We start from the raw sequence: 45,057 nt of genomic DNA, 5'->3' as shown, positions 1-45,057 counted from the left end.
CGCGGCGCCCCCACCCACCCCTCCGGTGTCGTCTCGCCTGAGAGCGGGGTGCTGTCGTCTCGTCTTGAGCACCGGGCCGTCGGGAGCTGGCCGACAACGGCCCCGTGCGTCGCCCTAGGCCAGGCGCTCGGCGAGGAAGCGGTAGTGCACCGCCGCCATGTGGGCGGCCTGGGCGTTGTTCGCGGCGCCGCCGTGGCCGCCCTCGATGTTCTCGTAGTACGTGACGTCCTTGCCCGTGGAGAGCATGAGCGCCGCGAGCTTGCGGGCGTGGCCCGGGTGGACGCGGTCGTCCTTCGTCGACGTCGTGAAGAGCACCGGCGGGTACTCGCGGTCGCCGTCGAACAGGTGGTACGGCGAGAACGTGCGGAGGAACTCCCACTGGTCCGGGTCGTCCGGGTCGCCGTACTCCGCGGCCCACGACGCGCCGGCGAGGAGCTTCGTGTAGCGCTTCATGTCGAGCAGCGGCACGCCCACGATCACCGCGGCGAACAGGTCCGGGTACTGCGTGAGCATGTTGCCCGCGAGCAGACCGCCGTTGGAGCGGCCCTCCATGCCGAGGTGCTCGTGCGTCGTGATCCCGCGCGCGACGAGGTCGCGCGCGACCGCGGCGAAGTCCTCGTAGGCGCGGTGCCGGTCCGCCTTGAGCGCGGCCTGGTGCCATGCCGGTCCGTACTCGCCGCCGCCGCGGATGTTCGCGACGACGTACACGCCGCCCTGCGACAGCCACGCCCGGCCGAGCGCGCCCGAGTAGCCGGGCGTGAGGGAGACCTCGAAGCCGCCGTACCCGTAGAGGAGCGTGGGCGCCGTGCCGACGGCGCCCGCGACGAGGTCCGCGCGGCCGACGACGAAGTACGGGACGCGCGTGCCGTCGTCGGACACCGTGAAGTGCTGGGCGACGGTCATGCCGGTCGCGTCGAAGAACGCGGGGTTCGACTTGAGCTGCTCGGGGGCGCCGGCCTCGCCGGGGCGCTCGCCGAGGCGCAGCAGCGAGAGCGTCGTGGGCGTGAGGTAGTCGGTCGTGACGAGCCACAGGTCGTCCGTCTCGACCGGGTCGACCGCGCCGACGCCGATCGTGCCGAGCGCGGGCAGACCCGGGATCTCGGAGCGCGCCCACGGCGCGTCCGTGCCAGACGCCGCACGCTCGCCCACTGCGCGGTCGTCGCCCTCGGGCGTCGCGGGCGGGGTGAGGACGTGGAGGCGGTTCTTCACGTCGTCGAGCACGTTCACGACGAGGTGGTGGCGCGTCCACGTGGCGCCCGCGAGCGACGTCGTCGCGGTCGGCTCGAAGAGCACGGTGAAGCCGCGGTCGCCGGCGAGGAAGTCGTCGAGGCGTGTGACGAGGAGCGACCCCGCGACGTACGTCGCGCCGCCGACGGTCCAGTCGTCGCGCAGCTCGACGAGCATCCACTCGCGGCGCACGCCGACCTCGGCGGAGTCGGGCACGTCGATCTTCGTGAGGACCTGCTCGGGAGTGCCAGGGTTCTCGGCGAGGTAGAGCTCGTCGGAGTAGAACGCCTTGGAGCGGTGCACGAAGTCGCGCTCGAACCCGGGCGTGTGCGAGCGCCACGCCGAGATGTACATGTCCTCGTCGGTGCCCTCGAAGACGGTCACGGCGTCGGCGAGCGGCGTGCCGCGCGTCCAGCGCTTGACGACGCGCGGGTAGCCCGACGGCGTGAGCGTCCCCGGGCCGAAGTCGGTGAAGACGTAGACGGTGTCGGCGTCGACCCAGCCGAGCGACCCCTTCGCCTCGGCGCGGTGGAAGCCGCCGTCGGCGGGCTCGACGAAGCGCTTCTCGACGAGGTCGAACTCGCGCGTCACGTCGGCGTCGGAGCCGCCGGGGGAGAGCTCCACCAGAGCGTTCCGCCACGGCTCCCCGGCGGCGAGCTGCGCGGGCGTCGGGCGCAGCACGCTCGCGCCGTGCCACACCCAGCTCTCGCCCTCCTGCGCGGCGAGCGCGTCGAGGTCAAGGACGGTCTCCCACGCGGGGGCGTCGGTGCGGTAGGAGTCGACGGTGGTGCGGCGCCACAGGCCGCGCTCGTGGTGGGCGTCGCGCCAGAAGTTGTACAGCCGGTCACCGATGAGGGAGACCTCGGGGATCTTCGCGTCGGAGTCGAGGACCTCGCGGATCGCCGCCTCTGTCGCGGCGAACGACGCGGGGACCTCGAGCGTCGTCGCGACCTCGGCGTTGCGCGCGCGGACCCAGGAGAGGGCCTCGTCGCCCTCGACCTCCTCGAGCCACAGGTACGGGTCGGTGTCGGTGGTCGCAGGGGTGATCGCATCCGTCACGTGCTCGGCTGTCATGGGACCCCACCCTACGGCGACCTCCGGACGGACCGCACCGCACCTCGGCCGCGCGGGCCGCCCTGCCCGAGACGTCGAGCGGGGTCCTGTGGACAACCAGATCCGGGCACCTTCGGAGCGCTGACGTCTCGTGCGGTGGTGGCATCCGGCCGCACCACGGGCCCGCACGGCGTGGCACGTGCGCGACGTCGCGGGCCTCGTCCTTCCGCCGGCGAGCGACGAGGAGGCGGCCGACTGACGACCTCCGCGGTCCGCCGAGCGACTCGTCGCGCTCAGACCGGCCCGCCCGGGCGGACGAGGCCCTCCTCGTACGCGAGCACGACGAGCTGGACGCGGTTCGTCAGCCCGACCTTGGTGAGCAGCGAGCGTACGTGGCTCTTCACGGTGGCCTCGGTGAGGTGCAGCTCGGCCCCGATCTCGCGGTTCGACAGCCCGCGCGCGACCGCGAGCAGCACCTCGCGCTCGCGCGGTGTCGCGGTGCCGAGCCCGGCGGTCGCGCCCGCCCGGTCCTCTGCCCCGCCGGCGAGCGGCGAGTGCCGCGCGAGCTCGACGTACGTCGAGATGATCCGTCCCGTCACCGCCGGGTCGAGGAGCGAGTCGCCCGCGCGGACGCGGTGCACCGCATCGACGAGGGTCTGCGGGTCCGCGTCCTTGAGCAGGAACCCGGCGGCCCCGGCGCGCAGCGCGCCGTAGACGTACTCGTCGTCGTCGAAGGTCGTGAGGACGAGCGTGCGCACGCCTGCGAGGTCCGGGTCGGCGGCGATGCGCGCCGTCGCCCCGATCCCGTCGAGGCGCGGCATGCGCACGTCCATGAGCACGACGTCGGGCCGCAGCGCGCGCGCCATCGCCACCGCGGTCTCGCCGTCACCCGCCTCGCCGACCACCGTGACGTCCGGCTCGTTGTCCAGGATCATGCGCAGGCCGAGGCGGATCGTCGCCTGGTCGTCGACGACGACGACGCGCACGGGTTCCACGGTCGGCGCGCCCGCGTCCGTGCTCACCGCACCCCCCGGGGAAGGGTGGCCTCGACGAGCCAGCCGCCACGACCGTCCGGCCCGGCGGCGAGGCGTCCCCCGGCGGCGGCGGCGCGCTCGCGCATCGAGGACAGGCCGAAGCCGGTGCGCCCCGACGGGTCGTCGGGCAGCGGGGGACCGGCGTCGTGGACCCGCACCACGACGTCGGTGCCGGTCGCGGTCACCGTCGCGGTGACGTCGCGGGCGAGGGAGTGCAGCAGCACGTTGGTCAGGGCCTCCTGGGTGATGCGGACGACGGCGAGACCGGTCTCGGCGCTCGTCGTCGGCCACGGCTGGGGCAGGGTGAGGGAGACGGCGTGGCCCGCGTCCGTGAGGCGGCGAGCGGCCGCGCGCAGCTGGTCGGCGGTGTCGTCGTCGTTCCCGGGCGTGGGGGCGAGGGTCGCGACGCCGTCGTCGAGGCCGTCGTCGCGACGGAGCACGTGCACGACGGAACGCATCGACGTCAGCGCGCGCTTGCCCTCGTCGGTGATCCAGCGCACCGCCTCGTGCGGCGCCTCTGGCTGGTTCGCGGCGACCCGGTCCGCGGCCTGCGCGCGCACGACGATCGCCGACACGTGGTGCGCGACGACGTCGTGCAGCTCGCGCGCGATGCGCGTGCGCTCCGCGAGGACCGCCTGCTCGGCGAGCTCGGCCTGCAGGGTCTGGAGCTCGGCGTTGCGCACGCGCAGGGTCTCGGACGTCACGGCGAGCCGGTGGAAGAACACCCCCGCGGCGACCGCGCCGAGCACGAGCGCGAGCGCGACGAGGACGTCTGACGGCGACCGCCCGATCTCGAGGTCCTCGAGGTAGAAGGCCGAGGGCGGGAAGGTGAGGACGGGACGGCTGTAGAGGAGCAGGGAGAACGCGGAGAGGCCTCCCGCGACCGCGGCGAGCGCCCAGGGCACGGCACCCGAGCGCGTAGCCGCGAAGCCGGCGATCATCAGCGGGAGCAGCTCGAACGGAGTCTGCATGATCCAGGGCAGGGCGAGCGGGTAGAGCATCACCGTGGTCCAGAAGAGCAGGCCGGGCGTCACGCGCCGCAGCGCGAGCGTCAGGACGATCCAGAGACCGGCCACACGGTACGAGCCCGGGTTGTGCGGGTACCAGTAGTCCCCGTTCTCCATGACCGTGATGACGGTGAACCACGCGATACCCGCCCCGACGGCGACTGCGAGGTCCTGGGCCCACACGGGTAGGCGGGAGACGGAGGGCACGGGCTCACGGTAGCGGGCGGTCCGGGGCCACGGGACAGACCTCGGGCGGGGTGCGCGCACGAGCGCCTCAGCCCCAGGGCGGAGATCCGCGACCCGGGCCAGCCCTCGGTCGAGGCCCACGACCGCCCTTCGGGGCGATGCCCGGAGGCTCCCGGTCGCGAGAGGCTCTCGTCCATGCCGAGTATCCCCGAACCGGTCCTCGCCCGGACCGTCACCTACGGTGTCGTGGGCCTGCTCCTCGCGACGGCGGCGGTCGGGCTCGAGGCCTGGCCCCTCACGTCGTACCGCTTGTTCAGCGGGGTGCGCACCGACGCCCGCACGGCGCTCGAGCTCGTGGCCGACGGCGTGGACGGTCCGACCGTCGTGCGACCCGACCCCACCAACCCCGTGCTCGCCACGACGACGTACCGCTTCCGCGAGCTCGCCCCCGCGGCACCCGCCGAGCGGAAGGAGATGGTGCGCGCCTGGCTCGGCACCGCGGGCATCGATCCCGCCGACGTCACGTCGGTGCACCTCGACCGCGTGCGCAACACGCTCGACCCCGCGAGCCTCGAGTGGACCGAGATCTCGCGCGACGTGGTGCTCGAGGTGCAGCCGTGAGCGCGCGCGGCACGCGCGAGATCGACCCGCACGTCGCGACGTCGAACCACCGAGGGTCGATCTCGCGCGCACGGGTCGATCTCGGTCGTGGACCTGGTCGAGGACTCGGGCGGGCGCTCGAGAGCGTGCGCGGCGTCGACCGACGGCTCCTCGCCCCGGTGCCCTGGTACCGGCTGGTCGAGGTGCACACGCTCGTCGCGGTGGTCGTCGGGATCCGCCTCGTCACGCGCGACTGGACGCTCGTCGCCGAGCGACCCGCGGCGCTCACCGGCAGTCCGACCGTCCTCGCGTGGCTGCCCGTGGAGGCCCCGGTCGCGGCGTTGCTCGCCATCCAGGTCGTCGGGATCCTCGGGGTCGCGCTCGTGCTCGCGGGCGTCCGGACGCGCACCGGTTTCGCCGTCGCCTGGGTCGCCTACCTCGTCCTGACCGCCCTGTGGGGCAGCTCCGGGAAGGTGCTGCACAACGACGTCCTCACGGTGACGGTCGGCTTCGTCCTGCTCTTCGCGGCACCGCCCGCGCGCGGGACCGCGCACGGCGAGGAACCGGCGCGGACAGGGTGGACCGTGCGCGCGGCGCTCGCGGTCGTCGCGTGCGTGTACTTCCTCACCGGGGCGCAGAAGCTCGTGCACAGCGGGCCGTCGTGGGCGTTGGGGGACTCCATGGCGTGGATCCTGCGGCAGGGCGCCTCACCGTTCGGCGAGGGGTTGACGCGTCTCGTCGCCGACCAGCCGCTGCTCACGCGGGCGCTCGCGACGGGGGCGCTGCTGCTCGAGCTCACGGCACCGGTGTGGCTGGCCGTGCGCCTCACCCGCATCCCGTTCGTCGTCGCGGTGGCGGCGATGCACGCGAGCATCTGGGTGTTCCTCGGTCTCGACTACTCCGCCTGGATCCTCACGGTCGCCGCGGTCGCCGTGCCGCTCGGGCTCGCGCCCGGCCGGCGCCTCCTCCCCCGCTCGAGACCGACTGAGGGGGTCCGGAGATGACGCTGCGGGACGCACCGGTGGCCCCCCGCCCTGCCCGGACCACGCCGGGGACCACGCGGTCCGCACGACGGCGGCGCCTGGGCCGGCGGGTCTACGCCGGGTCCGTCGTCGCGGGCCTGGCCGCGTCGGTGGTCGCCGTCGTCCAGCTGGTCTCCGCACCGACGGGCCAGGTCGCGGGTGCGGCCACGCAGGAGGCGGACGCGGGACCCGTCGCGGCGACAGGGCTCGACGCCGGGCTGCAGCAGCGGTTCGACGACGCCCAGAGCGCCGCGGCCGCCGAGGGTGTCGAGCTGTGGATCACCTCGGGCTGGCGCACCGCGGACGAGCAGCAGCAGCTCGTCGACGAGGCGGTCGAGCGGTACGGGTCCGTCGAGGAGGCGCGGCGGTGGGTCCTGCCGCCCGAGTCGTCGGAGCACGTCGCCGGCACCGCGATCGACGTGGGGCCGACGGAGGGCGCGTACTGGCTCCAGCAGCACGGCGCAGCCTTCGGCCTGTGCCAGACCTACGCCAACGAGGTGTGGCACTACGAGGCGGCGACCGAGACCGGCGGCGCGTGCCCGGAGATGCACGACGACGCGTCGCACGGCTGGTGAGGCCGGTCCGGTGCGGCGTGCGACGGCCTGGGCGTCGTCGGCATGGCAGGCGGACGCCGGCCGGCCGAGTGTCCGGGCCGTGCCCTGTGCCTGTCGGCGGTTCGCGCGATGATGTGCGGGTGACCGAGAGCACCGACGCGACCTACCTGCCGACCGGCGACGCGACCGACCTGCCGACCGACCTGCCGACCGGTGACCCGACCGGCGACCCGACGAGCCCTGCCCGCGCCGTCGTGCACGAGGCCGGTGCCGCGGCCGAGCTCGACGAGGCGGCGGCGCAGCGCCGCTGGTCCGAGCTCGTCGCGCAGATCGAGGCGGACCAGCGCGCGTACTACGAGGAGGACCAGCCGGTGTCCTCCGACGCCGAGTACGACGCGCGGATGCACGAGCTCCAGGCGCTCGAGGCCGCGCACCCCGCCCTCGTGACCCCCGAGTCGCCGACGCAGCGCGTCGGCGGTCGCGCGGCCGCCGGGTTCGCCACGGTCGAGCACCTCGAACGCATGCTCTCGCTCGACAACGCGTTCAGCGAGGAGGACCTCGCGGCCTGGGCCGCGCGCGTGCACCGCGACCTCGGCGTGCCCGCCGACGCGGGCGTCGAGTACCTGTGCGAGGTGAAGATCGACGGGCTCGCCATCGCGCTGCTCTACGAGAAGGGCCGGCTCGTGCGGGCCGCCACGCGCGGCGACGGCCGCTCCGGCGAGGACGTGACCGCGAACGTCCGGACGATCGGGTCGATCCCGCAGCAGCTCGCCGGAGACCCCGCGACGCACCCCGACGTCATCGAGGTGCGCGGCGAGGTGTTCATGGGGGTCGAGGACTTTGCCGCCCTCAACGAGCGGCTCGTCGCCGCCGGGCAGGCGCCGTACGCCAACCCGCGCAACACCGCGGCCGGGTCGCTGCGCCAGAAGGACCCTGCCGTCACCGCGAGCCGCAACCTGCAGATGTACGCGCACGGCGTGGGTGCGCTGCAGTGGGAGGAGGGCGAGCACGCCGACCTCGAGCGGCAGTCCGCCGCGTACGCGCTGTTCGAGCAGTGGGGCGTGCCGGTCTCCCCGCACACCCGCGTGGTCGCCGGGCTCGACGAGGTCATGGAGCGGATCGAGTACTTCGGCGAGCACCGGCACGACATCGAGCACGAGCTCGACGGCATCGTCGTCAAGGTCGACGAGCTCGCGCTCCAGCGCCGGCTCGGCGCCACGAGCCGCGCGCCGCGGTGGGCCATCGCCTACAAGTACCCGCCCGAGGAGGTCAACACGCGCCTCCTCGCGATCCAGGTCGGGGTCGGGCGCACCGGGCGCGCCACGCCGTACGCCGTCATGGAGCCGGTCAAGGTCGCGGGCTCGACCGTCCGCCAGGCCACGCTGCACAACCAGGACGTCGTGCGGGCCAAGGGCGTGCGCATCGGTGACATGGTGGTGCTGCGCAAGGCGGGCGACGTCATCCCCGAGATCCTCGGCCCCGTCGCGGCGCTCGCCGACGACGGGTACCCGCGCGAGGACTTCGTCATGCCGGCGGACTGCCCCGAGTGCGGCACGCCGCTCCGCCCCATGAAGGAGGGCGACGTCGACCTGCGCTGCCCCAACGCCGAGTCGTGCCCCGCGCAGGTCCGCGGCCGCGTCGAGCACGTCGGCTCCCGCGGGGGGCTCGACGTCGAGGTGCTCGGCGAGGTCACGGCAGCGGCGCTCACTCGTCCCCTCGAACCCGCCGAGCCGCCGCTCGCGACCGAGGCGGGCCTGTTCGAGCTCAGCGTCGAGCAGCTCGTGCCGATCCGTGTCGTGGTGCGCGATGCCGAGACAGGGCTGCCCCGCGAGTTCGACGGCACGGGCGAGCCCGCCGAGATCACGATGCCCGACGGCTCCACGGCGACCGTCAAGACCGTCTGGCCCTTCCGCAAGCGCCGCAAGCTCTCGAAGGCCGCGGAGCGCGAGGCCGTGGAGTCGGGGGAGTCGCTGTTCGAGGCGTCGACCAACGCGACGAAGCTCGTCGAGGAGCTCGAGCTCGCGAAGACCAAGGACCTGTGGCGCATCCTCGTGAGCCTCAACATCCGGCACGTCGGCCCCGTCGCGGCGCGCGCGCTCGCCGACTGGTTCGGCTCCCTCGACGCGATCCGCGCCGCGTCGCGCGACGAGCTCGCGGCCGTCGAGGGTGTCGGGCCCGTCATCGCCGACCAGGTCGTCGAGTGGTTCACCGTCCCGTGGCACATCGAGATCGTCGAGCGCTGGGCGGCTGCGGGCGTCCGGTTCGAGATCCCGGGTCATCCGGGGCCGGGGAAGGCTGAGGCGCCGTCCGGCCCGCTCGACGGGCTGACGGTCGTGGTGACCGGTGGGCTCGAGGGCTTCAGCCGCGACGGCGCGAAGGAGGCGATCGTCGCCGCGGGCGGGAAGTCCTCCGGCTCGGTCTCGAAGCGGACGGACTACGTCGTGGTCGGCGAGAGCGCGGGCTCGAAGGAGACCAAGGCTCGCGACCTCGGCCTGCCGATCCTCGACGAAGCCGGCTTCGTCGCGCTCCTCGCAGGAGGGCCCGACGCCGTCGCGCACCTGGTGGCCACGGAGATCCCGAGCGACGCGGAGACCGCGATCGACGCGGTGACCGAGGACGGCGCGGTGACCGAGGACGGCGCGGTGACCGGGGGCAGCGCTCTGACAGGGAACGCGGGCGACGTCGACTGACGACCGGCCACCGTTTCGCGCGGAGCAGCGGCGCGGTCCCCGGCGCCCACGTGCTCCGAGCCGCTCACGAGCCGCTCACGAGGTGCTCGGGAGGACCGGGCGCCGTACGACGAGCGCGCGCAGCGCGGCCACCTGCTCGGCGGGCGCGGGCAACGACGGACCGCGCGGAGGCGCCGTCGGCACTCCGAGGGCCCCCGCGAGCGCGTGCAGGCTGCTCACCGGCCGCATCCGCTGGAGCTCCCGGACGACGTCGAGCAACCACCGCCGGGAACGCTCCGTGTCCGCGGCGATGCGATCCGTCACCCGCGCACGGCGCACGGCGACGTACTCCTCGGGCAGGAGTGCGGCGACGCCGGTGTGCCACGCGTCGGCGACGCCGGCACGCTCGACCAGCGCCAGGTCTCCGCTGAGCCCGAGGCTCACGTCGTGCTCGCCGAGGGCGGCGCGCAGCTCGTCGACGCGTGCACCCGACCGGGTCGGCAGCACCGCAGGGTCCTTGAGGGCCGCGACGCGCGCCGTCGTCGCGAGCTGCGACAGGACGTCGGGCGAGACGTCGTACCCGGTCTGGAGCGGCTTGTTGTAGAAGCACACCGGGAGGTAGACCGCGTCTGCCACGGCGCGGAACAGGCCGAGCACCTCGTCGTCGACGAGCGGCACGTAGGCGAAGGGCGCGAGGACGACGCCGGCCGCACCGCCGGCCTGCGCGGCGCGCGCGTGCCGGACGACCTCGCGCGTCGACGCGCCGCTCACGGCGACGTGGACGGGGAGAGCGCGGTCGCCCGAGGCCGCGGACTCGACGGCCGCCCGCACGACGGCGTCCCGCTCGGCGGGGTCGAACGTCACTCCCGCGCCGGACGACGCGAGGACCGTCACGGCGTCGACCCCGCCCGCTGCCGCCCCGCGCACGAGGCGCGCGAGCGCGTCGAGGTCGGGTGCGTCGTCGGGCGTGAGCGGCGTGATCGGGTAGGCGAGCAGGCCACGGAAGGGGTTCGGACCGGTCATCCGCCCACTCTCTCAGGCGTGGAGCGGCGGACGAGGGCGGCGTCCACGGCGGCCGGGCGTTCCCCGCCCGCCCGAGGTGGCGCGCTCTCGCCGAGACCGAGGCGCCGGTGCCACCGGGCGAGCGGCGCGGGCGCCCACCAGGTGGCGCGGCCCGCGAGGCGCATCGTCGCGGGCACGAGGACGCCGCGGACGATCGTCGCGTCGACGAGGACGGCCAGCGCCATCCCGATGCCGAGCTGCTGGAGGAACGTGACCTCGCTCGTCGCGTAGACCGCGAAGGACGTGGCGAGCACGAGCGCGGCGGCGGAGACGAGCGGGGCGGACCGCGCGATGCCTCGTGGCACCGACCCGACGACGTCACCGGTGCGGTCGTGGTCCTCCTTGATGCGCGCCAGGAGGAACACCTCGTAGTCCATCGACAACCCGTACGCGATGCAGAACATGAGCAGCGGGATGCTCGGCTCGATCGTCCCGGTGGGTTCGAAGCCGAGCAGCCCGGCGAGCGCGCCGTCCTGGAAGCCCCACACGAGGACGCCGAACATCACCGTGAGGCTCAGCAGGTTGAGCACGATCGCCGTGACCGGGGCGACGACCGAGCCCGTCATGAGGAACAGCACGACGAAGGTGACGACGGCGATGAGCCCCGCGACGAGGGGCAGGCGGTCGACGACCCCGTCGCGGTAGTCGGTCAGCTCGGCGGGCGACCCCCCGACGAGCGGGGCGCCGAGCTCGTCGGGGACGCCCACGCCGCGGACGTCCGCGACGAGCCCGGTGGGGTCCGCGCCGAGACGCTCCCCGGTCGGGAGCACCGAGAGCCAGGTGCCGCCGGCGGTGAGCGGTGCGAAACGTTCCGAGCTCGTCAGGGGGATGATGCCGCTCGTCGTCGAGACCTCGGGCGACGAGCAGGACGCGCTCGGCGCGGAGATGCGTCGCGCCGTCGTCTCCTACCTGTCCGCCCACCCGGCGCTCGACCGCTGACGCCAGGTCGTCAGCGAGCGGCCCAGAGGATGCCGCGCTCGACGATCGTGCGGACGGCCGGGACCTCGAGGTCGGCGAGCTGGTGGCCGGCGGTCGAGACGAAGACCCTGCCCTCACCCCACTGCCGCGTCCACACGGCGGGGCAGACGACGGGCTCGCGCCAGGGGTCGCCGTCGCGCGGGTGGATCGTCGTGGTCGCGAGCACGTCGTTGTAGGAGTCGGCGAGCACCCAGTACTGCTCGGAGTGCAGCGAGATCGTGCCGCCGAGACCGGCGACGATCTCGTGCTCGGCGCGCTCGGGCACCACGTCGATCGTGTGGTCGACGAGGTCGTGCGCGTGCGCGGCGAACTGGCCCCCGACCATCTGCAGGTAGTCGGTCGCGAGGCGGAACGAGTCGATGATGCCGCCGTGCCAGCCGGCGAAGCCCGTGCCGTTCGCGACGGCGGTGCGCAGGCCGCGCATCTCGTCCGGCAGGATCTCGCCCATCGTCCAGCACTGGACGACGAGGTCGAGGTCGGTCATGAACCGGGTGTCGGCGTAGGCCTCGAGCGAGCCCTCGAGCGTGACGTCGAACCCCGACTCCTCGAGGAACGGGACGAACAGCTCCGCCGCCTCCTCGGGCGCGTGCCCGGGCCAACCGCCTCGGACCACGAGCGCCCGACGATCCCGCTCGGTCATGATTCCTCCTCGTGCATCGTCACACTCGCCGCTCTCGGCGGTCGCCCACGTCGGCGCCGGCCGACGACCGACGCCTCAGCCGACGAGTGCGTCGATCGCTGCGGGAGAGAGTACGTGATCGACCGCCATGGCGCTGGCGCCGAGCACGCCCGCCTGGCCACGGGCCTGCGACGTGACGATGCGCAGGTGCTGCGTCGCCAGGGGGAGCGACCGCTGGTAGACGATCTCCCGGATGCCGGCGATCAGGTGCTCGCCGGCCTCGGCCACGATGCCGCCGATGACGATGAGGGAGGGGTTGAGCAGGCTCACGCAGGCTGCGAGCACCGAGCCGATGTCCCGCCCGGCCTGGCGCACCGCCTGGCTCGCGGTGAGGTCGCCCGCGCGGACGAGCGCCACGACGTCGGCGCTGGTCCGCGCGTCGAGGCCGGCGGCCGTGAGGATGCTCGCGACGGACTGCCCGCTGGCGACGGCCTCGAGGCACCCCACGTTGCCGCACCGGCACGGGACGTCGGCGGCGCTGGGGACCGCGACGTGACCGATGTCGCCGGCGGCTCCCTGGGCGCCTCGTCGCAGCTCGCCGTCGGCGATGATGCCCGAGCCGATGCCGGTGGCGACCTTGACGAACAGCATGTCGGTGACGTCGGGCCAGGCCGTCCGGTGCTCGCCGAGCGCCATGATGTTCACGTCGTTGTCGACGAGCACCGACGCGTCGAAGCGCTTCGCGAGGATTCCCGGCACGTCCACGTCGTCCCACGCGGGCATGATCGGTGGGTTGATGGGTCGGCCCGTGGAGTGCTCGACCGGGCCGGGGAGCCCCACGCCGACGCTCACGAGGTCGTCGACGCTGCGACCGGTCGTCGCGACGAGCTTCTCGCCCGTCTCGGCGACCCAGGACAGCACGACGTCCGGTCCGTCCGCGATCGCGAGGGCCGCGTCGGTCTCCGCCAGCACGTTGGACGCGAGGTCCGTGACGGCGAGGCGTGCGTGGGTGGCGCCGAGGTCGACGGCCAGCACGATGCGCGCGCCCGGGTTGAACGCGAACGTCACGGGGGGGCGCCCGCCCGTCGAGCTCGCCTCACCGGCGGGGGCGATGAGGCCCGAGGACATGAGGAGGTCGATCCGCGCCGCGATCGTCGACCGTGCCTGACCGGTGATCGACGCGAGGTCCGCGCGGGTACGCGGCTGGCCGTCCCGGAGCAGTTGGAACATGTCTCCGGCGCCAGTCGGACGCGGGGCGAACTTCAGGAGCTCCTCCATGAGCACAGTGAACCACGAAGCCTCTCGACAGCCGTCCCGTATCGACGGCGACTACGACGTCTTTTGCTTGACGATCGACAAAAGATACCCTACCGTCCCTCAGTACGGCGACAGCGAGGTTGCCGCGCCCCGCGGGTCGGCTCGTCGCCCGCCGAGGCCACACCGACCGCACGGCACTCTCGCGTGCAGGCGAGAGCGGCCTCCTGCCACAGCCTTCCACCACGAGCGGTGGCTCGTACCGGCCGCCCGCCCAGCGGACAGGCTTCGACGACGTCGTCGACCGCCGCGGAGGCCGGCGCTCCGCTCAGGTGCCGGCCAGCACACTTTTGTCGGTAACGGTCTGGTAACGCGGGTGAAAGTCCGAGACTTATGATTGACGCTCGTCAAAAGATGCCCTAGGTTCAAGCACATGGTCAGAGCAGACCCCCACCAGCCTTTCCTGCAGATGCAGGGCATCGTCAAGGTCTTCCCCGGAGCGCGAGCGCTCGACGGGGTGGACCTCGAGATCCTCCCCGGTGAGGTCCACTGCCTCCTCGGTCAGAACGGTGCCGGCAAGTCCACCCTCATCAAGGTGCTCGCCGGCGCCCATCAACCGACCGAGGGGCGGATCCTCCTCGACGGGGAGCCCATCAGCATCTCCGACCCCGTGGCCGCGCTGCAGCACGGCGTCGCGACGATGTACCAGGAGCTCGACGTCGTCGACGGTCTGACCGTCGCCGAGAACGTCTACCTGGGCCACGAGCTCTCGACGCTCGGGTTCTCCCAGCGCCGCGAGGCGGCGCGCCGCACGCGGGACATCCTCGAGCGTCTCGGGCACTCGGAGATCTCGCCCGGACAGGAGGTCGGGAACCTCTCGGCCGCCGGGAAGCAGATCGTCTCGATGGCGCGGGCCCTGTCGCACGACGCGCGCGTCATCGTCATGGACGAGCCGTCGGCGGTGCTCGACTCCGAGGAGGTCGGCAACCTCTTCCGGGTCGTCAAGGAGCTCACGACCGCGGGTGTCGCCGTCGTGTACATCTCGCACCGGCTCGAGGAGATCCGCGAGATCGGTGACCGCATCACCGTCCTCAAGGACGGTCGCACCGTCGCCCAGAACCTCCCGGTCTCCGAGACGCCGACGGCCAAGCTCATCAACCTCATGACGGGCCGCAACGTCGAGTACGTCTTCCCGGACGCCTCGGAGCTGCCCGACGACGCCCCGGTCGTCCTCGACGTGCAGGACCTGTCCCTGCGCGGCACGTTCGCGGACGTGAGCGTCCAGGTGCGGGCGGGGGAGATCGTCGGGCTCGCGGGCCTCGTCGGGTCCGGACGGTCGGAGATCCTCGAGACGGTCTACGGGGCGCGCCGCGCGACCGCGGGCCGGGTCGAGGTCGACGGCCGCCGGCTGCGGGCCGGATCGGTCGCCGCGGCGGTCGACGCGGGCATCGGGCTCGCGCCGGAGGAGCGCAAGAGCCAGGGACTCCTCCTCGACGAACCGGTCTACCGCAACGTCACGCTCTCGACCTTCGCCCGGTTCGCCAGGGCCGGCTTCCTCGACGAGCGCGCCGAGCGCCGCGCGGCGAAGGAGCAGGCCGAGTCCCTCGAGCTGCGCCCGACCGGCGTGGACCGGGCGATGCGGACCCTTTCCGGCGGCAACCAGCAGAAGGCGATGCTCGCCCGCTGGCTCGTGCACGGGTGCCGTGTCCTGCTCCTCGACGAGCCCACGCGCGGCGTGGACGTCGGGGCGCGCGCCGAGATCTACGCCCTGATCCGCCGGCTCGCCGACGAGGGTGCCGCCGTCGTCGTCGTCTCGAGCGAGATCCCCGAAGTCCTGGGTCTGGCCGACCGCGTCCTCGTCATCTCCGAGGGTCGCGTGGTGCACGAAGGACCCGCCGCAGCGATCGACGAGCACCAGGTGCTCGACATGGTCATGGAAGGAAGTGTCGCGTGAGCGAGCAGAAGGTGTCGGCATCGACGCCGACCGCGGACGAGTCAGCCCGCGTCGAGAAGCAGGACGCGGCGAGCAGCTCAGGCCGCAGCAGCTTCCTGTCAGGAGCAGCAGGACGCAACCTCGGTCTGGTCATCGCCCTCGCGGCGCTCGTCATCATCGGGTACGCGACAGCCGGCGAGAGGTTCGCGAGCCTCGACAACCTCATGGTGATCCTCTCGCTCGCCTCCGTCATCGGCGTCGTGAGCATCGGCATGACGTTCGTCATCACCGCCGGCGGGATCGACCTGTCCGTCGGGTCGGTCCTCGGCCTCGCGTCGGTCTGGGCGACGACGCTCGCGACGCAGAACATGGCCGACCAGTACGGCTGGATCGTCATGGTCGCGTGCGCGCTCGCCGTGGGTCTCTGTGCCGGCCTCGTCAACGGCGTGCTCATCGCCTACGGGCGGGTCGTGGCCTTCATCGCGACGCTCGCGATGCTCGTCGCGGCGCGCGGTCTCGCGGAGCTCATCGCGAACCGCCAGACGCAGATCGTCGAGGTCGACTCGTTCACCAACACGTTCCGGGGCGACCTCCTCGGCGTCCCGAAGATCGTCTGGATCTTCGTCCTCGTGGCGGTGGCCGGCTGGTTCCTGCTCAACCGCACGACGTTCGGCCGCCGCACGGTCGCCGTGGGCGGCAACCCCGAGGCCGCCCGGCTCGCGGGCATCAAGGTCAAGCGCCACATGGTGTACCTCTACGCCCTGTCGGGTCTCACCGCCGGCATCGCCGGGTTCATGATGCTCGCGCGCACCACGGCGGGATCGTCGACCAACGGTTCGCTCTACGAGCTCGACGCCATCGCGGCCGTCGTCGTCGGTGGCACGCTGCTCGCCGGCGGGCGCGGCACGATCGTCGGCACCGTCCTGGGCGTCCTCATCTTCGCGACGCTCCGGAACCTCTTCATCCAGAACAACCTCGACAGCTCCGTCCAGGCCATCGCGCAGGGCGTGATCATCATCATCGCCGTGCTGCTCCAGCAGCGGCTCACGCGGTCCTCCTCGAGCGGCTGACGCCGGACCAGGCACTACCCCACCCCAACCCCCCGCAGGACATCGTCGAAGGAGATCTCATGTCCGTCCGCACCACCATGCGCCGCCGTCTCGCGGTCGCGGCCGTCACGGCCACCTCGCTCGCCCTCATCGCGACGGCGTGCACGTCGAACACCGCTCCGGAGGAGGAGAGCGACGGCGACGGCGGCGGCGGCAACACCGCCGTGTCCGACAACGACGCCCCGGGCGACGAGGTCGTCATCGGCTTCTCCGCACCCGCCGCCGACCACGGCTGGATGGGTGCCATCACCTCGGCGGCCGAGGCCGAGGCGGAGAACTACGAGGACGTCACGCTCCGCGTGGCGGAGGGCACGAACGACGTCAACGTGCAGATCAGCCAGATCCAGGGCTTCATCAACGACGAGGTCGACGCGATCGTGCTGCTGCCGTTCGACGGCGCCGCGCTCACCGAGGTCGCGACCGAGGCGATGGAGGCGGGCATCCCCGTCATCAACGTCGACCGCGAGTTCTCGAGCCCGTTCGCTGCCCGGTCGACCGTCCTCGGCGACAACTACGGCATGGGCGTGAGCGCCGGTACCTACATCTGCGAGCAGCTCGGTGACCAGCCGGACGCCGTCGTGGCCGAGATCCAGGGCATCGCGTCCCTGCCCCTGACGCAGGACCGCAGCCAGGGCTTCGCGGACGCGCTCTCCGACTGCGGCCTCGAGGTCTCGACCCAGGTCGCGGCCGACTTCACCGTCCAGGGCGGCGAGACGGCGACCTCGAGCCTCCTGCAGGCCGAGCCGGAGATCGACGCGATCTGGAACCACGACGACGACCAGGGCGTCGGCGTCCTCGCGGCGATCGAGAACGCGGGCCGCGACGAGTTCTTCATGGTCGGCGGCGCTGGTTCGCAGCAGGTCATGGAGCACATCCAGGCCGGCGACTCCGTCCTGCAGGCGACGGTCGTCTACCCGTCGACGCAGGCCGCGGACGGCATCAAGCTGGCCCGCCTCGTCGCGCACGAGAAGGACATGAGCGACCTCGCGTCCTCCGGCGTCCCGCGCACCGTCCAGCTCTTCGCCCCGGTCGTCACCGCGGACAACGTCGAGCAGTACCTGCCGAACGCGTTCGAGTCCTGAGGCTCGAGCCAGACCAGCAGCACGCGGACCACGCCCCCGGTCCGCCCGGGCGAGAGCCCGGCCGGACCGGGGGCGCGCGCACGGAAAGGAACGTCATGGCAGGAAGCAACGGCGCGCAGCTCGGCGTCGGCATGGTCGGGTACTCGTTCATGGGGGCAGCGCACTCGCAGGCATGGCGTACCGCCCCCCGGTTCTTCGACCTCCCCCTCGAGCCGCGTATGCGCGTCCTCGGCGGGCGCAACCCGGGGGCCGTCAAGGCCGCCGCGGAGCGCCTCGGGTGGGAGTCCACCGAGACGAGCTGGCAGTCCCTCGTCGCCCGGGACGACGTCGACCTCGTCGACGTGTGCACCCCGGGCGACACCCACGCCGAGATCGCCATCGCGGCGCTCGAGGCGGGCAAGCACGTGCTGTGCGAGAAGCCGCTCGCCAACACGGTCGCCGAGGCGGAGCAGATGGTCGCCGCGGCGGAGGCGGCCGCGTCCCGCGGCCAGGTCGCGATGGTCGGCTTCACCTACCGCCGCGTCCCGGCGATCCAGCTCGCGCGCCGGCTCGTGACCGACGGCCGCATCGGCGCGATCCGGCACGTGCGTGCGCAGTACCTGCAGGACTGGATCGCCGACGAGAACGCCCCGCTCTCGTGGCGGCTCGACAAGACGAAGGCCGGCAGCGGCGCGCTGGGGGACATCGGGGCCCACGTCATCGACCTCGCGCAGTTCATCACGGGCGAGCGCCTGACGAGCGTGTCCGGTCTGCTCGAGACCTTCGTGACCGAGCGCCCCGTCGCGACGGAGTTCGCCGGTCTCACCGGCCAGGGCGGCGCGGAGCGCGGCCCGGTCACGGTCGACGACGCCGCGATCTTCCTCGCCCGTCTCTCCGGCGGCGGGATCGGTTCCTTCGAGGCGACGCGCTTCGCGTACGGGCGCAAGAACGCGATCCGCGTCGAGATCAACGGATCGAAGGGGTCCCTCGCGTTCGACTTCGAGGACATGAACGTCCTGCACTTCTACGACGCGGCCGAGGACCCCGTGACCGCGGGCTTCCGACGCATCGTCGTGACCGAGCCCGAGCACACGTACGTCGGGAACTGGTGGCCGGCCGGGCACGGTCTCGGGTACGAGCACGCGTTCACCCACCAGGTGGTCGACCTCGTCGAGGCGATCGCCGCGGGCTCGCAGCCGTCGCCGACGTTCGCGGACGGTCTCGCGGTCCAGCGCGTGCTCGACGCGGTCGAGCGCAGCGCGGCGTCCGGAGGCTGGGTCGAACCCTGACCGGGGGACGACCGAGCGGGCCCGACGCCGACCGGCGTCGGGCCGGCCGTCGGAACACTGGAGCACCGGCACCGCCGGACCCGCGACGCTGCGGGCCGGAGGGGCCGGTCGGACGAGAGGAGATCGCGGGCCGCGACGGAGCGGCCGACGACCGGCGGGCCGACGCGGCCCGCCGACGGTCCCGGGACTCGGCGGGCAGGCCGACGACGCCGCCCCGGGCGGAGCGCAGCACTGTTCCCCATCTCGACGAGGAGACCTTGTGAGAAACGTGCTTGGAGGATCGCGCGCCCGACGGCGCACGGTCGCGGCGGTGGCCGCGGCAGCGGTCGCTCTGCCCTTGACCCTGGCGACGGCGACGTCCGCCACGGCAGCCCTTTCATCCTCGAGCCCGCTCGCGGCAGCACCCGTGGCCGCGGCCGCGGAGGCCGTCCCGTTCGACGTGCTCGTCTTCAGCAAGACCGCCGGGTTCCGCCACGGGTCGATCCCCGCGGGGATCGCGGCGATCCAGCAGCTCGGTACCGACAACGGTTTCGAGGTGACGGCCACGGAGGACGCGGGGGCGTTCACCGACGACAACCTCGCGCAGTACGAGGCCGTGGTGTGGCTCTCCACGACGGGCGACGTGCTGAACGACGACCAGCAGGCCGCGTTCGAGCGGTACGTCCAGAACGGCGGCGGGTACGCGGGCATCCACGCGGCGTCCGACACCGAGTACGACTGGCCGTGGTACGGCGAGCTCGTCGGCGCCTACTTCAACTCCCACCCGCAGAACCAGGACGCGACCGTCAAGGTCGAGGACCACGCCCACGAGTCCACCGCGCACCTCCCGGCGCGCTGGGACCGCTTCGACGAGTGGTACAACTACCGCGAGAACCCGCGCGACACGGTGCACGTGCTCGCGAGCCTCGACGAGACGACGTACTCCGCGGGCTCCGGCGCCATGGGCGCCGACCACCCGATCGCCTGGTGCCAGGTCTACGACGGCGGTCGCTCCTGGTACTCGGGCGGCGGGCACACCGACGAGTCGTACGCGGAGCCGGAGTTCCTCCAGCACCTGCTGGGCGGCATCCAGACGGCCGCGGGCGTCGTGCCGTCCGACTGCAACGCCACGCAGTCGGACAGCTACGAGATGGTGCCGCTCGACGAGGGCACCGCGAACCCGATGATGCTCGACGTCGCCCCGGACGGGACGGTCTTCTACGTCGAGCGCGACGGGCGCGTGCGCGTCATCGACCCGGCGACGAGCCAGACGACCACCGCCGCGACGCTGTCGGTGACCCAGGCCAACGAGGACGGGCTCACGGGCGTCGTGCTCGACCCGGACTTCGCGGAGAACGGCTGGGTCTACCTCTTCTGGTCGCCGCAGGACGTCGGGACCGACGGTCCGCACAACCGGGTGTCGCGCTTCGACTACGACGCCGCGGCGAAGACGATCTCGCTCGCGTCGGAGGAGAAGGTGCTCGTCATCCCGACGCAGCGCGCCACGTGCTGCCACGCGGGCGGCGACATGGTGTTCGACGCCGAGGGGAACCTCGTGGTCGTCACCGGCGACAACACCAACCCGTTCGAGTCGAACGGTTACGCGCCGATCGACGAGCGCCCCGGCATGGAGAACTACGACGCGCAGCGCACGTCGGCGAACACGAACGACCTGCGGGGCAAGGTCCTGAGGATCCACCCCGAGGACGACGGCACGTACACGATCCCCGAGGGCAACATGTTCGCCCCGGGGACCGCGCAGACGAAGCCCGAGATCTTCGCGATGGGCTTCCGCAACCCGTTCCGCATCGGCGTCGACCCCACGACGGGCAACGTGCTCGTCGGGGACTACGGTCCTGACGCCGGCAGCGCCAGCGCGACGCGTGGCCCGGCAGGCACGGTCGAGTGGAACGTCGTGAGCGAGCCGGGGTTCTACGGCTGGCCGTACTGCACCGGTGCCAACAACGACTACGTCGACTTCAACTTCGCCACGGGCCAGTCCGGGTCGTCCTTCGACTGCGCCGCCGGCGTGGTCAACAGCTCGCCCAACAACACCGGCCTGGAGCAGCTGCCCCCGGCGATCGAGGCCGAGGTCTGGTACGGCTACGGGGCCGGCAACCCCGAGTTCCCGGAGATCGGTGGGGGCGGGGCGCCCATGGGTGGCCCGGTCTACGACTTCGACGCCGAGCTCGACTCCGACGTGAAGTGGCCCGAGTACTGGGACGGCAAGGCCCTGTTCGGTGAGTGGAACCAGGGCAAGGTCTACTCGTTCCAGCTCGACGGCGAGCAGCGTGACGACCTCGTCGACATCAACCGCGTCCTGCCGAAGATCTTCGACCCGTCGGCCGGCTTCGACCGCCCCATGGACTTCGACTTCGGCCCCGACGGCGCGCTGTACGTCATCGACTGGGGCTCGGGCTTCGGCGGCAACAACGACTCGAGCGGCGTCTACAAGGTCAACTACGTCCAGGGCGACCCCGCCCCGATCGCCCGCGCGAGCGCGGACGTGACGAGCGGCGCCGCACCGCTGACGGTGCAGTTCTCCTCGGAGGGCACGCGCCACCCGTCGGGTGACCCGATCACGCTGCAGTGGACCTTCGGCGACGGCTCCGCGCCGTCGACCGAGGCGAACCCGGTGCACACGTACACCGAGAACGGGAGCTACACGGCCCAGCTCGTCGCGACGGACGAGAACGGCGCGACCGGCGTCGCGAACGTGTCGATCGTCGTCGGCAACCAGGCACCGACGGTCTCCATCACGTTCCCGGAGAACGGCGGCTTCTTCGAGTGGGGCGACCAGGTGAAGTACGAGATCGCCGTGGACGACCCCGACGGGGTGGTCACGTGCGAGAACGTCACGCTGTTCACGTCGCTCGGCCACGACTCGCACGCGCACCCCATGGAGGAGCTCACGGGCTGCGAGGGCACGCTCCAGACGGCGCGCGACGAGGGCCACGGCATCGAGTCGAACATCTTCTGGGTGGTCGAGGCGATGTACACCGACGACGGCGGCGCCGCGGGCGTCCCGCTGACGGCGAACGATCTGCAGATCCTGCAGCCGAAGCTGCTCCAGTCGGAGTTCTTCACGTCCACCGGACGTCTCGAGGGCTCCACGAGCACGGGCGACCCGGGCGTGCAGACCGAGACGACCGGCGACACGGCGGGCGGCGGCCTCAACATCGGGTTCATCGAGCCCGGTGACTGGTGGGCGCACGAGCCGATCTCGCTGACGAACGTCGACTCGATCACGCTGCGTGCGGCGTCGGCGAGCGCCGGCGCGACCATCTCGCTGCGCTGGGACGACCCGGAGGGGCCGGAGATCGGCACCGCCACCGTGCCGGTGACCGGCGACTGGCAGGTCTACACGGACGTCACGGCCGAGCTGCACGACGTGCCGTCGGGCAGCGGCACGCTGTACTTCGTCGAGACCGAGGGCGGGTCGAACGTCAACTGGATGGTCGTCAACGGTCGCGGCGTCACGGACAACGTCCGTCCGTCGATCGACTCGTTCGAGGTCACACCGACGTCGGGCACCGCTCCGCTCACCGTCACGGCGACGGCGACGGCCACCGACCCGGAGGCCGAGGCGGTCACGTTCGCCTGGGACGCCGGTCTCGGTGACGGCTTCGTCGACGGGACGGGCTCGTTCGAGGTCACGTACGACGAGCCGGGCGAGTACCGGCTCCAGGTCCGTGCGACGGACGAGCGCGGCGCGTACTCGGTCGAGTACACGACCGTGACGGTGGAGGCCGAGCAGGTGGACCCGGGGATGTGCTTCTCGGGTCGTTCCGACGACTTCCTCGGCACCGAGCTCGACGAGGACCGCTGGACGGTGCTGAACCGCGACCAGAACCTCGTGGTCGCGGACGGTCAGCTCGTGCTGCCGACCACGGCGACCGACTTCTACGGCACCGGCAACACGGCGGTGCCCAACACGGTGCTCCAGGACCTGCCGGACGGGCCGTTCACGGCCACGGCCAAGCTGACGCTGCCGGCTCGCCAGCAGTACCAGCAGGCAGGTCTGCTGATCTGGGAGGACCAGGACAACTACGCGAAGATGGTGATCCAGGGCCGGTCCGCCGCGGCCGACCCGGCGACCCGCATCTTCCAGTTCATCCGCGAGGAGAACGCGCTCCCGAACGAGGTCGGCGAGTCCAACACGGCCTCGCTCGGCGCCGACTACCCCGACACGGTCTACGTGCGGTTCGTCAGCGACGGGCAGAACCTCCAGGCGGCGTACTCGGCCGACGGCACCGACTTCACGACGATGCCGCAGACCAAGTCGATCGCCGACCTGGAGAACGCGCAGATCGGGCTCGTGTCGCTCAAGGGGAACAACACCGCGTCCCCCGTGCTCGACGCGCAGTTCGACTGGTTCCAGATCACGCCCGACGACACGGCGACGGCCCCCGGGCCGGACGACGAGTTCGACGGCGACGCGCTCGACGCGTGCCGCTGGACGGTCGTGAACGAGGACGCGACGGGCTACCGCGTGGTGGACGGCTCGCTGCAGATCGACACGACCCCGACCGACATCTACGGGACCGACAACCGTCCCGTGCCGAACCTGGTGCTGCAGGACCAGCCGGGTGAGGAGTGGACGGTCGAGACCGTGGTCGACGGCTCGGCGCTGGACCGCCAGTACCAGCAGGGCGGTCTGCTCGTCTACGGCGACGACGACAACTACGTCAAGCTCGACTACGTCGTCGACAACCAGGCGGGCCAGGCCAAGAACGCCCGGATCGAGCTGCGCAGCGAGGTCGGCGGCGTGGTGCAGAACCCGCAGCCCCAGACGGGCACCCTCACGGGTGACGTGTGGCACCTGCGTCTCACGCGCTCCGGTGACACGTTCACCGGTGCGTACAGCGCGGACGGCACGACGTGGACCACGTTCGACGAGAGCGTGACCAACGCGCCGGCCGCCGGCGCCCAGGTCGGTCTCTTCGCTCTCGGTGCCGCTGCTGACACCGGTGCCCCGGCGTCGTTCGGGCACTTCCGGGTGGTCGACGACGAGCCGGAGCCGCTCGCGGTCACGGTGACGGCAGAGCCGCGGTGCGTGGCGGGCAGGGTGTTCGTCGCCGTGCGTGCCACGAACGACGACGAGGTGCCGCTCGCGGTGACCCTCGAGACCCCGTTCGGGTCGAAGTCGTTCGCCGAGGTCGCGCCGGGCAAGGCCGCCTACCAGTCGTTCGCCGCACGCGCCGTCGCGGTGGACGCCGGGTCCGTGACCGTCACGGCCACCGACGCCGAGGGGAGGACGTTCTCCGAGACGGTGGAGCACACCGCTCTGAGCTGCTCCTGACAGGTTCCGGCGGGTCGGCGCACGCCGACCCGCCGGGCGACGCGCTCGCCGCGCGGGCGCTCAGGGTACGGGCGGTCCATCGGCCGGACCGCTCGTACCCTGCCAGCACGACGAGCACGACGGGGACCGTCCGCGGTCCTCGGCCCCGGCGCCCGGGAACCGGGCGCTCCGGCCCGGCGCCGGGGCACCCCGGGAGGCCTCAGACCGACCGAGAGCCGACCGGTCCCGCAGATTCCCCGCACGACACGACGAGGAGACCACCCGATGTCTCGTTCCTCCCGGACCGCCCCGCAGCGGGTCCAGGCCCTGCCGGCACCCCGGGCCGCGGTCCGCGCGCTCCTGACCGCGGCGCTCGGCGCCGTCCTCGTCCTGGCGGGGCTTGCGGCGCCTGCGACGGCGCACGGGGGCGACATCGTCATCTCGCTCGGGACCGACGGCGCCGGCGGCGTCTCGGCCAACCTCACCTACAAGAACGACGGACACCCGGTGGAGGAGGCGGCGGACGTCACCGTGACGGCCGAGTCCGACGCCGGCGAGACCGTCGGGCCGATCGCGCTGCGCTCCGCCTCGGAAGGGGTCGGCTGGTACGTCTCCGACCCCGGAGTGCTCGCGGAGGGCCACTGGGTCCTCACGGGGACGACGACCGAGCCGGCCGAGGCCACGGCGAGCGCCGAGGTCGACGTCGTCCCATCGGCCGAGCCCCCCGCAGCGGCGGAGGACGCCGAGGGCGCCGACGCGGCCGGGTCCGACGCGGCCGCGTCCGACACGGCCGGCACCGACCCTGCTCCCGGCGACGACGCGACGTCGTCCGGCCCTGGCGTGCTGCTGTGGGCGCTGCTCGCCGCGGCCGTCGTCGCGACGGGCGCGCTCGGCGTCGTCGTGGCACGCCGACGCGCCCGATCCTTGACCAGCACGTCCACCCGGTGAACCCGGGCCGAACCGAGATCGACGAAGGAGAACGACCATGGCACGACCGATCACCCTCTTCACGGGGCAGTGGGCCGACCTGCCGTTCGAGGAGGTGGCCCGGCTCGCGTCCGGGTGGGGCTACGACGGGCTCGAGATCGCCTGCTGGGGCGACCACCTCGACCCGTGGCGCTGGGACGACGCCGAGTACGTCCAGGGCAAGCTCGACCTGCTCGCGAAGTACGACCTCAAGGTCTACGCGATCTCGAACCACCTCAAGGGGCAGGCGGTCTGCGACGACCCGATCGACCAGCGCCACCGCGACATCCTGCCGGACGTCGTGTGGGGCGACGGCGACCCCGAGGGCGTGCGCCAGCGTGCCGCGGAGGAGATGAAGAACACCGCGCGCCTCGCGGCGAAGCTGGGCGTCAAGACCGTCGTGGGTTTCACGGGCTCGTCGATCTGGAAGTACGTCGCGATGTTCCCGCCGGCCTCGCAGGAGATGATCGACGCGGGCTACCAGGACTTCGCCGACCGCTGGAACCCGATCCTCGACGTGTTCGACGAGGTCGGCGTGCGGTTCGCGCACGAGGTGCACCCGAGCGAGATCGCCTACGACTACTGGACGACCGTGCGCACGCTCGAGGCGATCGGCCACCGCGAGGCGTTCGGTCTCAACTGGGACCCGAGCCACATGGTCTGGCAGGACATCGACTCCGTGAGCTTCCTGTGGGACTTCAAGGACCGCATCTACCACGTGGACTGCAAGGACACGAAGAAGCGGATGCACAACGGCCGCAACGGCCGCATGGGGTCGCACCTCGCCTGGGCCGACCCGCGCCGCGGCTGGGACTTCATCTCGACGGGCCACGGCGACGTGCCGTGGGAGGACGCGTTCCGCATGCTCAACACGATCGGCTACGACGGTCCGATCTCCGTCGAGTGGGAGGACGCGGGCATGGACCGCCTCGTCGGTGCACCCGAGGCCCTCGAGTTCGTCAAGAAGTACGCGTTCGACGCTCCCGAGGCCGCGTTCGACGCGGCGTTCTCGTCGAGGTAGCGCCCTCGCAGCACGACCGCCGGGTCGACCGACCCGGTCACGACGTCCGATGCGCCACCGCCTCCGACCGCTCTGCGGCCGGGGGCGGTGGCGTGTTCGTCGCTGATTGTTTTACGGACGCCTTTATCTAACTGAGACCACAATCGCTCGGCTTTTGGTTGACGGTCGTCAGAAGTGCCCCTACGTTGTCAGTCATGCGAGCCGACGATGTCGCGCAGGACCTGCTTGCCCCGGCGTTGGTGCCGGGCACGCGGGTCGCGGGAGCGACCACCAGCGCCTCTGGCGCACCGACCACCGTCCTGAGGGGCGCCGACGACCGTGGAGCCGTCCGACCGGAACCCGGGCCGACGGGCCTGCCCGCGTCCGGGTACCGCGCCGGGATCCTCGGGGTCGGGTTCATGGGCGGGGTCCACGCGCGGGCCGTGCGCACCGGCGGCGGGACGGTCACCGTCGTCGCGGCCTCCGACCTCGAGACGGCGCTCGGGGGGGCCGGCGCGCTGGGCGCCCAGGCCGTCGTCGGGTCCGCGGAGGAGCTCGTGACGTCGCCCGACGTGGACGTCGTGCACGTGTGCACGCCCAACCATCTCCACGTCGAGCTCGCCCGCGCTGCCCTCCTGGCCGGCAAGCACGTGGTCTGCGAGAAGCCGCTCGCCGTCGACGTCGAGGGCGCCGAGGAGCTCGCCGGGCTCGCCGCCGAGGCGCGCGCCGCCGACGGGAGGGTCGCCGTCGTCCCGTTCGTCTACCGCTTCCACCCCATGGTCCGCGAGGCGCGCGAGCGCGTGCGGCGCGGACAGGTCGGCACCGTCTCGCTCGTCCACGGCTCCTACCTGCAGGACTGGCTCCTGCGCGACTCCGACGACAACTGGCGCGTCGACCCCGCGCTCGGCGGCTCCAGCCGCGCGTTCGGCGACATCGGCTCCCACTTCTGCGACCTCCTCGAGTTCACCACGGGCCACCGCATCGCCCGCCTCGTCGCCCGGTCGGCGACCGTCAACCCGACCCGACGCGGGGACGACGGCGTCGCGCGCCCCGTCGCGACCGAGGACCTCGTCACGCTGCAGTACGAGACCGACCGCGGGGCGCTCGGGACGGCCGTGATCTCCCAGGTCTCCGCGGGCCGCAAGAACCGGCTCCACCTGGAGATCTCCGGCTCCGAGTCGACGCTCTCGTTCGACCAGGAACGGCCCGAGACGCTCTGGGAGGGACGCCGCGACGGCAGCCGGCTCCTGGTGCGGGACCCGCAGACGCTCTCTCCCGCGGCCGCACGGTACTCGCGGCTCCCGGCGGGTCACCCGCAGGGCTACCAGGAGTGCTTCGACGCGCTCGTCGCCGACACGGCGGCCGCGATCCGCGGGACCGTCCCCGACGGCCTGCCCACGTTCGACGACGGCCTGCGGGCCGCCCGGCTCGCCGCCGCCGTCGGCGAGTCCGTGCGGTCCGGCGGGTGGGTGGAGGTGGCCCGATGACCGCGACGACGACACGCGGGCCCGGCACGCCGGCTCCCGGGGACGGTGGTCAGGAGCCCGTCCTGCGCCTGCGCGGCATCGGCAAGGAGTTCTTCGGCAACTCCGTGCTGCGCGACATCGACCTCGACGTGCGCGCCGGCGAGGTGCACGCGCTCGTCGGCGAGAACGGTGCGGGCAAGTCGACGCTCATGAAGGTCATCGCCGGCGTCCACCGGCCCGACGGCGGCACGATCGAGCTCGACGGGCAGGTCGCCACCTTCGCGTCGCCGCTCGCCGCCCAGCACGCCGGCGTCTCGACCGTCTTCCAGGAGTTCAACCTCCTCCCGGAGCGGTCCGTCGCCGAGAACGTCTACCTCGGCCGGGAGCCCCGCCGCGCCGGGCTCGTCGACCGGCGCCGCATGACCGAGGACACCGACCGCCTCCTCGCGGACCTCGGCCTGTCGAGCCTCTCCGCGCACCAGCGCGTCGGCTCCCTCTCCGTGGCGCAGCAGCAGATCGTCGAGATCGTCAAGGCCGTGTCGTACGACGCCCGCATCATCTCGATGGACGAGCCGACGGCGGCGCTCGCCGACCAGGAGGTCGAGCTGCTCTACGAGCTCGTGCACCGCCTCAAGGGCCGGGGGGTCGCGATCCTCTACGTCTCGCACCGCCTCAAGGAGATCTTCGACCTCTGCGACACCATCACGGTGCTCAAGGACGGCAACCACGTCCTGACGACCCGCACCGCCGACATCGACGGCGACGGCCTCGTGCGCACCATGGTGGGCCGCGAGTTCGCCGGCTACTTCCCGGACAAGGACCCCGCGGTCACCCCCGGCGAGGTGCGCCTCGCGCTCGAGGGCGTGGGCAACAGCCAGGTCGACGACGTCTCGCTCGAGGTCCGCGCGGGCGAGATCGTGGCGCTCGCCGGGCTCCAGGGCTCGGGGCGCACCGAGATCGCCCACGGCATCTTCGGCATCGCCGGCTTCACGCGCGGCCGCGTGCTCGTGGGCGGGAAGCCGGTCGACGTGCGCTCGCCGCGCCAGGCCGTCCGCGCGGGGCTCGCGCTCGTCACGGAGGACCGCAAGGCCGAGGGCCTGGCGCTCGGCCAGTCCATCCTCGCCAACGCGCGCCTCGTGCTCGACTCGGTACTGCCGGGCTCGGCCGACCGTCGCGCGCGTCGCATCCCGGGCATCCTGTCCTCGCTCGAGCTCGTCGCGAGCTCCCAGGAGGCGGAGGTCCAGTACCTGTCGGGCGGGAACCAGCAGAAGGTCGTCCTCGCGAAGTGGCTCGTGACGGACCCGCAGGTCATCGTGCTCGACGAGCCGACGCGCGGCATCGACGTCGGCGCGAAGCGCGCGGTGTACGACCTCATGCGCGAGCTCACCGCGAGCGGCGTCGCCGTCCTCGTCATCTCGTCCGAGCTGCCCGAGGTCGTCGCGATGGCGGACCGCATCCTCGTCATGCGGGACGGCCGGCTCGCCGGAGAGCTGCCTGCGGGCAGCGACGAGGAGACCGTCATGGCGCTCGCGACCGGCGCCGGCGAGGACTCGGGCGAGCACCTCGCGGTCGACCTCGCCGCCGTCGCACGCACCGACGACCTGCCCGGGCACGACGCCCCCGAACGCTCCGACGGCCCGAAGGAGGACCGATGAGCACCGCGGTCGCGACCGCCGCCCCCACCGCACGCCCCGCCTCGCGGCGCCGGCACCGGATGGGTTCGACGGAGATCGTCTACCTCGCCCTCGTGGGCATCCTCGTCATCGCCGGCGTCCTCGTCGCGGTCGGCGGCGGGAACCTGTTCAGCCAGGCCAACACGGCGTACATGCTCACCCAGACGAGCCTGCTCGGGTTCGTCGCGATCGGGCAGACGTTCGTCATCCTGTGCCGGTCCCTCGACCTGTCGGTCGGCTACGTCGTCGCGCTGTGCTCGATCATCGGCGCCACGACGATGGCCGGCGACCCGTCCCGCGTGTGGCTCGGCGTGCTCGCGGCCCTGGCCGTCGCGGCGGCCGTCGGGCTGGTCAACGGGCTCGTGATCACGAAGCTGCGCGTCAACCCGTTCATCGCGACGCTCGGGGTCGGTCTCATCGTCAAGGGCTATCTCGACACCCAGTTCCAGGGACCGGCGGGCGACGTCCCGGCGTCGTTCCAGATGTTCGGCTACACGCGGATCGGTCCGGTGCCGGTCTCGACGATCGTCATGCTGGTCGTCGCGGCGGTCGGCGTCGTCCTGCTGACCCGTACCCGCCCCGGGTACCACATGTTCGCCGTCGGCGGGAACACCGACGTCGCGCGGCTCTCGGGGATCCGGACCGACCGGACGCTGATCCTCGCGCACGTGCTCTGCTCGGTGTGCGCCGGGGTCGCCGGCCTTCTGATCGCCGCGCGCTTCGGCACGGGCAATGCGCTCGTGTACTCCTACGGCCTCGACCTGGACTCGATCGCCGCCGTCGTCCTCGGGGGCACGCTGCTGCTCGGTGGGCGTGGCTCGATCGTCGGCACGGTCGGGGGAGTGCTCATCCTCGCGGTGCTCGACACGGTGTTCAACGTGCTCGACGTCGACCCGTTCTTCAAGGACGTGCTGCGCGGCGTCGTCATCATCGCCGCCGTCGCCCTGTACGCCCGCCGTCAGATCGACCCGGCGAGCAGCCGCGCGCGGTTCCGCGCGGGCGGACGCGGGGGCGGGGCGCCACCGGACCCGACGCCGTCCCGACCCGCCGCCCCGACGACCACCGCAGGAGGTGCGTCCGCATGACCACCGTCGCACCGCGCCGCACGATCCCGGCCCGCGCGCCGAGCAGCGGGTTCCTCGAGAGGCTCACCGCGGGCGGGAGCTGGACCGTCTTCGCCCTGCTCGTCCTCGTCTTCGCCGTGATCCTCGTGATGAACCCGTCGTTCGGCGAGCCCACGTCGCTCATGGCCTTCGTCAAGAAGGCCGCACCGCTCGTGATCCTCGCGATCGGGCAGTACTTCGTCATCGTGTCCGGGGAGTTCGACCTGTCGGTCGGGTCCCTCGTCGGCGCGCAGGTCGTCATCGCGGCCAAGCTCATGGACGGCGAGGACTCCATGACGTGGCCCGTCATGGCGCTCATGCTGGTCTTCGGCCTCGCCGTCGGCCTCGTCAACGGTCTCGTGACGACGCTGCTCAAGGTGCCGTCGTTCATCACGACGCTCGGCATGATGCTCGTGCTGTACGGCGCGATCCGCCTCTGGACCGGCGGCGCGCCGACGGGCGCGCTGACCGAGGGCTTCCGGCAGTGGGGGCGCGGGGGAGTGCCCGACAACCCCGGCCAGTTCCAGGTCCCGTGGGCGCTGATGATCGTCGTGGTGCTGGGCGTGCTCGCGGCCCTGCTCATGCGCAGGCCGTTCGGCCGCACGCTCGTCGCCACCGGTGACAACGACGTGGCGTCCGCCTACTCCGGCTCGTCCGTGTGGTGGGTGCGCACGCGCGCCTTCCTCCTCTCGGGATTCATGGCGACCGTGGCCGCGGTGCTCATCGGGGGGTACGCCGGCGTCACGGCGCAGGTCGGCGAGGGACTCGAGTTCATGGCCATCACGGCCGTCGTGCTCGGTGGCGTCGTCCTCGGCGGCGGACGCGGGACGGTGGTCGCGGCCATGGCCGGCGCGCTCACCCTCGAGGCGCTGTTCACGCTGTTCAACCAGCTCAGCCTGCCCTCCACGATCCGGCCCGCGGTCCAGGGCGTGATCATCATCGCGGCCGTCGCGTACGCGGCGATGCCCCGCAAGGGCCGGCGCCGTGCCACCGCGGGGGAGACCCCGCCCGCGTCGGGACCGCCCGCCGAGCCGAAGGAGCCTGCCCCCGCCCGCGCCTGACACCCGTCCGCCCCGGGAACCGGGCGGCAGCACCCCGTACCCACGCCAGACCCGGTGACCTCCGGTCACCCCAGCACCACACCTTCCCCGCACCCCGCGGGACGACGACGTCTCACCATGGAGAGAGAAGGACATGCGACGTACACGAGCACTCCTGGCCGGCGCGGCAGTGGCGACACTGTTCCTCACGGCCGCCTGCACCACCGACACCCCGACGGACACGCCGGAGGGCGGCGGCGAGACCTCGGCCGAGGAGACGGGCGGCGAGGAGACCGGCGGCGCCGACTCCGAGTGGTTCGTCCAGGCCGACTACGACCGCCAGCTCGCGCAGCGCGACGTCGAGCCCGAGGGCCCGGCCGACCAGCCGTGGCTCCAGGCGATCGAGCCCGAGTACGTGGACACGGCCGAGTTCGCGAGCGAGGGCGGCGACAAGACGCTGTGCTTCTCCAACGCCTCGGTCTCCAACCCCTGGCGCGTCACCGGCTTCATCACCATGCAGCAGCAGGTCGAGGTCCTCCAGGAGGAGGGCGTCATCGGCGAGTTCCGCGTCTCCGACGCCGCCGACGACGACAACAAGCAGATCTCCGACATCCAGGCCTTCGTCGCGGCGGGCGACTGCGACGCGATCATCGTCTCGCCGTCGACGACCGCGACCCTGACCCCGGCGGTCGAGGCGGCGTGCGAGAGCGGCAAGCCCGTCATCGTGTTCGACCGCGGCGTCGAGACCGACTGCATGGTCACGTTCATCCACCCGATCGGCGGCTACGCGTACGGCGCCGACGGTGCGGAGTTCCTCGTCGACAACCTCGACGAGGGGTCGACGGTCCTCGCGCTGCGGATCCTCCCGGGCGTCGACGTCCTGGAGAACCGCTGGGCCGCTGCCGACAAGATCTTCTCCGAGTCGGGTCTCGAGGTCGTCGGCCAGGAGTTCACCGGTGGCGACGCCGCGCAGATCAAGGACATCGTCACGCAGTACCTCCAGCGCGGTGACGTGGACGGCATCTGGATGGACGCGGGCGACGGTGCCGTCGCGGCCGTCGAGGCGTTCGAGGACGCCGGCAAGCCGTACCCCGTGTTCATGGGCGAGGACGAGATGAGCTTCCTGCGCAAGTGGCAGGAGACGGACATGACCGCTATCGGCGCCGTGTACTCGAACTTCCAGTGGCGCACCCCGATCCTCGCCGCGCAGATGATCTGGGCCGGCGAGGAGGTCCCCTCCGAGTGGGTCCTCCCGCAGGACCCGATCGAGGCCGACGAGCTCGACGCGTACCTCGAGGCGAACGCCGAGATGCCGTCGCTGCACTACGCGAAGTTCGGCGGCGAGGACCTGCCGGGCTACCCGGAGGCCTGGACGGACCGCTGACCCGTTGACCGCTCGCTGAGCGGGACCGCACGTCGCCCGGTGCACGACGGCGGACCGTCACCTCCCGGAGGAGGTGACGGCCCGCCGTCGGGCCCGGGCACGAACCCCATCACCGACGAGAGAGAGCGACGTGGCTCTTCCGGACCGAACCGCCCTGCGCCCCCTGCGCGCCCGCCGCCTCGGCGTCAACACCTGGGTGTGGACCTCACCCCTGACCGACACGTCCCTGCGCGAGATCGCGCCCCGCGTCTCCGGCTGGGGCTTCGACGTGCTCGAACTGCCCGTGGAGAAGCTCGGCGACTGGGACCCCGCGCTCGCCGCGCGCGTCCTCGCCGACCACGGGCTGGGGGCGAGCGTGTCGCTCGTCATGGGGGAGGGGCGCGAGCTCGTCGCGACCGACGCCGCGACCGTCCGGTCCACGCAGGACTACCTGCGCCGCGTCGTCGACGCCGCGCGGACGGTCGGGGCACCCGTGATCGGCGGACCCGCCTACGCGTCCGTCGGACGCACGTGGCGGCTGGACCCGGCCGAGCGGGAGGCGGCGTACGACGAGCTCGCCGAGAACCTCGCGCCGGTCGTCGAGCACGCGATCGACGCCGGCGTCGTCGTGGGTCTCGAACCGCTCAACCGCTACGAGACGAGCCTGGTCAACACGGTCGACCAGGGGCTGGCCGTCGTCGGGCGCCTGCCCGCGGAGGGCATCGGCCTCATGCTCGACATCTACCACATGAACATCGAGGAGACGGACCTGCCCGCCGCTGTCCGCCGCGCGGGCGAGCGCATCGCGCACGTCCAGGTGTGCGGCAACGACCGCGGCGCACCGGGCGCCGACCACCTCGACTGGCACGCGTTCCTCGCCGCCCTCGACGAGGCGGGCTACGACGGTCCCCTCGTGATCGAGTCCTTCACGGCGCAGAACGCGACCATCGCCACCGCCGCCTCGATCTGGCGGCCGCTGGCACCGACCCAGGACGCCATCGCCGTCGATGGCCTGGCCCACCTGAAGGGACTGATGCCCACGCCGGACCTCGCGTAGCCGAGGTCGTAGCACGACCGCCGGCGCCGGCACGCCGCGGGATGACGACCACCCTGCCCGGACGACCACGCCCGGGCCCGCACGTCATGCCCCTGGAGGCACCACGATGACCGCACGACGTCCCCGCAGGGGGAGGTCCCTCGCGGCCCTGACCATCGCATCGCTGGCGTTCACGCTGGCACCGGTGACGATGGCCACGGCCCAGGAGGAACCACAGGCAGTCGATGAGGAGAGCAAGGTCCTCATCTTCACCAAGACGACCCAGTTCCGGCACGCCGAGGCGATCACCCAGGGCACCCCGGTGCTCGAGGCGGCGTTCGCCGAGGTCGGCATCGAGTCCGACCACACGGAGGACTCGACGGTTTTCACCGACGAGAACCTCGCCCAGTACGACGCCCTGGTCATGTTCCAGACCTCGGGCGACCCGTGGAACGCGGACGAGAAGGCGGCGCTCGAGCGCTACCAGCAGGCGGGCGGTGGCATCGTCGCCATCCACAACGCCACGGACATGCGCGGCAGCTACGCGTGGTGGGACGACATGATCGGGGCGCTCATGCCCGGTCACGCGGCCACGGGATCGAGCCCCGGCCTGCCCGGGACGGTCCGCGTCGAGGACCGGACGCACCCGTCGACCGAGCACCTCCCGCAGCGCTGGGACCGCGCCGACGAGTGGTACAACTACTCCGCGAACGTCCGCGGCGGCGCGCACGTCCTCGCGACGATGGACGAGTCGACCTACGACCCGGGCGGCAACGCGATGGGCGCCGACCACCCGATCTCGTGGTGCAAGCCCTACGACGGCGGTCGTGCCTGGATGACCGGCATGGGCCACTTCGGCGCGCACTACACCGACGAGCCCGACCTGGTGCAGCACATCGTCGGCGGTGTGCAGTGGGCCGCGGGCCTGGTCGAGGGCGACTGCGGCGGCACGGACTGGAGCCAGTTCGAGAAGATCGCGCTCGACACCAACACGAGCGCGCCGTTCGGCATGGACGTCGCGCCCGACGGCCGCGTGTTCTACACCGAGCTCGTGCGCGGGCAGATCCGCGTGTACGACCCGCAGACCCAGAACACGACCACCGCTCTCACGATCCCGGTGTACTCGGGCGGTGAGGACGGTCTCCTCGGCCTCGCGCTCGACAAGGACTTCGCGACCAACGGGTACCTCTACCAGTACTACTCGCCCGCGACCGAGGACGACGCGGACCCCGCGAACTTCGTCAGCCGCGTCTCGCGGTTCACGGTGACGTCGGACGGGCCGGGCTCGACGGTCATCGACCCGGCGTCGGAGGTCGTGGTCATCGAGTTCCCGGCCGGGCGTCTGCCCGACGAGCCGGGGCACACGGGCGGTGGGCTCATCGTGGACCCGGCGACCGGTGACCTGTACATCGGCATCGGCGACGACGTGAACCCGCACTCCGAGCCGTCGGGCGGCTACGCGCCCCTCTCGGAGCGGCCGGGACGCCTGCACGACGCGCGCGCGACGTCGGCGAACACGAACGACCTGCGCGGCAAGGTCCTGCGCATCCACCCCGAGGCCGACGGCACGTACTCGATCCCCGAGGGCAACCTCTTCGACGAGGCGGCCGACACGGACGACAAGACCCTGCCCGAGATCTACGCGATGGGCTTCCGCAACCCGTTCCGGTTCACGATCGACCCGACGACCGGCAACCTCGGCGTCGCGGACTACTCGCCGGACAACGGGTCGGACAACCCGGCCAACCGCGGCCCCGCGGGCATCGCCGAGTGGAACCTCATCAAGGAGGCCGGGAACTTCGGGTGGCCCCTGTGCATGGGGAACAACGAGCCGTTCCGCGACGTCGACTACCGCACGAGCCCGGTCACGGTCGGTGACTTCTTCGACTGCGACGCCCCGGTCAACGACTCGGTCCTCAACACGGGCCTGACCGAGCTGCCCCCGGTCCAGCCGGCCGACCTCTGGTACGGCTACCAGCGGACCTCCGCGCCCGGCGTCATCAACGCCGGCGGCGGCCTCGCACCCATGGGCGGGCCGTTCTACCAGTTCGACCCCGAGCTGGAGTCCGACACGAAGTTCCCCGAGTACTACGACGGCAAGCCCTTCTTCTACGAGTGGGCGCGCAACAAGATGTACTCGATCGACCTCGTGGACGGTGGCGCCGAGGCGGGCGTCACGGACGTCGAGAAGGTCAACCCGTTCCTCCCCGAGGAGGAGTTCCTCGCGCCGATCGACTCGAAGTTCGGGCCGGACGGCTCGATGTACGTGCTCGACTGGGGCGGCGGCTTCGGCCGCGACAACCCGAGCTCGGGCCTGCACCGCATCGACTACGTCTCGGGGTCGCGCTCGCCGGCTGCGAAGCCGGTGGCGGCTCCGGACTCCGGTCACGCCCCGCTCGAGGTGACGTTCGACGGCTCGGGCAGCTCGGACCCGGAGAACGAGGACCTCACGTACGCGTGGGACTTCGACGGTGACGGGACACCGGACTCGACCGACGTCTCGCCCACCTTCACCTACACCGAGAACGGCGTCTACGACGCCCGTCTGACGGTGACCGACCCCTCGGGCAAGACCGGCACGGCCACCGTGCCGATCACCGTCGGCAACACGCGGCCGGAGGTCGACTTCGGTCTGCCGCCGACGGGTGCGTTCTTCAACTTCGGTGACGCGATCACCTGGGACGTCGCGGTGACGGACGCGGAGGACTCGCCGGAGGGCGACGAGATCGCCGACGAGCAGGTCATCATCCAGCCGGCGCTCGGGCACGACGCCCACGCGCACCCGGCCGAGCCCCTCCACGGGCGCACGGGCACGGTGCAGACGAGCCTGGGCGGCGGTCACAGCGAGGACATGAACGTCTTCTACGTGATCGACGCCCGGTACACCGACAACGGCGGCGAGGGCGAGGTGCCCGCGCTCACGGGCTCGGACACGACGCTCATCTTCCCGAAGAAGCGCGAGGCCGAGTTCACCTCCGCGGCCGAGGGCACGACGACGATCCCGAGCCGTGACGTCGAGGGTGGCGGCTCCGTCATCACCGGCGCCGACGGCGCGTGGGCCTCGTACGACCCCGTGAGCCTGTACGGGGTCGAGGCGCTCAACCTGCGGGTCGCCTCGGCGGCCGAGGGCACGATCGAGCTGCGCCGCGACGCGCCGGACGGGGAGCTGCTCGGCACGGCCGAGGTCCCGCAGACGGGTCTCGGCACGTTCACCGACGTGCGGGTCGAGGCGACGGACCCGATGGAGCCGTTCACGCTCTACGTGGTCTTCCCCGGTGAGGGCGAGCGCCGCCTCAACTTCATCGAGGCGGACGGCAAGGCCGTGTCGGACACGACGCGACCGAAGGTGCGCATCACCGCGCCCGAGGCAGGAGTCCGTCTCGAGCAGGGTGAGATCGCCGTGACGGCCGACGCCGAGGACACGGAGAACACGGTCACCGAGGTCGAGTTCTTCGTCGACGGCGAGTCGATCGGCACCGACACCGAGGCCCCGTACGAGGCCGCGTGGGAGGTGACCGAGGACAACAACTACGAGCTGACCGCGGTCGCCACCAACGACAAGGGCCTGTACACGCGGTCGCGCATCGTGGTCGCCCAGGTCGGCGACCTGTTCGCCGGGATGAAGACGTACTCCAACGTCGACGGCGCGTTCGAGCAGCTTGCCGAGGGCAAGTACCTCATCACGTCCAAGGGCGCGAACATGTGGCAGGGCACCAACGAGTACTCGACCATCTATCGCGAGCAGGGCGGCGACGAGAACTGGTCGGCCACGGTGCGGATCAACAGTCAGGGCAACACCAACGGTGGCGCCAAGGCCGGGATCATCGTCCGCAACGACGTCACCCAGACGTCGAGCTCGCCGGGCTACGCCGCCCTCGGCATCCGTCCCAACGGCGGCTTCGAGTGGCTGCGCGGCAACGCCGCGGGGCAGCTCGCGACGTCGACGGCCGCCAGCACGACGAGCTACCCCGCGTGGGTGCGGATCGTGCGTGACGGCGACCTCTACACCGCGTTCTGGAGCAAAGACGGCGAGAACTTCACGCAGATCGGCGAGCCGCAGGCGCTGCCGGGCGCGGCGTCCGTCCAGGACGTGGGCATGTTCGTCACCGCGCACGACGCGGTCGCGACGAGCGCCGTCGAGTTCCAGGACTTCTTGTTCGACGACGACCCGGTCGACCCGGGCGAGCCCGGTGAGGAGAACCCGCCGCAGTGCCTCGCGGAGGCCTCCGACGAGTTCGACGGCGACGCTCTCGACCCGCGGTGGACGGTCGTCCGCCAGGCCGAGGGCAGCGCGATCAGCGTCGCCGACGGCCACGCGGTCCTCCCGGTGGTCCAGGGCGACATCAACGAGGCGGTGACCGGCCCGATCAGCTACCTCGGTCAGCCGGCCCCCGCCGGTGCCTGGACGCTGGAGACGAAGCTCGACGTGCCGCTCGCGCGGCACTGGCAGCACGCCGGGCTCCTGGTCCACGTGAGCGACGACGAGTACACCAAGCTCGCGTTCACGAAGAACCAGTCCGGTGCCCGCTTCCTCGAGTTCCAGACAGAGACGGGCGGCGCCCGAACGTGGCACGGCCAGGAGAACGTCGCCGAGGACTTCCCGACGACGATCCACCTGCGTCTCGTGTCCGACGGGGAGCAGATCACGGCGGCGTACTCGGCCGACGGCGAGACGTGGAACGACCTCGACGGGGCCGCCCCCGTCAAGGACGGTGCGACGTTCGGCGTCATGGCCGGCGGCGACACCGCGACGGCGGACACGGTCGCGAAGGTCGACCACGTCCACGTCAGCGGTGCGGAGCCGGACGACGGCGTGCGTGAGCCGAGCGACGAGTTCGAGGGCGACGCGCTCGACGGGTGCCGCTGGAACTCCGTGGTCCGCTACGACGGCTCGAAGGCCGTCGTCGCGGGGAGCGAGCTGCGGATCACCACCCAGCCGGGCGACATCCACGGCACCGCCAACGACGACCCGCGCAACTTCGTCCTCCAGGAGGTTCCGGAGGGTGACTGGGTCGCCGAGACGCGGTTCAAGGCGCCGCTCGCGCACCGGTGGCAGTTCGCCGGACTGCTCGCGTACGCCGACGACGACAACTACGTCAAGGCGAACGTCGTGGCGAAGAACGCCCCCGGTGCCGCGCTGAACCTCGGCGCGGAGACCGTCTCGGAGAAGGGCGCCGCGTTCGGCGACGGCGGCAACCGTCAGCTCGAGCTCGCCGACTCGACCGAGTCCGGCTACTGGTACGTGCGCCTCGAGAAGGTGGGGAACACGTACCAGGGCTGGGTCAGCGACGGAGGCGTCACCTGGGAGCCGATCGGTGAGCCGGTGACCAACGACGTCCCGATGACGTCCATCGGTCTCGTGGCCGTCGGCCCGGAGCAGGAGACGCCCGTCACCGTGGCGTTCGACTGGTTCCGGCTGACCACCGACGGCGGGGAGCCCGAGGTGGCGGTCGAGGCCGAGGCCACGGTGCGCTGCCTCGCCGGGAAGGCGTACGTCGCCGTCCGGGCGACCAACGCCGACGACGCGGCGGCGGCGATCACCCTCGCCACGCCGTTCGGCACGAAGGAGTTCGCCGAGGTCGCGGTCGGCAAGGCCGCGTACCAGTCGTTCGCGGTGCGTGCCGCGGACGCCGAGGCGGGCACCGCCACCGTCACCGCGACCATCGGGGATCGCACGGCCACCCTCGAGGTGCCGTTCGACGCCGTGAGCTGCGGCTGACGCCGGGTCGGTGGTGGGGATCCGCTCCCACCACCGACCCTCCGGTCCGTCGGCCCGATCTGCTCGGGCCGACGGACCTCGCACAGCGGACCGACCACAGGACGGAGATTGACGTGGCACAGCGGACCGGTGCCCGACAGCCCGCGGCTCGCGCTGCGAGGCCCGGTGCTCGGCCGGTGGGCCCGCCCCGTCCTGCAGACCGGGGCGGTGCCGGCCGCCCCGAGCCCCGGCCGCCGGCGCGCGTCCGCGTGCGCCGGTGGCTGCAGGGTGCGGGGCCGCGAGGCTGGGCGCTACGTGTCGCGGGTGCGCTCGCGGTAGTGGTGGTCGTCGTCCTCGTCGTCGCGCTCACACGAGGCGGCGGCGACGAGCCGGTCGACGGCGGGTTCGCCGTCGACCCGGCGCGCGTCGCCGAGCTCGAGGCCGCCGAGGCGGAGCGCGACGCGGAGAACCTGGTGGCCTCGATCGAGCACGCGCGTCACGTGCAGGCCGAGCTCGTCCCCGTGCTGCACGCCCTGCACGCGGCGCTGCCGGTGGACGGGACGACGGCGACACCGCCCTCCGCAGAGGAGGTCGCCGCGTGGCGCGGCACGCTGGACGTCCTGACGTCCGAGACCGAGTCCCTCGCGAGCGGGTCCTCGGAGCACAACATCGTGCGCAACGGCATGCTGACGTCCCTCGAGCTGCTCGGCGACACGGTGGACGCCGTCGATCTCGCCCGCTCGGCCGACGCGAGCACTGCGCCGGACCTCTACGCCCTCGCGGGCGAGCTCCGCACGCGCGCCGTCGACACCTGGGGGCTCGCCGCGGTGCAGCTCGACCTGCGCTCGACGTCGGCGGACCAGGGACACGTCCACGTCTTCCTGCCCGTGCGACCGGGTGACTCGCTCGACGGCGGTCTCGACACGCACGGTGGGGAAGAGCCCCACGACGACGGCCACGACCACTGAGCCGACTACCGGGCTCACCACCGACCTGGCCACGGAGCGGACACGTCCGCCGGGCCGGGTGCGGGCGTACCGCGACCGGTCAGGCGCCGTGCACCAGGACGACGTCGGAGTGCTCCTCGCCGCCCACGACGTACGTCCGCTCCCCGGCGACCGTGAACCCGCTCTTGCGGTAGAAGGCCTGCGCCCGTCCGTTGTCCCGGTTCGTCCCGAGCCACACGGTGCGCCCTGGCGCGAGCACGGCCGCGGCGTCGAGCGCGGCGGCCATGAGCGCGCTCGCGACGCCTGACCCCTGCGCCTCGGGGTGCACGTAGATCTTCGACAGCTCGACGACCTCTCCCGGCCCGACGGCGCGGGCCACGTCCGCGTCGTCGGGCACCGCGCGCACCAGGAGGGCGTACCCGACCTCGCGCGCGGGGTCCGTCGCCGCCGGCGTCCGGGCGGGGGTCTCCGCGACGAGCAGCTCGTGGTCGGCGCTCGCGGCCCAGGCGCGGAACCGGTCGGGCGAGAGCTGAGTCGCCACGTGCTCCACGATCGCGGCCGGAGACGTCCCGGGCGGGCAGGCGAGCGGGAATGTGAGGGCGGCGAGCCGCGCGAGCGACGGCGCGTCGTCGGCCGTCGCGGCGCGCAGCCGCACGGTCGTGAGATCGAGGGCGTCCACGTCCGCGAATCTACCTCGCACCTGCCGCGCCCGGCTGGCTGCCCGGTGCGTACCGGTCCGGGCGGTATGCGCGTCACCTGCCATCATGGGGCATGCCTGCCCGACGACGTGCGCGCGCCACCGCCCCGCGGTTCACCCTGTGCCTCGTGCTCGCCGCGGCGCTCGGCGCGTGCGCCCCCGTGCCGGAGCCGTCGATCGACGTCACGAGGCTCGACGGGCCGTTCGCCCCGGTCGACGTCGTCGTCACCGGTCTCGAGCCGGGGGCGGAGGTCGTGCTCGAGGCCGAGGCCGTCGTGCACGCCGCTCGGTTCGCGTCCAGCGCGTCCTTCGCCGTGCCCGCCGACGGCACCCTCGACCTCGCCGCCGACGCGCCGCGCTCGGGCGACTGGTCGACCGCCGACCCGATGGCGCCGATCTGGTCGATGACCACCGGAGGACACTGGGATCCGGCGACGTGGGACGAGCAGTTCGACGTGGAGCTGAAGGTCGCGGACGGCGCGGGAGAGGTTCTCGCGGAGACGACGCTGTCCCGCCCGGGCAGCGCTCCGGACGTCTCCGTGCGCGAGGTGACGGACGCCGGGCTGGTCGCGGAGTACGCCGTCCCCCACGACGTGCCTGCCGGAGAGGAGCGGCCGGCCGTGCTCGTCTTCGGCGGGTCGGAGGGCGGCCTGAGCAGCGGGTCGAGCACGGCCCGCTGGCTCGCCGGCCTGGGCTACCCGGCGCTCGGCATCTCGTACTTCGGGTCGCCCGGACAGCCCGCCGACCTCGAGGAGGTGCCGGTCGAGACGTTCCTCGACGCCCTCGCCTGGCTCCACGAGCAGCCCGAGGTCGACGACGAGAAGGTGATGACGTTCGGCGTCTCGCGAGGCGGGGAGATGGCGCTCTGGCTCGCGGCGGAGCACCCCGGCCTCGTGCACGGAGCGATCGCGCCCGTCGGCGCGGGCCGCCTCGTGTGCGGCTACCCCGACATGACGGTCCCGGCGTGGACGCTCGGGGGAGCGCCGCTGTCCGAGCGGTGCCTCGGCTCGGCCTCCCGCGTCCCGCCGCCGGAGACCGCGATCGACGTCGCCTCGATCGCCGGTCCGGTCGTGCTCGCGTGCGGCACGCAGGACACCCTCTGGGAGTCGTGCGACTTCGCGGACGACGTCCAGGGCCGTCGTGCCGCGGTCGACGACGCGACGACCCTGCGCGTGCACGGCGACGGCGCAGGCCACTTCGTGGCGTGGGTGCCGTACGTCCCGTACTACCTCGGCCTGCCCGGAGAACCCGGCGACGGGTCGCCGGCGGCCAACCACGCCGCACGCGTGGAGCTCTGGGGGCACGTGGCCGACGTGCTGTCCGCGCTGCGCGGGGCGTCCTGACGCCGGGGCGACGGCATGATGGGGGAGTGACGAGCATCGACCTCAACGCGGACCTCGGCGAGGGCTTCGGACGCTGGGCGCTCGCCGACGACCGCGCCCTCCTCGGCCTGGTGACCAGCGCGAACGTCGCGTGCGGCTTCCACGCCGGCGACCCGCCGACGATGCGCGCGGTGACGCGCGACGCGGTGGCCGCCGGCGTGAGCGTCGGTGCGCACGTCGGCTACCGCGACCTCGCCGGCTTCGGCCGACGCTTCCTGGACGTCGCCCCCGCCGAGCTCGCCGACGACGTGCTCTACCAGCTCGCAGCGCTCGACGGCTTCGCGCGCGTCGCCGGCGACCGGGTCCGGTACGTCAAGCCCCACGGCGCCCTGTACAACGTGATCGTGCACCACGAGGAGCAGGCACGTGCCGTCGTCGACGCGGTGCGGGAGTACGACCCGACGCTGCCCGTGGTCGGGCTCCCGGGATCGGCCGTCCTGCGTCTCGCGGACGAGGCGGGGCTGCGCACCGTGCGCGAGGCCTTCGCCGACCGCGGCTACCTCGCGACGGGGGAGCTCGTGCCGCGCGGGCGCGAGGGTGCCGTCCTGCACGACGCCGCCGAGGTCGCCGCGCGCGTCGTCCGGCTCGTCACGACGGGCACGGTCCTCGCCGTCGACGGGACCCCGGTCGAGGTCGAGGCCGACTCGGTCTGCGTCCACTCCGACACGCCGGGCGCCGTCGGCCTCCTCGGCGCGGTGCGGCGTGCGCTCGAGGAGGCGGGCGTCGTCGTGCAGCCGTTCGCCGGCAGGGGCGAGAGCGAGGCGTCGTGACCCTCTCCGGGGACGTGCGCCGCTACGGCGAGACGGCGTTCCTCGTCGAGCTCCCCGACCTCGCCGCGGTGCGCGCGCTCGACCGCCGCCTGACGTCGGACCGCCCGGGCGGGGTGCTCGACGTCGTCCCCGCCGCGCGGACCGTCCTCGTCACCTTCCGGGACCCGGCCCGCGCGCCGGCCGTCGAGGACTGGGTCCGCGAGGCGCTGGGGCGCACCACCGACCGGCACGCCGCGCCGAGCGGTGCCGCCGGTACGGGCGGCGCGGCGGCAGCCGGCAGCCCCGGCGAGACACCGGTGGCCGGGGTCGCGGAGGTCGTGCTCCCCGTCGTCTACGACGGTGCCGACCTCGCCGACGTCGCGGCGTGGGCGGGCGTCAGCGAGGCAGAGGTCGTCGCACGGCACTCCGGCCGGGTCTACGAGGCCGCGTTCGGCGGCTTCGCACCCGGTTTCGTCTACCTCGTGGGCGTCGACCCCGTGATCGCGGCGCCACGGCTCGCGACGCCGCGTCCGCGCGTGCCTGCGGGCGCCGTGGCGGTCGCGGGTGAGCTCACAGCCGTCTACCCGGCGTCCTCGCCGGGCGGCTGGCGTCTGCTGGGCTCGACCGCCGAGCGCATGTTCGACGTCGACCGGGTCCCGCCCGCGCTCGTGGCGCCCGGGGCGAGGGTCCGGTTCCTGCCGACGCGCGCCGTCGTCGCGGGGACCCGGTCCGGTGCGCGCGCACCGGACCGGACGGACCCCGTGAGCAGGACGACTGCCGGGAAGGGGACGACTGCCGGGAAGGGACTGACGGTGGTCGCCGCGGGACCGCAGGCTCTCGTCCAGGACGCGGGCCGTCCCGGGCTGGGTGCGATCGGCGTGGGCCCGTCCGGGGCCGCCGACCGCGGTGCGGCGGCGCTCGCGAACCGCCTCGTCGGGAACGACCCGGGCGCTGCGCTCCTCGAGGTGACGCTCGGCGGCCTGACCCTGCGGATCGACGCACCCGCCGTCGTCGCGCTGACCGGTGCCGGCGCGCCGGCGACGGTCGACGGGACGCTCGTCGGCCGGCACGCCGCGCTGCGGGTGGCCGCGGGCTCCGTCCTGAGTCTCGGGACGCCGTCGCACGGGGTACGGACCTACGTCGCCGTGCGTGGCGGCGTGGACGTCGTCCCAATTCTCGGGTCACGCTCACGAGACGTGCTCTCCGGACTGGGCCCACGGCCGCTGGCTGCGGGGGACGCGCTCGGCATCGGCCTGGCAGCCGGCACGCCTGCCCCGGTCGGGACGGCCCCGGTCCGGCACGAGGCAGGCGCGCTGCGGCCGGGCGAACGGCACGTCGTGCTGACCGTCCTCCCCGGGCCGCGGCCGGACTGGTTCCTACCCGGCGCGTGGCAGGCGCTCGGCGCGCTGCGCACGGTCACCGCGGACAGCAACCGCGTCGCCCTGCGGCTCGACGGGCAGGCCGTCCCCCGTCGCGCCGGGGAGCTGCCGTCGGAGGGAGTGGTGCGAGGAGCGGTCCAGGTCCCGCCGGACGGGAGACCCGTCGTCTTCCTCGCCGACCATCCCGTCACGGGGGGCTACCCGGTGATCGGCGTCCTCACGGCGGACGCGGCGGACCGTGCGGCGCAGCTGCGGCCGGGCGAGGCGGTCCGGCTGAGACCCGTCGCAGGACCCGTCGCACGACCCGTCGCTCAACTCTGACCAGGACACCCGACGACGTGCGCGAGCACGGTCGGGGCACCACCGTCGGGGTGGGTCCGCGCCGTGTGCGCTGGCTCACGGGAACGCGGCTTGACCCCGTCGCGCAGAGCCGCGTAATCTTCTGGATGTCGGCCCGACAGGGAGGAACAGACACCGCGACGGTGGCTGGTCCCGGGGCCAGAATCCTACCTTCGCAGGACACTTCGTCGACAGACGTGCGTCCGCGATCACTCGAGGCGATCAGGGCGAACGGCCCTGGTTGAGAAGCCGAGACGGACCTGGTAGGGTTGAGAAGTTGCCCCAAGTGAGGTTGGGCCTGC

Annotated in this window: 31 protein-coding genes; 23 read left to right on the top strand and 8 right to left on the bottom strand. The window is 72.7% G+C overall.

The window, feature by feature from the left end:
• Positions 1-114: 114 nt before the first annotated feature.
• The 3 genes from AC4H2G_RS21155 to AC4H2G_RS21145 form a co-directional block, all read right to left on the bottom strand.
• Entirely contained in the window at positions 115-2,301 is a 2,187-nt protein-coding gene (locus tag AC4H2G_RS21155) for a prolyl oligopeptidase family serine peptidase (RefSeq protein ID WP_494367712.1), read from the bottom strand.
• A gap of 272 nt (positions 2,302-2,573) precedes the next feature.
• Positions 2,574-3,302: a response regulator gene (locus AC4H2G_RS21150; protein ID WP_494367711.1), complete on the bottom strand. Its 729-nt coding sequence runs from the start codon at positions 3,300-3,302 to the stop codon at positions 2,574-2,576.
• Entirely contained in the window at positions 3,299-4,528 is a 1,230-nt protein-coding gene (locus AC4H2G_RS21145) for a sensor histidine kinase (protein WP_494367710.1), read from the bottom strand. The genes AC4H2G_RS21150 and AC4H2G_RS21145 overlap by 4 nt, the downstream gene beginning before the upstream one ends.
• Positions 4,529-4,702: 174 nt before the next feature.
• Here AC4H2G_RS21145 and AC4H2G_RS21140 point away from each other — a divergent pair, with 174 nt between their 5' ends.
• From AC4H2G_RS21140 to ligA, 4 genes are all read left to right on the top strand, one after another.
• Entirely contained in the window at positions 4,703-5,128 is a 426-nt protein-coding gene (locus AC4H2G_RS21140; RefSeq protein WP_494367709.1) for a hypothetical protein, read from the top strand.
• Complete coding sequence (locus AC4H2G_RS21135) at positions 5,125-6,111, top strand: HTTM domain-containing protein (RefSeq protein WP_494367708.1); 987 nt, start codon at positions 5,125-5,127, stop codon at positions 6,109-6,111. Before AC4H2G_RS21140 ends, AC4H2G_RS21135 begins: the two co-directional genes overlap by 4 nt.
• A complete protein-coding gene (locus AC4H2G_RS21130) occupies positions 6,108-6,704 on the top strand; it encodes a M15 family metallopeptidase (RefSeq protein ID WP_494367707.1) in 597 nt (198 codons plus the stop codon). The genes AC4H2G_RS21135 and AC4H2G_RS21130 overlap by 4 nt, the downstream gene beginning before the upstream one ends.
• Positions 6,705-6,937: 233 nt before the next feature.
• Positions 6,938-9,373 carry an NAD-dependent DNA ligase LigA gene (ligA, locus tag AC4H2G_RS21125; protein ID WP_494367714.1) on the top strand — a complete coding sequence of 812 codons (2,436 nt, stop codon included), beginning with the start codon at positions 6,938-6,940 and terminating at the stop codon, positions 9,371-9,373.
• Between the two features lie 75 nt (positions 9,374-9,448).
• On the opposite strand, the gene AC4H2G_RS21120 is transcribed toward ligA, so the two are convergent.
• Both AC4H2G_RS21120 and AC4H2G_RS21115 read right to left on the bottom strand, forming a co-directional pair.
• The gene (locus tag AC4H2G_RS21120) at positions 9,449-10,375 is read right to left on the bottom strand and encodes a dihydrodipicolinate synthase family protein (RefSeq protein WP_494367706.1); all 927 of its coding nucleotides are present in this window, start codon (positions 10,373-10,375) and stop codon (positions 9,449-9,451) included.
• Complete coding sequence (locus AC4H2G_RS21115) at positions 10,372-11,184, bottom strand: MMPL family transporter (protein WP_494367705.1); 813 nt, start codon at positions 11,182-11,184, stop codon at positions 10,372-10,374. Before AC4H2G_RS21115 ends, AC4H2G_RS21120 begins: the two co-directional genes overlap by 4 nt.
• Positions 11,185-11,206: 22 nt before the next feature.
• Between AC4H2G_RS21115 and AC4H2G_RS21110 the strand changes: the two genes are divergently transcribed.
• Entirely contained in the window at positions 11,207-11,353 is a 147-nt protein-coding gene (locus tag AC4H2G_RS21110; protein ID WP_494367704.1) for a hypothetical protein, read from the top strand.
• A 10-nt stretch (positions 11,354-11,363) separates the two neighbouring features.
• On the opposite strand, the gene AC4H2G_RS21105 is transcribed toward AC4H2G_RS21110, so the two are convergent.
• The gene (locus AC4H2G_RS21105; protein ID WP_494367703.1) at positions 11,364-12,032 is read right to left on the bottom strand and encodes a ThuA domain-containing protein; all 669 of its coding nucleotides are present in this window, start codon (positions 12,030-12,032) and stop codon (positions 11,364-11,366) included.
• 75 nt (positions 12,033-12,107) lie between these two features.
• A complete protein-coding gene (locus AC4H2G_RS21100) occupies positions 12,108-13,289 on the bottom strand; it encodes an ROK family protein (protein WP_494367702.1) in 1,182 nt (393 codons plus the stop codon).
• A 409-nt stretch (positions 13,290-13,698) separates the two neighbouring features.
• Between AC4H2G_RS21100 and AC4H2G_RS21095 the strand changes: the two genes are divergently transcribed.
• The 15 genes from AC4H2G_RS21095 (at position 13,699) to AC4H2G_RS21025 (ending at position 40,230) form a co-directional block, all read left to right on the top strand.
• Complete coding sequence (locus AC4H2G_RS21095) at positions 13,699-15,219, top strand: sugar ABC transporter ATP-binding protein (protein ID WP_494367701.1); 1,521 nt, start codon at positions 13,699-13,701, stop codon at positions 15,217-15,219.
• The gene (locus AC4H2G_RS21090; protein WP_494367700.1) at positions 15,216-16,268 is read left to right on the top strand and encodes an ABC transporter permease; all 1,053 of its coding nucleotides are present in this window, start codon (positions 15,216-15,218) and stop codon (positions 16,266-16,268) included. Before AC4H2G_RS21095 ends, AC4H2G_RS21090 begins: the two co-directional genes overlap by 4 nt.
• A 59-nt stretch (positions 16,269-16,327) precedes the next feature.
• Positions 16,328-17,389, top strand: coding sequence for a substrate-binding domain-containing protein (locus tag AC4H2G_RS21085; RefSeq protein WP_494367699.1), 1,062 nt, complete (start codon positions 16,328-16,330; stop codon positions 17,387-17,389).
• Positions 17,390-17,484: 95 nt separating this feature from the next.
• Positions 17,485-18,657 carry a Gfo/Idh/MocA family protein gene (locus AC4H2G_RS21080; RefSeq protein WP_494367698.1) on the top strand — a complete coding sequence of 391 codons (1,173 nt, stop codon included), beginning with the start codon at positions 17,485-17,487 and terminating at the stop codon, positions 18,655-18,657.
• Between the two features lie 259 nt (positions 18,658-18,916).
• On the top strand, positions 18,917-23,938 hold the full coding sequence (locus AC4H2G_RS21075) for a ThuA domain-containing protein (protein WP_494367697.1): 5,022 nt from the start codon (positions 18,917-18,919) through the stop codon (positions 23,936-23,938).
• A 264-nt stretch (positions 23,939-24,202) separates the two neighbouring features.
• Positions 24,203-24,865, top strand: coding sequence for a hypothetical protein (locus tag AC4H2G_RS21070; RefSeq protein WP_494367696.1), 663 nt, complete (start codon positions 24,203-24,205; stop codon positions 24,863-24,865).
• Positions 24,866-24,902: 37 nt separating this feature from the next.
• Positions 24,903-25,904, top strand: coding sequence for a sugar phosphate isomerase/epimerase family protein (locus AC4H2G_RS21065; protein ID WP_494367695.1), 1,002 nt, complete (start codon positions 24,903-24,905; stop codon positions 25,902-25,904).
• Positions 25,905-26,098: 194 nt separating this feature from the next.
• Positions 26,099-27,370, top strand: a complete 1,272-nt coding sequence (locus tag AC4H2G_RS21060) for a Gfo/Idh/MocA family protein (RefSeq protein ID WP_494367694.1) — start codon at positions 26,099-26,101, stop codon at positions 27,368-27,370.
• Positions 27,367-29,004: a sugar ABC transporter ATP-binding protein gene (locus AC4H2G_RS21055; RefSeq protein WP_494367693.1), complete on the top strand. Its 1,638-nt coding sequence runs from the start codon at positions 27,367-27,369 to the stop codon at positions 29,002-29,004. The genes AC4H2G_RS21060 and AC4H2G_RS21055 overlap by 4 nt, the downstream gene beginning before the upstream one ends.
• Positions 29,001-30,107 (top strand): ABC transporter permease, encoded by a 1,107-nt coding sequence (locus tag AC4H2G_RS21050; protein ID WP_494367692.1) that lies wholly within the window; start codon positions 29,001-29,003, stop codon positions 30,105-30,107. Before AC4H2G_RS21055 ends, AC4H2G_RS21050 begins: the two co-directional genes overlap by 4 nt.
• The gene (locus AC4H2G_RS21045) at positions 30,104-31,186 is read left to right on the top strand and encodes an ABC transporter permease (RefSeq protein WP_494367691.1); all 1,083 of its coding nucleotides are present in this window, start codon (positions 30,104-30,106) and stop codon (positions 31,184-31,186) included. The genes AC4H2G_RS21050 and AC4H2G_RS21045 overlap by 4 nt, the downstream gene beginning before the upstream one ends.
• 133 nt (positions 31,187-31,319) lie before the next feature.
• Positions 31,320-32,549: a substrate-binding domain-containing protein gene (locus tag AC4H2G_RS21040; RefSeq protein WP_494367690.1), complete on the top strand. Its 1,230-nt coding sequence runs from the start codon at positions 31,320-31,322 to the stop codon at positions 32,547-32,549.
• Between the two features lie 130 nt (positions 32,550-32,679).
• Positions 32,680-33,585 (top strand): sugar phosphate isomerase/epimerase family protein, encoded by a 906-nt coding sequence (locus AC4H2G_RS21035; protein WP_494367689.1) that lies wholly within the window; start codon positions 32,680-32,682, stop codon positions 33,583-33,585.
• Between the two features lie 190 nt (positions 33,586-33,775).
• Positions 33,776-39,283, top strand: a complete 5,508-nt coding sequence (locus AC4H2G_RS21030; RefSeq protein ID WP_494367713.1) for a ThuA domain-containing protein — start codon at positions 33,776-33,778, stop codon at positions 39,281-39,283.
• Between the two features lie 317 nt (positions 39,284-39,600).
• Positions 39,601-40,230 (top strand): hypothetical protein, encoded by a 630-nt coding sequence (locus AC4H2G_RS21025; protein WP_494367688.1) that lies wholly within the window; start codon positions 39,601-39,603, stop codon positions 40,228-40,230.
• A 79-nt stretch (positions 40,231-40,309) separates the two neighbouring features.
• Here AC4H2G_RS21025 and AC4H2G_RS21020 read toward each other — a convergent pair whose 3' ends face one another.
• Positions 40,310-40,888 (bottom strand): GNAT family N-acetyltransferase, encoded by a 579-nt coding sequence (locus AC4H2G_RS21020; RefSeq protein ID WP_494367687.1) that lies wholly within the window; start codon positions 40,886-40,888, stop codon positions 40,310-40,312.
• 92 nt (positions 40,889-40,980) lie between these two features.
• On the opposite strand from AC4H2G_RS21020, the gene AC4H2G_RS21015 reads away from it, so the two are divergent.
• Genes AC4H2G_RS21015 through AC4H2G_RS21005 form a run of 3 tightly spaced genes read left to right on the top strand, consistent with a single transcriptional unit; the run spans position 40,981 to position 44,737 of the window.
• Positions 40,981-42,249: an acyl-CoA thioesterase/BAAT N-terminal domain-containing protein gene (locus tag AC4H2G_RS21015; protein WP_494367686.1), complete on the top strand. Its 1,269-nt coding sequence runs from the start codon at positions 40,981-40,983 to the stop codon at positions 42,247-42,249.
• Between the two features lie 26 nt (positions 42,250-42,275).
• Positions 42,276-43,058 (top strand): LamB/YcsF family protein, encoded by a 783-nt coding sequence (locus AC4H2G_RS21010; protein WP_494367685.1) that lies wholly within the window; start codon positions 42,276-42,278, stop codon positions 43,056-43,058.
• Positions 43,055-44,737 (top strand): 5-oxoprolinase subunit B/C family protein, encoded by a 1,683-nt coding sequence (locus AC4H2G_RS21005; protein WP_494367684.1) that lies wholly within the window; start codon positions 43,055-43,057, stop codon positions 44,735-44,737. The genes AC4H2G_RS21010 and AC4H2G_RS21005 overlap by 4 nt, the downstream gene beginning before the upstream one ends.
• Positions 44,738-45,057: the final 320 nt, after the last annotated feature.

This window comes from Cellulosimicrobium sp. BMG9.23 (assembly GCF_059159985.1).
The sequence above is the reverse complement of the archived record's forward strand: the minus strand, read 5'-3'. Positions and strand labels throughout refer to the sequence as shown.

Coding starts and splice junctions, on each gene's coding strand:
- AC4H2G_RS21155 (WP_494367712.1), bottom strand. CDS start 2,301: ATGACAGCCGAGCACGTGACGGATGCGATCACCCCTGCGACCACCGAC.
- AC4H2G_RS21140 (WP_494367709.1), top strand. CDS start 4,703: ATGCCGAGTATCCCCGAACCGGTCCTCGCCCGGACCGTCACCTACGGT.
- AC4H2G_RS21130 (WP_494367707.1), top strand. CDS start 6,108: ATGACGCTGCGGGACGCACCGGTGGCCCCCCGCCCTGCCCGGACCACG.
- AC4H2G_RS21120 (WP_494367706.1), bottom strand. CDS start 10,375: ATGACCGGTCCGAACCCCTTCCGTGGCCTGCTCGCCTACCCGATCACG.
- AC4H2G_RS21105 (WP_494367703.1), bottom strand. CDS start 12,032: ATGACCGAGCGGGATCGTCGGGCGCTCGTGGTCCGAGGCGGTTGGCCC.
- AC4H2G_RS21100 (WP_494367702.1), bottom strand. CDS start 13,289: ATGGAGGAGCTCCTGAAGTTCGCCCCGCGTCCGACTGGCGCCGGAGAC.
- AC4H2G_RS21095 (WP_494367701.1), top strand. CDS start 13,699: ATGGTCAGAGCAGACCCCCACCAGCCTTTCCTGCAGATGCAGGGCATC.
- AC4H2G_RS21085 (WP_494367699.1), top strand. CDS start 16,328: ATGTCCGTCCGCACCACCATGCGCCGCCGTCTCGCGGTCGCGGCCGTC.
- AC4H2G_RS21080 (WP_494367698.1), top strand. CDS start 17,485: ATGGCAGGAAGCAACGGCGCGCAGCTCGGCGTCGGCATGGTCGGGTAC.
- AC4H2G_RS21070 (WP_494367696.1), top strand. CDS start 24,203: ATGTCTCGTTCCTCCCGGACCGCCCCGCAGCGGGTCCAGGCCCTGCCG.
- AC4H2G_RS21065 (WP_494367695.1), top strand. CDS start 24,903: ATGGCACGACCGATCACCCTCTTCACGGGGCAGTGGGCCGACCTGCCG.
- AC4H2G_RS21060 (WP_494367694.1), top strand. CDS start 26,099: ATGCGAGCCGACGATGTCGCGCAGGACCTGCTTGCCCCGGCGTTGGTG.
- AC4H2G_RS21055 (WP_494367693.1), top strand. CDS start 27,367: ATGACCGCGACGACGACACGCGGGCCCGGCACGCCGGCTCCCGGGGAC.
- AC4H2G_RS21050 (WP_494367692.1), top strand. CDS start 29,001: ATGAGCACCGCGGTCGCGACCGCCGCCCCCACCGCACGCCCCGCCTCG.
- AC4H2G_RS21045 (WP_494367691.1), top strand. CDS start 30,104: ATGACCACCGTCGCACCGCGCCGCACGATCCCGGCCCGCGCGCCGAGC.
- AC4H2G_RS21040 (WP_494367690.1), top strand. CDS start 31,320: ATGCGACGTACACGAGCACTCCTGGCCGGCGCGGCAGTGGCGACACTG.
- AC4H2G_RS21030 (WP_494367713.1), top strand. CDS start 33,776: ATGGCCACGGCCCAGGAGGAACCACAGGCAGTCGATGAGGAGAGCAAG.
- AC4H2G_RS21015 (WP_494367686.1), top strand. CDS start 40,981: ATGCCTGCCCGACGACGTGCGCGCGCCACCGCCCCGCGGTTCACCCTG.